Source organism: Synechococcus sp. LTW-G (genome assembly GCF_054459035.1).
Genome location: NZ_JBTKYW010000001.1, coordinates 217,428 through 272,222, shown reverse-complemented (window position 1 = coordinate 272,222; position 54,795 = coordinate 217,428). Strand labels below are relative to the sequence as shown.

Here is a 54,795-nt window from a genome sequence, read left to right as displayed (position 1 = left end):
TGGCGCTTGGCCCGGCCCAGTGGCAGTGAGGACGGCGCGACCCAGGACTGGTTGACCTATCCCCTTCCGCTGAAGGGTGAGCAGAGCTAGGCGGCTTGGCGCCGCTGTGGTTTCAGGCTCAGGAGCGTTGCAGCTAACACGAGCACTGCGGCCGTGGTGGTGTCGGGGTCCAAGGGTTCCTGGAAGAGCAGCCATCCCCACAGGGCAGCCAACGGCACCTGGCCGTAGCTCATGGCCGTCGCTCGCGCCGCTGGCATCCCGAGCAATCCCTTGGTGATGCCGATCTGGCCCAGCTGGGTGAAGACCCCAACGCCGATTAAGGCCAGGAGTTCCCATGTGCTTGGCCAAACCGGCTGCAGCAGCACCAGTGGCGCCGTCAGCACTAACCCCACCAGGGGGAAGTAAAAAACGATCACCAGGGGATGCTCGGTGCGGCCAAGGGCACGCACGCTGACGTAGGCACAAGCCGACAACAGCGCTCCCGCCAGGGCCAACAGCACGCCCCCGATGGGTAAGGGCGTGGCCTGAACCTGCAGTAATCGACTGCCGAGGGGCCCAAGCAGGCCCATGAGCTCCATCGGGTTGCTGAGGATCAGGACCGCGAGCCAGCCCAGCAGCGCGGCGATCCAAACCTTGGCCCCGAGTCTTTCCTTCAAGAGCAGCCAGGCCAGCAGTGCCGTGAAGGTGGGCTGCAGGTACTGAAGGACCGTGGCGGGTGCCAGGGGCAGTTGAGCCAGGGCTGCGAAGACGCAGAACAGAGCTCCCGTGCCGATGGCGCCTCGCAGGATCAGCAGCCCTTTGCGCTGTCCCCAGGGATCGAGACCGGCCTGCCGCAACATCGCGACACTCAGCACCAGGCTGATGGCGGAGCGAGCCATCACCACCTCGGCCACAGGGATTCGGCCTCCAAGCGCTTTGACGCAGACCCCCATCAGGCTGAAGCTCAGCGTGCTGGACAGCATCCACAGGCCAGCCCTGCCATCCTGGAGCGTCACTTGCGCCCGGAGCGTGTCAGTCCCTCGCCTCCATCCCCGCACGATCGAGGCCGTTAAAGAGCGCGCTGACATCGTCGATGTGGTGGGCGAGCACGTTGTGCTCAAAAAGAAGGGCAGGGAATTTGTCGGGGTTTGCCCCTTCCACGACGACAAATCACCGTCGATGACGGTGTCACCGGCCAAGCAGTTCTACTACTGCTTCTCCTGTGGCGCCGGCGGCAACTCCATCAAGTTTTTGATGGAGTTGCAGCGTCAGAGCTTCAGTGACGTCGTCCTGGAGTTGGCGCGCAAGTACCAGCTTCCCGTGGAGACCCTGGAGGGTCCTCAGCAGGAACGACTGCGGCAGCAGCTCTCCCGCCGGGATCAACTCCACAAGGCCCTCTCCCTGGCTGCTGGATGGTTCCGCTCACAATTGCGCGCTCCGGAGGGCGCCGCGGCCCTTGACTACCTCAAGACCAGCCGTGGTCTTGATGAGGCCACCCTTGAGGCCTTTGGTCTGGGCTATGCCCCGGAGCGATGGGATGGTCTGCTGAGCCATCTCCAACAGGTGGAGGGACTCAGTCCTGAGCTATTGGAGGCGGCCGGGCTGGTGGTGCCACGCCGCGGCGGGGATGGCTTCTACGACCGCTTCCGCCATCGGGTGATGGTTCCGATCGCGGATCGCCAGGGCCGAATCATTGGCTTTGGTGGCCGCAGCCTCGATGGCGGTGAGCCGAAGTACCTGAACTCTCCGGAGACGGAGGTGTTTGAGAAGGGCAAACACCTCTTTGGCCTCGATAAGGCTGTCAATGCGATCCGCAAGGCCGATCGCGCGGTCGTGGTGGAGGGCTATTTCGATGTCATCGCCCTCCATGCCGCGGGCATCACCAATGCGGTTGCGGCCCTCGGGACAGCCCTGAGCAATCAGCAGATCACCCAGCTCTGTCGCTGCTGCGACGGCAAACGGCTGATCCTGAACTTTGATGCCGATGGCGCTGGTGTCCGGGCCGCCCAGCGCGCCATTGGCGAGGTGGAGCAGTTGGCCCTGCAGGGGCAGCTGGAGTTGCGGGTTCTCCACCTGCCGAGCGGCAAGGACCCCGATGAATTCCTCAAGCAGCACGGCGCAGGGGACTACCGCTCCCTGCTGGATCAATCCCCCCTCTGGCTCGATTGGCAGATCGACCAGGTCCTGCACGGCTGCGACCTCAGCAAGGCCGACCAGTTCCAAAAGGCGGTCACGGATCTGGTGGCGCTGCTGGGCAAGCTGCCCGCCAGCGCCGTTCGCTCCCGCTACCTCCAGCAGGTGGCCGAGCGCCTCAGTGGTGGCCAGGCGCGGCTCGCTCTGCAGTTGGAGGACGACCTGCGCCAGCAGGTCAAAGGTCAGCGCTGGCATGGGCGCTCCCGCCGCTGGGAGCAGCCCGGTGAGGCGGGCCTGCGGGAGCGGGCCGAGGCCGAGGTCCTGCGCCTCTATCTCCACTGCCCGGCCTATCGCGGTCCGATCCGCGCTGAGTTGCGCCGCCGCGAGCTCGATGACTTCGCCATCGCCCATCACCGTCAGCTCTGGGCGGTGATCAGCTCCCTCGAGGAAGACAACCTCGGTGTTGGCCGGCTGGAGGCGATCAACCGTGGCAGTGAGGCCGGTTCCGATCTCGCGGACCTCGATCTGCCGCGGTTACTGAGCGATCAGCTGCTCTTGGCGGATGATCCCGACTCAGGACTGCCAACGGAATTGCTCGCCCGCCTGACTCCCCTGCTGGAGCCCAGCGACGTTCAGCGACTCGCCCTCAGCAACCCACCCTTGCAATTGCGTGGTGCCATGGCAGCCCTCGAGCGGCAGCGCAGCGTCAAACGCTGTCGTCACCTTCTGGATGCCTGGAGCAGTCAACGCCTGGAGACCCTCGAGCGCTGTATCGCCCGTCTGCTTGATGACAGCCAGCAGCCGGATCCTGTGCCCCAGGGCGCCAGCCAGGACATGGAGGCCCGCATTGAGGCCATGTTCGCTGAGCTCAACAGCGATGCCCTGCGTTTTCAGGATCTCTATTACAACGAGCGCAAACACATCGATCACCTCGATTCCCAGCGGCGCGCCAGTTTTGAGGACGTGATCGTCCAGGACGCCCAACCGGCCTAGGGCTGCCTGTTCTTTCCCTACAGCTCTGCCATTTCCGCTTCAGCGCTGCTATCACCAATCTGAACCGTTCCGGCTCCTCCCCTGACTGACGCCCGTTTGCTCGTGACACGTGCTGCTGGTGTGGCCGTTTTGAGCGGCAGCACCCTGCTTTTTGCTGCGCCTGCTTCGGCGCAAAACCTGTTGGTTCAGATCATTCAGAACCAGTGCGCCATGGCGATGAATGCGGACTTCAAGGCCGCTGGCAAGTCCCCGCCGCCGGGCATGGTTCAAGACACCTGCAACTGTGTGGCCCAACGCATCGAGCAGCGCGATTCCATTGAGGAGGCCAAAGCCTTCTGTGTGAAGCAGAGCACCGTCAAATACGGCACCGTTTGACGGCCTAGCGAGCCCAGACGGTGGGCAGGTCGCTGAGTCGCGTGGTGGCGGCCCTGGAGAGCTGTTCCCGTCGCATGAGCCAAGCCGGCTGCAGGCCGCAGGCGGCCCATTGCACCGTTCCGCGGCCATGGCGGCGATTGAGCCGATCGATGCTGGCCATGAGCGCCTCCCTCCGCTGTTGCTCGGCGCCACTGAGCGGTTGCAGCAGGTGGTGTTGCAACTGCGCCTCGGGCTGCAGCTCCTGCAGCAAAATTCCCGCCTTGGCGAAGCGCTTGTAGGGCCGGTAGAGGCTGGAGATCATCTGGCTGGCGGCCCGCAGCAGAACCCCGGTGTCGTTGCTGGCGAGGGGCAGGCTGACGCTGGCGGCCTGGCTGTAGAAGCCTGGGGCAAAGGGACTGGTTCGTGCGAAGACCGTGAGTCGTCCGGCCCGTTGCCGTTGCCGCCTCAACTTCTCGGCGCCGCGGCTGACATAACTGGCGATGGCCTGGCGCAGTTCCTCTTCGGTGGTGACGGGCCGGCTGAAGCTGCGGCTGACGCAGGTTTCCTGTTTGTCCGCTGGTTGCTGCTCCAGCGGCAGGCAGCTGATGCCCTGCAGTTCCAATTGCAGGCGCAGACCCACCACCCCGGCTTTGGCCCGCAGTTCTCCGCTGGGCATGTCCCTCAGTTGCTGCGCCGTGCTGACACCCCGTAGCCGGCACCAGCGGCTCAGGCGTCGGCCGACCCCCCAGATCTCCTCCACCGGGGTTTGCTCCAGCCAGGCGGTGGTCTCCTCGGGTGGACTGAGGTCAAAGACACCAGCGTGTTGCCGTTCTCCCTTGGCGATGTGGTTCGCCACTTTCGCCAGCACCTTGCTGTTGGCCAGGCCGATGGCAATGGGCAGCCCCAGGTTGTGGCGGATCCGGCTGCGCAGGGCACTGGCCCAGGGAAGAAGGTCACCGCTTTTGGGCCTCGGCAGACGAACGAAGGCCTCATCGATCGAGTACACCTCCAGCTCGGCGACGAAGGGCTCCAGGCTGCTCATCAGCCGTTGGCTCATGTCGCCGTAGAGGGCGTAGTTAGAACTGCGCACGACCACGCCGTGCTGTTCCAGTTGCTCCGCGATCTGGAAGTAGGGCTTGCCCATGCCAATGCCGAGTTGCCGCGCCTCGCTGCTGCGGGAGACCACGCAGCCGTCGTTGTTGGAGAGCACCACGACGGGGCGCCCCAGGAGCGCGGGATCGAAGGCCTGCTCACAGCTGGCATAGAAGTTGTTGGCATCGATCAGCCCGAGGGCGTCAGCCATGGGTGGCGAGGCTGTGAATGGCGTGGATGGCGACACCCCAGATCTGCACATCGCCGCAGTGGTGCAGCTCCAAGGGGGGGTAGGCGCTGTTGGCGGCTTCGAGCCGCAGCCGCCCTTGGTGGCGAGCCAGGCGCTTCAAGGTGAAGGCGCCGTCGAGCACGGCCACCACGACATGGCCCGGCCGGGCCTCGAGGCTGCGGTCCACCACCAGCAGGTCGCCGTGCTGGATCCCGGCCTCGACCATCGAATCACCGCTCACCCGCAGAAAAAAGGTGCTGCTGGGGTGCCGGATCAGGGTCTCGTTCAGGTCGATGCCGACATCGATGTAGTCGTCGGCGGGGCTGGGGAAGCCGGCGGCCACGGTGCTGCTGGCCAAGGGAAGCGGCCGCCGCGGGCGCTCGTCCCGCAGCCCGCCGATCAGAACAACAGGGACCGACACGCACGCACCCGACACACCCCTTCAGGATAGTTCAGGTGTACCACTAGGGTTGATGTTGCCGTCTCCGTCCCGGATGGTCAGGGTGGTGGTTGTGCCTGTCCCTGGATCGATGGAGCGCTGGATTCGCCGCCTGCGCCGGCCGGCTCACTCGCTCGTCGCCGCTCTGGCGGCTGCGGGACTGGGCGGGCTGACGGCTTCGCCTCTGCGGGCGTGCACCAGCTTTGTGCTGCGCGGATCCGATGGCGGTCGGGTCTATGCGCGCACGATGGAATTCGGCCAGCCGCTCAACAGCCAGGCCGTGCTGATTCAGCGGGGTACGCCACTGCGGGGCAATGGCCCCGATGGAGGGCAGGGCAATGGTCTGGCCTGGACCAGCCGCTACGCCGTGGTGGGCCTGAATGCCCTGGGACTCAAGGATGTCGTCCCCGATGGGATGAATGAAAAGGGCCTCGCCGGCGGACTGCTGTATTTCGCGGGCTACGCCAAGTTTCAAACGGTCCCGCCGGGGCAGACCCAGCGCTCCATCAACAGCGCGCAGCTGCTGACCTATGTGCTGACGAACTTCGCGAGCATCGCGGAGGTCAAGCGCGGCTTGCCCAAGATTTTGGTGAACGGCGCCAGCGTCCCGGCTTTCGGTGGACCGCTGCCGATTCACATGACCCTGCACGATCGCAGCGGCCAGAGCCTTTCGGTGGAATACATCGACGGGGTGCTCAACCTGATGGACAACCCCACGGGTGCCTATACCAACGATCCGCCCTTCCCGTATCACCTGGCGGCAGCAGGGAACTACGCCAATTTGAGCGCGATGCCACCGCCGGAGATGCGCATCAACGGCTTGGCCTTGCCCCCGGCCAGTACGGGCGCAGGTCTGCATGGCCTACCCGGAGATTTTCTGGCGACCTCCCGCTTCATCCGGGCCCTGACACTGAGTCGTTTCGCGCCCACCAACCTGAGCAGCCAGCAGCAGGTGGGGACGGCCTTCCGAATCCTGGGTCAGTTTGATTTGCCGCCGGGAAGCGTGCAGTTACCGCCCGGGGGCGCCTTTGGGGGCGCTGGTGCCACGAGCACCTATGAGATCACCGAGTGGAGTGTTGCCGCTGATCAGCAGAACCTCGTCTATTACATCCAGACCTACGACAATCCAGATCTGCGCAGCCTTCGCTTTGATCGCCTGCCCTTGGATGGGGGAACGATTCAGGTGATGGCTTTGGATCAGCGCCCTCAGATCACTGAGCTCCGTCCTTGAGTCCCAGGGGTTGGTCTCAGCTCTCCTCGTCCCCTTCCAGCAGAAACTGCTGGAAGGCCACATAGAGATCCTGTTCTTCGCTGTTGGCGGGGCGCCGGCGCTGCTGATTGGGCCGGAGTTCCTGGGGTTTGCCCTGGGTTTGCAAGCCACCAGGGCTGCGGTTGGTTTGGCCTTGTAGGGATTGCAGCTGCTCCCGTTGGGCGGCTTGCCGTTTGCGCTCTTGATCGGCTTCCGCCTGGCGCAGGCGATCCATCAGATGGGGGGGGACTGTCCCGTCTTGGCTGGCCTTCATCAATTCCCCGAATAGCGCCTGGGGATCGGTCTCGGTCTCAACGCGATGGCGTTTGGCGGAGGCCCGCTTCGTCTCGACGCTGGTCTCGGGTTTGGGAAGGGGCTTGGGGAGGGAGCGGCCGAGTTCTTGCAGGCGCTCCAGGCTGCGGGCATCGAAGCTCATCAGCTGCACTCAAGGGTGTCTTTGGTGACGCGACCGGTCACGGGGTTCGTGCCGCTGGCACTGGCGCAGAGGGTTTTCAGGACATCACCGCGGAAGGGCACGTTGGTGAAGTCCGCCCCATCGATCAGGACGTCCTTGAAGCGGGTGTTGAAGGCAAAGGCGTTCTCAAGGACCGCATTGCGCAGGTCCGTTCCCTCGAGGACGGCCGAGTCGAGGGTGGCGTCGCTGAGGTCCGCTCCGGCGAGGTTGGCGTCCTGGAGCTTGGCGCCGTAGAGGCTGGCGCCGCGCAGGTCGGCTCCGTGGAAGTCCGCTTCCCGCAGGTTCGTCAGATTGAAGGTTGCGCCATGCAGGTCGACTCCGGCGAAGTCGTGGCCGATCAACACCTGCTTGGCGTAGTCCATCGCCGCCTGTGCGGGTTGCGCCAGAAGGAGGATCAGCGCAAGCAGCGCTGAGGACAGCAGGGACCGGAAGAAGCGACGCATGGAGGAGAGCCGGTGCCCGGCAACCCTAAGCAGGCTCTCTGGGTGGGGACGGTTGGTTGTTCTCCTAACCTCACGACCCTCTCGTTTTTGGTTCACTGAGCGGAACGGGTCGAGCGATCGACCGCCAGTGCAGGCCCATGGGCAACCCGATCGACCGCGATACGTTTTTGGCCCGGGCCAGGGCGCGCTTCGGGGAGCGCTACGACTACAGCGGCATCCAATACAGAAGTTTTAAGTCGCCGATCAAGATCCGCTGCCGGGAGCATCCGGTCCGTCAGATTTCGATCACGCCCGAGCGTCACCTGGTGACCACGGGCGGCTGCAAGTACTGCCTGCGGCAACTGCGCGGTCAGCTGCCCTCAGCTGGGGAACCCTAAGGAGCAGTACACGCTGCAGGCGATCGGACGTTCCCCTTCACAACGGCAGGGCCACTGGGCTGAGCAGCGGGCCCTGCGGCTGCTGCAGGCCGCCGGCTGGACCTTGCTTGAGCAGCGCTGGTGTTGCCGTTGGGGTGAGCTCGATTTGCTGCTCCATAAACCTGGGCGCCTGCTGCTGGTGGAGGTCAAGGGCCGATCCCGCTCGGGTCCGGACGCCTGGGGGATGGCGGCCCTGAAGCGGCCCAAGCGGTTGCGGCTGGAGAGCAGCTTGATGCTCTGGTTGCAGCGGCATCCGCAGTATCAGGACTGCCACTGGGAATGGATCTGTGCCTTGGTCCCACTGCCCCCAAGCCGAAGGCCTGTGCGTTGGTTGCCTTGGCGCTGAGTGAAGCAATGTGGACGTAGGCCTGCGCCCGTCCTCTGATGTCCTTCGCGGCCCATCGCGCCCGCAAACGTTTTGGCCAGCACTGGCTGAAGGACCAGTCCGTGCTCGATCGGATTCTTCAGGCCGCTGAGTTGACCGCCGCTGACACGGTCCTCGAGGTGGGCCCGGGTCGAGGAGCCCTCACCGAGCGGCTCTTGGAGTCCTCCGCCCGCGCGGTCTGCGCCGTTGAGCTGGACCGTGATCTGGTGTCGGGCCTGCAGGAGCGCTTTGGTGCGAATCCGCGCTTCTCGTTGACCGAAGGGGATGTGTTGGCGGTGGAGCTGCCGGAGGCCACCGCCGTGGTCGCCAACATTCCGTACAACATCACAGGGCCCCTGTTGGAGCGCCTGGTCGGACGTCTTGATCGCCCAGCGCTGCAGCCCTATCGCCGTTTGGTGCTGTTGGTGCAGCAGGAGGTGGGCGAGCGGATTCGGGCCCGTCCCGGCAGTAGTGCCTATTCCGCCCTGAGTGTGCGGATGCAGCTCTTGGCGCGCTGCAGCACGGTCTGTCCTGTGCCCCCTCGCTGCTTCCAACCGCCGCCGAAGGTCATGAGTGAGGTGGTGGCCCTAGATCCCTTACCGCTTGAGCAGCGACTGGATCCAGCCCTGGCCAAAACGGTGGAGATGCTGCTGCGGCGCTGTTTCGCGGCCCGCCGCAAGATGCTGCGCAACACCCTCTCGGGCCTAGTGGAGGCTGAGCAGTTGCAGAGCCTGACCGAGGCCGCGGAGATCGGTCTGCAGCAGCGTCCCCAGGAGGTGGCACCAGAGCGTTGGGTGAGCCTGGCGGCGGGCTTGAATCGGCTCATCCCGGACTCGACGCAATCTCGCCATGGCTGAGCTGCAGGTCAGCGCCCCCGCCAAGATCAACCTGCATCTCGAGGTGCTGGGCCTTCGCCCCGACGGCTTTCACGAGCTGGCGATGGTGATGCAGACCCTGGATTTGGTCGACACGATCAGCCTCAGCCCGACGGCTGATGGAGCGGTGAGCCTGCGCTGTGATCGCTCGGACCTGCCGACCGATGGCAACAACCTGATCGTCAAGGCGGCTGAGTTGCTGAAGCAGCGGGTAGGGCTGCCCGAGCTCGGTGTGGCAATGCACCTGACCAAACGCATCCCCATTGGGGCAGGGCTGGCGGGGGGCTCGAGCAATGGTGCGGCGGCTCTGGTGGGTCTGAACACGCTTTGGGGCTGTGGGTTCAGCGCTAAGCAGCTCTTGGCGATGGCCGCTGAGCTCGGCTCAGACATGCCGTTCTGCCTGGATGGCGGCACCCAGCTGTGCTTTGGCCGGGGCGAGGTTCTGGAGTCCGCAGGCCTGCCGGAGCCCCCTGCACTGGGGGTGCTGCTGATCAAACATCCAGAGTCCAGCGTCTCCACCCCCTGGGCCTACAGGCAGTGCCGGGAGCAATTTGGAGCGGACTACCTCTCGACTGAGGCCGACTTTGAGCAGCGGCGCCAGGCCCTACGTGAGGCGGCGTTGTTGCAGGGATTGAGCGGCGGAGCGCCCCTGCCGGTGATCCGCAATGACCTCCAGAGGGTGGTGGAGCCGGAGGTGGCGAGCGTTCGGGAGGGATTGTCGATCCTGCGGCGGGCTGAGGCGGGCGCTGCGGTGGCCATGAGCGGCTCAGGGCCAAGCCTGTTCGCCTTGTTCGTCGACCGGGACGCCGCCGAAGCGGCGCAGCAGCAGCTGGCCGCTCCCCTGGAAGCCGCTGGCTTTGAGTCCTGGGTGTGCCGCTGCACGGGCTCTGGTGCCACGCTGGTCTGAACGCAGCACCATCCACCCCGCGTGAGTGAGACCCAAAGCGACAGCCAAGACCTCGCCAGCGCCAAGCAGAAACCTCGCAAGGGGCCGATCAGCTTCTTGAGCGGCTCCCTGACGAGCTTTGGCTTCGGCTGGCTTGCGCTGCAATTGGCCGGGAAGGTGGTGGGCTACTACGCCGACCATCCGCCCCAGTACGAGGCCCGCTTTGCCCAGAGCATTGCGGTCTTTATGAAGACCCTGGTGGTGGGGATGACCTTTCTGGCCACCTTCACCTTTGCCTTCATTGGATTGGGCCTGTTCCTGACATTTATCCGCAGCCTCTTACCGGGCTGGGAACAGGCGGAAGAAACCCCCTAGCCTTTGGCCACGGGCAGCCTGACGACGACATGACCGGCCACGACCTGCAGCTGCTGGTGCTGCTCCTCTCACCCGGAATGCTGTTGTCAGTGTTGTTGTTGCTGACCTTCGCCGCAGGCGGTTGAGATAGGTTGGCCCCACCCCGGTCCAGTGCCGGACCCGCTTTTCAACCGTGGCAGAGACCCTTCTCTTCAACGCCCTGCGTGAGGCCATCGACGAAGAGATGGCGCGTGATCCCCATGTCTGCGTGATGGGGGAAGACGTCGGTCAGTACGGCGGTTCCTACAAGGTCACGAAGGATCTCTACGACAAGTACGGCGAACTGCGGGTCCTGGACACCCCGATTGCTGAGAACGCCTTCACGGGCATGGCCGTTGGTGCGGCGATGACGGGCCTTCGCCCGATCGTTGAGGGCATGAACATGGGCTTCCTGCTGCTCGCCTTCAACCAGATCTCCAACAACATGGGGATGCTCCGCTACACCAGCGGTGGCAACTTCACGATTCCCACCGTGGTTCGCGGCCCTGGTGGTGTGGGCCGTCAGCTGGGCGCGGAGCACAGCCAGCGTCTCGAGGCCTATTTCCACGCGGTTCCCGGCATCAAGATCGTTGCCGTCAGCACCCCGACGAATGCCAAGGGCCTGATGAAGGCGGCGATTCGCGATAACAACCCCGTGCTCTTCTTCGAGCACGTGTTGCTCTACAACCTCTCTGAGGACATCCCCGAGGGCGACTACACCTGCGCCCTGGACCAGGCCGATCTGGTCAAGGAAGGAAGCGATGTCACGATCCTCACCTACTCCCGCATGCGTCACCACTGCCTGAAGGCCGTGGAACAGCTGGAGAAGGAGGGTGTGAGCGTGGAGCTGATCGACCTGATCAGCCTGAAGCCCTTCGACATGGAGACGATCTCCCGCTCCATCCGCAAGACCCACAAGGTCCTGGTGGTTGAGGAGTGCATGAAGACCGGCGGCATTGGCGCCGAGTTGATCGCCTTGATCACCGAGCACTGCTTTGACGACCTGGATGCCCGCCCGATCCGTCTCTCCTCCCAGGACATCCCCACGCCCTACAACGGCACCCTGGAAAACCTGACCATCATTCAGCCGCATCAGATCGTTGAAGCGGCCAAAGCCCTCAAGGCTGGCCAGGTCTGAAATGGCACGTCAACAGGGGTGGTTTGCCCTGATCTTGGCCCTGGCCTTTGCAGCCGGGGCTGTTCTTGCTTCGTTCCCACTTCAGTTGGGTCTCGACCTGCGCGGGGGCAGTCAACTGACCCTTCAAGTCCTGCCGGCTGGTGCGATTCAGCGCGTGCAGAGCGAGCAACTGGAGGCCGTTAAGGACGTCCTGGACCGGCGCATCAATGGCCTGGGGGTGAGTGAATCCACCCTTCAGACCATTGGCGACGATCAACTGCTGCTGCAGTTGCCTGGTGAACAGGACCCCAGCCGTGCCGCCAAGGTCTTGGGCACTACGGCCCTTCTGGAGTTCCGCGCGCAGAAGACAGGCACTGAACAGCAGATGAGCGGCCTGCTCAAGCTCAAGCGCCAGGCCCAAGCGGTTCTCAACCTGCGCCGCTCCAAGGATCAAGGTCAAACCCAAGCGGTCGACCTTGATGCCGATGGCTTGGCACAGCTCCTCAAGGACGCCGGCGTCAGTGCTCCTGCCGGCAGCACGGAGACCGAGCAGCTGGAGTTGTTGCTGGCTGCGGTCAACACCAAGATCGTCGACCTCTACGAGCCGGCCGCCCTCACCGGTAAGGATCTCACGGGTGCCGGGCGTCAGCAGAACCAGGCCGGCAGCGCTTGGGATGTCACCTTGAGTTTCAACACCGAGGGGGGCCGTAAGTTCGCCCAACTCACCCAGAGCATTGCCGGTAGCGGACGCCTCCTTGGCATCGTTCTCGACGGCCGCTCCATCAGCGAAGCGAGTGTGGGGCCGGAGTTCAAACCCGCCGGCATCAGCGGCGGTGCCGCAAGCATCACGGGCAACTTCAGCGCCGAAGAGGCCCGCGACCTGGAGGTTCAGCTCCGCGGTGGCTCGCTGCCCTTGCCGGTGGAGGTGATCGAGCAGCGCACCATTGGCGCCACTCTCGGTAGCGAGAACGTCCAACGCAGCCTTCAGGCTGCCCTGCTGGGCTTGGCCTTGGTCGCCGTCTTCATGGTCGTCGTCTACCGCTTGCCCGGCGTTGTGGCTGTGGTTGCTCTGGCGCTCTATGCCCTGTTCAACCTGGCCATGTATGCCCTGATCCCCGTCACCTTGACCCTGCCAGGGATCGCAGGCTTCATCCTCTCGATCGGGATCGCTGTCGACGCGAACGTTCTGATTTTTGAGCGGGTCAAAGAGGAGTTGCGACGCGGGAACACCTTGATCCGCTCGATTGATGCGGGTTTCTCGCTGGCCTTCTCATCCATCCTTGATGGCCACATCACCGGTTTGATTAGCTGCGTGGCGCTGTTTGCGCTTGGCACTGGCTTGGTGAAGGGCTTTGCCGTCACCTTGGGCATCGGCTTGGTGCTCAGCCTGTTCACGGCTTTGACCTGCACCCGCACCCTGCTGCGTCTCTTGATGGGGTATCCCGCCCTGCGCCGCTCCAGCTACTTCTTGCCCCAGTCCCAGCTGCCAGCCCAGGCCTCCTGATGTCCGATTCCTCGACCTCCGTGGCCGTCACAGCGCCCCGCTTTCGCATCAGCCGCATCCGCCGCCAGGGCTGGCTTGCTTCTGGTTTGGCCGTCCTGCTCAGCCTGGTGGGGATGGCCTTGTGTTGGAGCAACCCCCGCATCGCCGCTCCCTTGAAGCCCGGTTTGGATTTCACCGGTGGAACCCAGGTGGAGATTCAGCGCAGCTGCAGCGGAGCGGACTGTGCGGGACTCAAAGCCGCTGAGGTGCGTCAGCAGCTGCGCATGCTCACGCTGCCGGAGGTCGGTGGTCAAGCGGCTCCCCAGCTGGTCAATGCTGGAGTGCAGGTGCTCGACCGCGGTCGTTCGGTGGATCTGCGCCTGCCGGACCTTGAGCCCGAGCAGACCCGGACCCTGATCGAAGGTTTGGCCCCGGTGATTGGCACGGTGAACCCCCAACAGGTTGCGATCAACACCATTGGACCCACCCTTGGCTCCCAGCTGCTCAAAGGAAGCCTGATTTCCCTGTTGGTCAGCTTTGCTGCGATCGCGCTCTACATCAGCTTTCGCTACGACGGGGTGTTTGCAGGCTTGGCCCTGCTCTGCCTGGCCCACGACATCGTCATTACTTGCGGGGTCTTCGCCTGGTTGGGACTGATCAGCGGCATTGAGGTCAATTCCCTGTTTGCCGTGGCGTTGATCACCGTCGCGGGTTATTCGGTCAATGACACGGTGGTTGTCTTCGACCGCATTCGCGAGCAAAAAAGGGCTCTTCAGGGCATGAGCTTGCAGGAACAGGTTGATGTGGCGGTGGATGCCACCTTGACCCGCTCGCTCTACACGTCCTTCACCACCCTGCTGCCGTTGGTCTCGTTGCTGCTCTTTGGCGGCAGCAGCTTGTTCTGGTTCGCCGTGGCCCTGACCGTTGGCATTGGCGTTGGCAGCTGGTCCAGCATCGGTATTGCACCCACACTCTTGCCCGTTCTCTCGCGTCGATGACGCGATCCAGGCGGTTCTCTGTGCCATGGGCCCCGGTGGCGTTGGCACTCCTTGCCCTCTGGGATCTGCGCGGTGAGCTTCAGCTCCTAGCCGAGCACTTCACCTGGATCAGCTTGTTGATGATTCCCCGCTATCACTTGCTTGCGGTCACGGTCTTGATCTTGACCCCGAGCTTGATCCGCCAGCGGCGATAGCCCTAGGTCCACCGGTCCATGACCTGCTCCACCAGCACCCGTTGAGAGAAGACCTGGAGGACGACGACAAGCGGTAGGGCCAGCAGTACACCGGGTAGGCCCAGCAGTGCCCCCAGGCTGAGCTGCGCCATCAGCGCGACGGTGGGCAGCAGATTGACCGTTCGACTCAGGAGCAGGGGCGTGAGTAGGAACGCCTCGCCGTTCTGCAGCACCAGGCGAAGCACGATCACCTGAACGGCCAGGGTCGGCGAGATCAACAGCGACACAGCCACCGGTAGCAGGCTCGCCAGGGTGGGGCCGATGGTGGGCACAAAGGTCAGAAGGCCGCAGATCAATCCGCTCAACAGGGCCAAGGGAACCTTCAAGGCTGCCAGGCCGGCCCAGGTCAGGAGGAACACCACCGAGGCCGAGAGCGTCATTCCCGCCAGCCAGCCCCCGAGGGCTTGGCGGCTTTCTGTCAGGAGGTTCTGCACCAGCGGCCGGCTGTGGGCTGGCGTCAAGGCCAACACCAGGCGTTGGTGACTGCGCGGATCGAGGACCAACAGGATCGCCAGCAGCCCCATCAACAGCAGCAGCACGGTGCCGCTGGCCGCTCCCCCGGCGAACCCAATCAGTTGGGCTCCAATCGGTTGCAACTTGTCGAGTGTGATCAGATCGGCGAGTCGACCTTCCAGACCCTCCAGGACGCTGACACCGCCCAGCAATTCCGAAAGGCGTGCAATCAGCGCTGGCACCAGCTGGGTCAGCTGATTGAGCTGCTCGAGCAATTCAGGCAGGAGTAAGTCCGTGAGTTGCCAGCTCAGAAGAGCCAGGACCATCAGCACCAGCAGGAGTGCCAGTGGCCGGCTGAGTCTCAGGCCTCGGCGCAACCAGCTCACGGGCACGTCGAGGGCGACAGCGAGGACGACGGCGCCGAAGAGCACCATCAGAACCCAGCGCAGTTCCCAGGCCAAGAGCCCAAGAACCACAAGGGACAGCAGCAAGAGCAAACTGCGTGGTGTCATCAGCGCTCAGCCATCGGGAGTTCCCAGCCGTTCAGTACGTCCTGGATCAGTACTTCGCGAACCAGGACCTGGAGGCAGACCGCCAGTGGCAGCGCCAAGAGCAGTCCCAAGGGACCAAAGATCACCGTGAAGAAGAATTGGGCAATCAAGGTCAATCCAGGCAGCAATTTCACCTGGTGATGCATGACCGAAGGGGTGATCAGGTAGCTCTCGATGTGCTGAATCACCAAATAAAGCAGCAGCACCAGCAGCGCTTTGACGGGTGAATCGAGCAGCGCCACGGACATCGGAAAGACCGTGCTCAAGGTCGGTCCGATGTTGGGAATGATGTTCAGCAGGCCAGCCAATAGCGCGTTGGCGGCCACCAGCTTCACCCCCAGTAGTGACAGGCCGATGGCGGCCAAGACACCGACGCAGAGCGAGCTGATCAGCACGCCGGCCATCCAACTGCTGAGGGCCTCACCGCAGAGCGTGAGAACGTCCCGGAAGCGTCGCCGATAAAACGATGGGACCAGCAGGATCGCTATTTCCCGGTAGGCCTGGGGTTGGATCGCCACCATCAGGCTGACAGCGACCACAAACAGCAGCTCCACAAGCCCGCTGCCCAGGTTCCCTGCAATCCCAAGCAGCTTCAGGAACCCCTCGGTCGGGTCAAGGCTGCCGGACCCCTGGCTGAGCCAGCTCTTCTGCAACCACTGCAGCGCCTCGCGGCCATAGAGCATCTGACTGCTCTGATCCAGGGTGCGGCGTAGCAGCTGCATCGCCAACTGCAGGGCTGCTGGAAGCTGCCGCAGCAGTTCTTGGAACTGGGCAGCAAACGGTGGGACCACGACGGCGGTGGTCAGCACCACCACCACAAGCAAGCCCCCCAGGCTGATGAAGAGCGCCAGCGGACGGTTGCAGCGCAAGCGCTCTTGGGTCACACCCACCAGGGTGCAGATGGCCATGGCGAGCACCACGGCAGCAAAGACGAGGACGAGGACCTCCCGCAGGGACCACAGCAGCACCAGCGCCGCTGCTGTGGCAATCAATCCGAGCCACTGGCCGAATCGCAAAGGGGGAGGCCAACTCGTGTTGTTTTAGCGCCGATTGCGGCGATTGAATTCAGTTGGCGTCCTCTTCGCCAGCTTCGTCCTTTTTGTTCTGGGCAAAGCCGAGGTCATTGGCCTGGGCATAGCGCTCGGCAAAGCGCATGAACCGCTCGAAATCCTCGGTGGTTTTCCAGGTGTAGGTGGCCTCCAGGGCCGAAGGCTTGCCGTTGACGAACTTGGCGTTGACGTCGCGGGTCACCATCTGACCCTCTTCATCGAGCATGTACATGCCGCCGATGTCAGCCATGGTCTCGGGGGAGAGGGCCTGGGGCTGATCGAACACGAAGATCGCCTGACCGGTGCGACCATCCCGCGAACGGGTCATACGGATATCGGGCACGACCGGCTCATCCACACCGGGGAAAAACTGGATCGCGGCCATCGCCCGTTATCGCAAAGGCTGATCCTAGTGATGCTGCCCGGCGGATCTGGTTGCCGCTCCGCTTTCGATCAGTTGCTCGGCGGCCTCCTGCGGAGTTAGCCCCGCACAGTCGAGTCGCTCCCGTGGGCTCGGCTCTTCGGTTTGACCATGACGCTCGAGCTCGTGGTCGTAGCAGCGGTCGTAGTAGTCCAGCATCTGCGCACAGGCGCCATGCCAGTCCGCTTGCTCGATCGCCTCGAGGGCGGTTTTGGTGCGTTGGGGACCCAGGCGTCTGGCGATCCGTTGGGTGGCATCGGCAAGGGCCAGGGGGTCCTGGATTCCGTAGACCGCCACCAGCTGCTCCAGTCGCTCCTCTACGGGTCTTGTGATTTCCAGAAGTGGTGCTCCCTGCATCTGCTGCCAGAGCCCCGAGGGAATCCGGCAGCGGCCCACCTGCACGCTTTCGGCTTCAACCCAGATCTCTTGAGCCGGGCGGTGCTGCTGCAGCACTTCAGCGATTTTGTTTTCGAAGTGCTCCGTGGTCGGCTGGGCCGGCAAACCCAAGCCGCCAAAGCTGCTGCCGCGGTGATTCGCCAGTCCTTCGAGGTCCAGCACCGCTACGCCTTGTTCCGCCAGGGCCACCAGAAGGTCGGTCTTCCCCGTCCCTGTCCGTCCGCCGAGAAGGCGAATGGGCCAGGGCTGCTCCATCAGCGCGAGGACCCACTGGCGATAGCTCTTGTATCCGCCCTCCAGCAGTACAACCTCAAGATCGAGGGTTTCGGCTAGCCAGGCGATGCTCCCCGAGCGCATTCCGCCGCGCCAGCAGTGGATTTTCAGGGGTTGTCCTGGATGGCTTCTGCTGAGCGTCTGCAGCTTTTCCCCTAGGAAGGCCAGCTTTGGCCCCACCAGCGAGAGGCCGAGCTGTACCGCCGCAGTGCGCCCCTGCTGCTTGTAGCTCGTTCCGACCTCCGCACGCTCCTGGTCGCTGAACAGAGGCAAGTTCTGGGCCCCAGGGATATGGCCCTTTTCGAATTCAGCCGGGGCGCGGACATCCACCACCGGACCCGGGCCCTGCAGGAAAGCCTCAATCGATTGGCGCTCAGCCATGGCGATGATCCTGGGTGGGCTTCTTGCCGCTATGGGACTGCAATGCCTGACATAGTGGGCCAACGCTGTCGCACCAGCGTCAGGTCAGCCCGTCTCCATGCTCTCCGGACCACCCGTCACCACCACGGTCAGCGCTGACCAGTTGATCGAGCGCTTTCTGACGAGCGCTCCGCGCCAACGGCGCTCCCTTCTGCCGCAAGTGCTGCAGCGCAGCAGCGAGTGCCGTCCTTTGATCGCCGATCAAATTGACCGCTGGGATGCCACTGGAGATGACTGGGCCTGCGGGACCCTGATCCAGTTGTTGGTCTCCGAGGACGACGCGCTCTCCCAGGCTTTTTGGACCCGTTTCCCAGAGGGCTGGCTCGCCGTGACCAGTGGCCAGGGCCTGGATTACGCCCCCCTGCAGTTGGCCTTGATTCGTCAGGACTTCGAGGAAGCCGACCGTCTAACGAGCGAGCACCTGCGCCAGTTGGCCGGACCGGCAGCCGAAAAACGCGGCTACGTCTATTACTCCGAGGTCCCGCCGATGGCCTCCGTGGATCTTGAGACGCTTGATCGCCTTTGGGTGACCTTCTCGCAGGCTCGTTTTGGCTTCTCCGTTCAACTGCGTTTGCTGCGCAGCCTGGGCAACCGCTGGGAGCAGCTTTGGCCGCGGATTGGCTGGAAGCAAGCGGGGATCTGGACCCGTTACCCCAAGGCCTTCACCTGGACCCTCGAAGCCCCGGAGGGGCACATGCCCCTGGTGAATCAGTTGCGGGGGGTCCGTCTGATGGATGCCTTGCTCTCCCACCCAGGGGTGCAACAACGCGTGGCGTCCTGAAGCACGGCGCTTCACTCGGCGGTAGGGTCAATCCGTTCGCTGTTCCCCTCTCCGGGGCTCTATGGCGCTGCGTTGGGCTGACTACATCACCCCATCGACCCTGCATCTCGCTCCGCTGCTGGAGCTGTTGCTGGAGCCGATTCAATGCGCCGAACAACAGGCCACGCTGCAGTTGGGTCTCCAGGAGGTCCTGGTCAATGCCGTGCGCCACGGCAATGGCAACGACCCTCTTAAGTGCGTGCGGATTCGCCGCATCCTCTCCCCCAGGTGGTGTGTGTTTCAGATTCAAGATGAGGGACCTGGCCTGCCGGCCCAAGCCCGCGTCGCTGCGCTTCCGGATCGCCTGGATGCTGCGAGTGGCCGGGGCCTGTTCCTGATCCACCAGTGCTTCGACGATGTGCGCTGGAGCCGCAGGGGCAATCGCGTGCAAGTGGCGATGCGCAGGGCCTAGTGGCCGTGTGTTGGGCAGCCGGGGTCCTTCAGCTCACCCTTGAGCCAGCCGAGGGCATGCTCCACCAGGGCCGTCGCCTGTTGCCTTTGTGCGCTCACGCCAGCTGAGGCCGGGCCGTTGGCTGGATCCAGCAGCAGCACCAGTGCTGCTGTCAGTTGCTCGGCTGCCCGCCGTTGGGGCTGTGCCTTGAGCGCATGCCAGTCCTGGTTGCTGATGGCCAGCTTCTGATGCAGTGCCTGCGCCAACTGCTGGCTCTCCAGGGGCCACTCCCGCGGATTTTGCTTCGCCTGTTGAGCCTGCACTGGACGGATCCGTTGGGACCAGGCCATCCTGACGCCATGCAACAGCGACCGCGCTCCCCCTACCAGCCGATCCGCTGGCTGCATCAACTGGCCAACCTGCTGACCACCGTGTCGTCCGCTGAGCGCCTGGCACCCTCCGACGACAGCCTCCAGGCCCGTCGTTTGCGACAGCGGCTCTCAGCAGCCCAGCGACTGTTGGATCCGCTCCCAAGTCCGCTTCAGGCCACTCTCTGGAGTGAGCGGGTTGTTTGGCAATTCCTGCGTTGGGGCGGCGTGGGCGCCCTCATGGCCGTCCTGTTGAAGCGTTGAACGGTCCCGTTCAGGCGGCGACGCAAATCAGCGAACGTCCGGTGGGGCTAGGAGCCTGTTCTTGACTGCTGCCCTCAGGAGTCAGGCCATCTGGACGATTCGCCTTGAGTCGCTCTCCCCTGAGCCAGGCGGCATGCAGGGCACGGCGGCGCCGGTCCTCTGCCAGAACCAGGCGATCAGCGGCTGCCGTCGGGCTCTCGCCAGGTCGCACCGGAGTCCGCAGACAGATTCCGAAGCCTCGTGCTTCCACTTGAACTGCCCCCTCCATCAGCACGGTCTGGAAGGACCAGCCGTTGAGCCAGCGCACGTGAAAAGGGTTGCTCATCAACAGACCCTATGGAGCGAGCGAGTCGTGGCAAGCCCTGTGTCAGGGCTTGGTGGCAGTCCAGACCCGGGTCATCAGATGGGATTGGGCACGAATTCCGCTGAATCCTGCTGCGCTCAGGCGAGCGTCAATGTCATCGCCGATGTAGTCGCGGTAGTACGGCTCATGGAACATCCGGCGGAAGTTGTCCATGGCGACTTCAAATTGCGGTGAGTCAGCCAGCTGGACGGAATCCGCAAGCACCAGGACACCACCAGGTTCCAGAACTCTGAAGCAGTCTCTGATCACGGCCTGACGCGCTTCGCCTGGAAGTTCGTGCATTAAGAAGACGCAAGTCACCCCCTGCATGCTCCCTTCTGCAAAGGGCATCGACTCGGCGTTGCCCTGGACTAGCTGGGGTAGTTCCGATGGACGTTGCGAGAGCCAGCGATTGGCCTGGCGCAGGTAGGCCGATGACAGATCCAGGCCCACGAGCTGCGCCTGGGGCAGGGCCGCTCGCAGTTGATGCAGGGTCCGGCCAGTACCGGTGGCGACGTCCAGCACCCGAAGGGAGCTGCTGGGTCTGTCACCGAAGGCGCGAAGGCCTTGGACCAACGGTTTGATCACCCGCCGGCGCATGGGATCGGCCGTGCCGTTGAACAGGATCTCGACCTGCAGGTCGTAGAGGGTCGCCGAGTGATCGCTCAGATAGCCATCGGTCTGATGGTGGAAGTTCTGCAGGTAGTAGTCGGGGTAGTTCTCGGTCTCGACGTTGGTGGGAAGGTCACGGACGTTGCGCTCGGAGCGCCTGGTCCAGGTGCTGGGCATGTCCAGCCAGACCAGGGGGTAGCGCGTGGCCCAATCGCCCCAGGGGGCATCAAAGAGCAAGTTGGTGGGATACAGCCCCGCTTCTGCTTCTTTCCAATCCAGGTCCAGCAGGGCCTTGTGGGAGGCCTGCAGGTCCCGCAGCATCTGGGGCGGAATGGGCAGGGTTTTGGGCGCTCCATCGGGCGCCACAAATTCCATCAGGCGTGTGCTGATCTCCTTGTGGGCGACCCCGACCAGGCTCTTGCCCTGCTGTAGGGCCTCGTAGGCGAGCTTGGTGACGGCGTCAGCCATGGGCGGGATGCCACTGATCTCATTTGGCCCCTATTTCAGCCGATGGGATGCAGTCGCCGTGGACTTGTATCGGCTTGAACTCTGATCAAGATTGATGGAGATGCGCGCAAATTGGTAGCAACAGCTACAGAATGAATCTGTGAAACAGGAAGGAGGAAGTCAATGATCGATACCACCCCCTCTGCTCGTTTGAATGAGCCGCACTATGTCGCCTGGGTGCGAGAGCGCCAGCGTGCTGCCCGTCGGCTGAGCGGCTGGCTGTCTCAGCGCCGGGCCAAGCCCGACCTGGATCATGAGGAGCGGGTCGACGCTCAGACCTTGGTTTGGGCCCAGCGCCATGCCCATGAGCAACGGCTGCATGACAGCGCCATCGAGCAGCTGCGCCACAGTTGACTCGCCAGCAAAAAGCCCCGGCCGAAGCCGGGGCTGCCATGAACAAGACCCTGATCAGGCGCAGGCGTCGCGAAAAGCGGTGATGTCGAGCTGAGATCGCTCATCACTCCGAACTCAGTCCAGCAGGACGACTCGGATTTCGAGCTGCCTGGTACGGGAGGAACTTTCGGGGTGGGCTTGTCGGACCTACTTCGTACTCCCGTACCTCAACAGTCTGTTTGTGGTCGCTTTCTTTGCCTTTATTCAAGTCCGTTATGACTACAGGCTGGTTGTCCCGCCGGTTGTTGGTGTGGGGAAGCTTTTTACCACCTCCGGCTTCACGGCAATTGAGCACATGACGAAGCTGGAGTTTGATGGTCAGCGATCGTAAACCGCCACTTGTGTCCGGCTCAGCGCCTCTTGGTTCCTCAGCATAAAACAGTCGGCCTGCGGTCGACTGCATCTCAGTAGGTACCTTGAGTGGTTGCCAAGGGCCTCTGAGGTCTAGTTAATGCACAGTTGGACGGATATGAGCCTGAGTGGTTTGTCCTGAGCCGCTAAAAAAAGATCCAGACAAAGCAATCCCCCTAGCAATAAGCTGGTTTATCTGGTCAATTCTGAGGCAGTTGCCAGTCAAGCAGCCGCATCAGGCTTCCGTTTGAATAATATCGCTTGCTCAGCTGAGTTCATTCTAGCTCTGTCATCTTTTTGTTCTTAGTCTTTACAGTGTCAGGCGGCATTCCTGGCCACCCTAATGCTTCTTTCCGACTGGAGATCCACCCCCAGTAACGTTTGCGCTCACAGGACGCAGCACCCCTAGGCGGCCCATTCACACTCTATGCGGTCTGTATTGGTAGCCCCTCAGTAGGCCGCAATTGGCTCCGGTCATAAGCCAGAGACCGTTGCCATGACTTGCCACTACACAGCAAGAACAAGTCATTGCGCGCAAGCTGATAAAGATGCAAACACCGAAACTTATAGAACATTAAAAGTCTATTTGGGTCTTAAATAAGTATGTCTGAGCATATGTAAGCGGGTAGAAGAGTCTTGGTCATTGCTCCTGAGTGCATCTTGCCATACAAAAGGACGCTCTAAGTGGTGGTGAAGGTCAGGTCGTTGAAGTCACCGTCGTATCCGTCATCGCGACCTTTCACCAAGTCTTCCCAGCCGAAATAACCTTTCCCGTAGTTCAGCAGCTGAGCATTTTGGTTTGGGTTGGCACCGGCAATGGAGAATAATGCCGTTTCTCTACCGCTCTGGTCTTTAGTGAGCAGGATGGCGGCATAGTCTGAGCCAGCTTTAATCTCGGCAATGAAAGTTTCTGATTTGTCTCGTTGTTTCAGGTCGACGAGAGGAGCGATCAAATTGGCGAGGGCTGCAGCCCGATAGGCATCGCTGTTGCTCGCTGCAATCAGGCCAAGTTCGGTGTTGATTTCTCCGGTAAGAGTATCTACCTCAAAGAAACCAAAACGTGCTTCATTATCACTAATCCCCTCTAGGCTGGTGTTTAAAGTATAATCAACCTCTGAGCTCCAGATCCCGGAGTTAAATGTCTGCGTGCCTCCCGTAGTAGCTTCACGTAAGACTGACGATCCACTGATGCTGATGGTGCTTACTTCTGCATCTACATTCTGACCTTCACTGAGATCCTCAAGGCTAGTAATCACTGAGTCAGTGACTACCTCTGTAATGAGCACCTCAGATGTGAGAGCCTTATTAATGCTGTATTTACCCCAGGTATCTAATTCAATCGAAGAAGTCAGAATTGAATCTCTGAGCAGGAATGCTTCGCTTGCCATGTGGTCCACAAGAAGTGAAATATCGCTGGCTGGGTTCTCAGTAAAAGCACCATATGAGTCATATCCAAATGTGATTTCGTAATCCTTATCTCCAAGGAGCCTAATGTACTCGTCGATGTATGAGTCTGAGGAGAATGTTACTGATGAATCCGAAATAATATCTTTGACTGTTAAGGATGCAACTCCCTCGGTACCTGAAATGAGAACGATCTTCGTCGTGAAATCTTCTCCTCGAGGAGCTACTGGAGTTACGTATCTGAAAGTATTCTTGATCGCATCATCTGCTTTGGTGTTTAGCAGCAATGGTCTCGACACGTATTCCGTCTTTCCAGACGTCCAATCTTGAAATGACTCTAGTCTGTGATCATTAATAGCTAGGTGGAGGTCATAGCGAACCTCAATCGATTTGTCGGGAGAGATCGTTATCGTATCTCCGCTTTCAATCACTAGTGATTTTACTGACTCACTGAGGTCTGCGCCGATAAATGAAAAGGGTTTGGCGTCCTTGATTGTTTGTTGCCAGCTTGCTTTTGCCTTGCCGCTTTTGTCATCAATGTTGATGCTTATTGAGCCGGTTTTGTTCAAGTTGAGCGCGTTAAAGTAAAAATCAAGGTCAGCAATGGTTGCTGCCTCCAGATCCGGCAACGTGATCTTGGTTTGATTGATTTTTTGATCGTTGGATGTATGGCTCAAGAAGCCTTCGAGTTTCAGGGCTACTAATGCCTGTTCGCCAGTCTGTTGTGAGATTCCCGAGGTAATAGTGAAGGCTTTGGAAGTTTCACTTCTGCTGTTGATTTCCCCGCCTGTGATGATAGGGGCGATGCGCTCCAGAACTCTGCTCCAGCCTGTCGCAGCTTCGAAAGCAGGAGCATTCAACTTAAATGTGGAGATAAATGCCTCGAAATCTTTTGAAATTGAGGTCGGCAAGGTTATGGTAAGACCTGAGCTGGCGTTGAGCCTAAAGCCTTCGAGCGGGTTATACTTCTGGTTATTGTTGACGACTGTTTTGCCTAATGCACCGAGAATTGCATTAGATGAGGCGATCAATTCCTCAGATGCCCCGACTGAAGATCTCGAAATTAAGGCTAAATTTCCCAGGTCTTGTAAATACTCGATTGCGTAGTTCGTCCCTTTCTGTCGTATTGAATTTAATAGCGAAGCGATAAAGTCGTCGCTGCTGTTGGTCAACGCTTCGACGTAGTCCTTGATGGCTGCGTTTAGAGTTGCAACTGTGCTTGTGTCTGACAACGAAAGGGTATTAATTTGTAGTCTCTTAGGTGTTATTGTGTCTGGATTGCGTTCGTTGTAAGATTCTATGAAGGCGTTGCCAAGGCTCTTTGCGGTGGCTTCAATGCTCTCTTGTGAATCGATCGGTGAAGTGGCCGTAAAGTCTGAAAGGGTTAAAAGGTAATCGTAGCCATTGCCCGGTATGGTTTCCTGTGAGGCAAGCACGTAGCGTGTGCTGGCTGAGAGCTCAGTGACAAGCTCAACGTTGGCCATCAGACATTCGTCGTAGGCAACAAGGCCGAGTCGTTCATCTTTTGAAGATGCATCGAGCGCGTTCTTAAGCGACTTTGCAAAGTCTTTTACTTGCAGAGTTGCACCCTGTATGTCGTTGTCGTATGTATCGTCATCATGATTGCTGCCCTCCATTATGGATCCGCCATGGTTGGCCAGAAAAAGAGCATGGGGATTTTGACCGAAATAACTTGCGCTTCTGCTTTGCTCAAGTAAGTAGTCAACAGACAGTGGTGACCCGGTCTGCATCTCGCCAAGTCTCAGAAACTCAGTGGTGATCCCTAAGTTGATATCGATCGGAAAAGTACCATCTTCAATAGCCTCAATTTCCTCCCTGAAGTAAAATGATAAATCTGGGTCGTATTGCTGAAGGGTGCTTCCTGTCTTGTTGACAAGATACTGAAGGACGTCTGAGTATTTTTCTTTGGAATAAGCTTTGCTAGCCTCAAGAAGAGCTCTCGCATTTGCCTCGTTGAGATTGGAGGCCTCAATCAGGCTAATTCCTGTGTCGGTCCAAATATCTTGCCCAAAGCCGCCGGAATCATAGTTGTTAACTCCATCCCAGTCAGTGGGAAACGCCGCAATACTGTATGGGCCGTAAATTTCCTGGCTAACCCTTTCTGCCTCTCCATGGGCCTGATCGAATAGTATCAAGCAAGAGAGAGTGTCAGGATTGAGCCTGAGTGCCAACTCTGTCTCAATCAGATTAATCGTCAGACCCTGGGCAAGGTTGACATTCGTGTAATAACTGGCAATATTAAACTTACCTGAGCCTGTCATCTGATTGATGCAACTTAAGCGTACGCTAATTAGGAGATGCTTATGTTATTTCGGGCGCGGTCATTATTCAGATCGTCACACCATTTGGTCAGCCGACCCCGTCGTGGATGCTCCTCATGGGCTCGTTTGATCAGCTCGTCACTGTGGGTCGGTTTGATCTGGCCCGGATGTGTCTTGAATTGGGCCATCAGGTCCTTGATGAAGAACAAACCGATACGCCCTGTCCCGTCCCAATAAAAAAGTCCCCGTTTTGGGGACCTTCTTGGGGACAAGTTTTGGGGATTGTCCAGTTCCAGAGAGCCACTGGGCTTTTGATCAGGCGTCGTAGTACATGGTGAATTCGTGGGGGTGGGGCCGCTGGCGCAGCTGCTGCACCTCCTCGTACTTCAGGGCGATCCAGTTGTCGATGAAGTCTTCGGTGAAGACGCCACCGGCCAACAGGTACTCGTGATCAGCCTTGAGGGCTTCCAGTGAGCCGTTGAGGGACGCGGGAACGGTCGAGATCTTCGCCAGCTCCTCGGCGGGCAGTTCGAACAGGTCGACGTCGGTGCCATTGCCCGGGTCGATCTGGTTCTTAATGCCGTCGATGCCGGCCATGAGCATGGCGGCAAAGCCCAGATAGGGGTTTGCCAGAGCGTCGCCTGAGCGGAATTCCAGGCGCTTGGCCTTCGGATTCATGCCGGTCAGCGGGATGCGGACGGCGGCGGACCGGTTGCCCTGGGAGTACACCAGGTTTACCGGCGCTTCAAAGCCGGGCACCAGGCGCTTGTAGCTGTTGGTGGTCGGGTTGGTGAAGGCCAGGAAGCTGGGGGCATGCTTCAGCAGGCCACCGATGTACCAACGGGCCGTTTGGGACAGGTTGGCGTAGGTGCCGTCGCCCCACATCAGGGTGTCGCCGTTCTTCCAGATGCTCTGGTGAACGTGCATGCCGCTGCCGTTGTCGGCAAAGATCGGCTTGGGCATGAACGTCGCGGTCTTGCCGTACTTCTTGGCAACGTTGCGAACGACGTATTTGTAGATCATCACGTTGTCCGCCGCGGTGATCAGCTCGGCGAACTTCATGCCCAGCTCATGCTGGGAGGTGGCGACCTCATGGTGGTGCTTCTCGATGGGCACACCGAGGGAGCCCATGGTGAGGAGCATCTCGGTCCTCATGTCCTGAAGGGTGTCGTTCGGGGCGACGGGGAAGTAGCCCTCCTTCAGTTGAATCTTGTTGGCGAGGTTCCCGCCTTCTTCAACGCGATCGGTATTCCAGGGGTTCTCGATGGAGTCGACGCTGTAGAAGCTCGAGCCATTGGCGCTCTTGTAGCGGACGTCGTCGAAAACGAAGAACTCGGGCTCGGGTCCGAAGTAGGCCGTGTCGGCCAGGCCGGTGGAGCTCAGGTAGTCCAGGGCCTTCTGGGCCAGGGCCCGGGGGCAGCGGGAGTAGGGCTTGCCACTACGGGGCTCCTGAATGGAGCAAATCAGGCTGAGGGTTTTGTGCCCGTAGAAGGGGTCGATCCAGGCGGTGTTCGGGTCGGGCACCATGGCCATGTCCGACTCGTTGATGGCCTTCCAGCCGCGGATGGAGGAGCCGTCAAAGGCAACGCCCTCGGTGAAGGCTTCCTCTTCAACCAGATCAGGGGTGACGGTGAGGTGCTGCCACTTGCCGTGGAGGTCAATGAACTTGAGGTCAATCAATTCAATGCCTTCGTCCTTGATCTGACGGAGGACGTCCTGGGCGGTCTTGGCCATGACGCGTTGAGAATGGCTTGGTGGGTGCCGGCCTGTACCGGACGGCTCAGACCGTAGTGATCGGCGTTGACCGCGCTTTGTATCGCCCGTAACCAAATAGAGGACTGATGGGCCTGTTTTGGACTCCTCAGCTGGTTTGAGTAACCGTTTCTGTCAACTTCTTCAAAACCTCGATCCAGCAAGGGATCTGGACGTTCGCCGGTGCTACGGTCCAACCCAGGTGCGTCGATCTCACACCCCCAATGCGTGATGCCATCACCGGTCTGATCGGCCGTTACGACCAGCTCGGCCGTTATCTCGACGGCTCGGCCATTGACCGAATCGCCACCTATTTCTCTGAATCGTCGTTGCGTCTCGCTGCGGTTGAGCTGATCAACTGCGAAGCCGCTGAAATCGTCCGCGAGGCCAGCCAGCGCCTCTGGCAGTCGGATCCCGAGCTGTTGCTACCCGGCGGCAACGCCTACACCACTCGCCGCTGGGCTGCCTGCCTGCGGGACATGGATTACTTCCTTCGATACGCCAGCTACGCCTTGGTGGCTGACGACAGCACAATCCTGAACGAGCGGGTCCTGAACGGCCTGGATGACACCTATAAGAGCCTCGGTGTCCCCACTGGTCCCACCGTTCGCAGCATCGCCCTGATGGCCGATGTGATTAGCGAGAAATTGCTCGATTCCGGTGCCGCTAATGCGGAGCTCATAAACAGTGTTGTGCGTGCTCCTTTTGAGCACCTTTGCCGCGGCTTGGCTGATACCAACGTGCGCGCCCGCTGATTCGCTCGCACCTGCGACTGCGTAGTCTCAACCCATCCAGCCCCCTCCCAGGCCTTGGCTTCCATCTCATCAACCGTGTCCGATCGACATCGGCTGTCGCTAGCTCCGATTGATACTCCGGAGCGCTTGCTGCTGGGACCTGGCCCCTCCAATGCCCACCCGACGGTTCTTGAGGCCCTCAGCCGCTCGCCGATCGGCCATTTGGACCCCCTGTATGTCGCCCTGATGGGCGAAGTGCAGGAGCTCCTCCGCTACGTCTGGCAAACCGATAACCGCCTGACCCTGCCGATGAGCGGCACTGGATCGGCGGCCATGGAAGCCACGATCGCCAACATCGTTGAGCCTGGCGACACCGTCCTCGTGGCGGTTAAGGGCTACTTCGGTTTGCGTCTTCAGGACATGGCGGGCCGTTACCGCGCCAATGTCCAGACCATCGAGAAGCCCTGGGGCGAAGCCTTCAGTCTTGATGAGATCGAAGCGGGCTTGAAGCAGCACAAGCCCAAGGTCCTGGCGATGGTCCATGCCGAGACCTCAACGGGTGTCTGCCAGCCCATGGAGGGTATCGGTAACCTCTGCCGTCAGCACGACTGTCTCCTGCTGCTCGACACGGTGACCTCTTTAGGTGCAGTGCCCCTGTATCTCGATGAATGGAAGGTTGATCTGGCCTACAGCTGCAGCCAAAAGGGCCTGAGCTGCCCTCCCGGCCTCGGTCCCTTCTCGATGGGTCCCCGCGCTGAGCAGAAGCTGGCTGCCCGCAGCGGCAAGGTGCCCAACTGGTACCTCGACGTCAGCTTGCTGAATCAGTACTGGGGCAGTGACCGGGTGTATCACCACACCGCACCGGTCAACATGAACTTCGGCATGCGCGAGGCCCTGCGCCTGATCGCAGAAGAAGGTCTAGCGAATGTCTGGGCGCGCCACCGCCGCAATGCTGAGCGCCTTTGGTCCGGTCTTGAGCGGCTTGGGCTCGAGCCCCACGTTCCCCTGGAGCTGCGTCTCCCCACCTTGACCACCGTTCGCATTCCAGAAGGTGTCGATGGCAAGGCCTTCACCAATCACCTGCTGAACAAGCACGGCATTGAAGTGGGCGGAGGCCTGGGTGCCCTTGCAGGCAAGGTCTGGCGCATCGGGCTGATGGGCTACAACAGCCGCGAAGAGAACGTGGATCTCCTGCTCAACCTGCTTGAGCAAGAGCTTCCGGCCTTCCGTTCTTCTGCGCCTGCCGCTGCTGCCGCCGCCGCTTGAACCAGGCCTCGAGCCTGCTCTTGCATTCCAGCTCCAGAACTCCGCCCATCACCGTCATGTGGTGATGGGCGCTCGGATCCGTCGCCAGGTTCAGGCAGCCGCCGAGAGCACCGCGCTTGGGGTCATGGGCCCCAAAGATCACCTGTCCCATGCGCGCTTGCACCAGGGCGCCTGCACACATGGGGCAGGGCTCCAGCGTCACGATCAGGCTGCAGTCGTTAAAGCGCCAGTCGCCCCTCAGGCGTGCGGCTTGCTCCAAGGCCATTAACTCCGCATGCCCCAGCGGCCGTTGCTCCCGTTGCCTGTGGTTCACTCCCCAGCCCAGGGCCCGTCCATGGCCATCCAGCACGACGGCCGCCACAGGGATTTCACCCTTCTCTCCAACGGCTGCTGCCCGGCGCAGCAGCCGCCTCATCCAGAGTTCATGGCGCTGAGCTTCGTTCAACCCCGAGGTCGATTCGCAGGCTTCTTCAACCATGCCAGCACGGCGGGTCCGATGACACGGGACAATGGGCGCTGAACGCTCAGGGCCATTGGCTCAAGCCCAACCGAGCCACCCGCAGCGCAGCGTTGCCTGCTTCCCGGATCCCCTGCGGGAGGATCCCGCGTTGGAAGCCTTCTTGAGCTCGGCCAGCGCGCGTCTCTGCCAGTGGTGGTCCAGTGCCGCTGAGCGCTCGCCCTTGCCCCTGCTGAGCGTTCTTCCCGAGCCTGCTCTACTGCAACAGGGCCTGTCTGCTGAGGCGTTGCTTGAGGATCTGCAACTGGTGATGGATGGGGCCTACAACCCCGTCCACCCCGGTGCGATGGCCCATTTGGATCCGCCACCGCTCACCGCATCGGTGGCGGCTGATCTCGTCTGCGCTGGCCTCAACAACAATTTGTTGGCCGAGGAGCTCTCGCCAAGCCTCTCGCGGCTCGAGCGCAGCTTGACCCACTGGATGGCTGAACAACTGGGCCTCGGAGAGACGGCCGGTGGTGTCGCAGCAAGTGGCGGCAGCCTCAGCAATCTGATGGCCTTGGTCGTGGCACGCCATCAGCTCGCCCATGGCGAGACCTCCGACTTGACGGTGTTCTGCAGCGCAGATGCCCACGTCTCCATCGGCAAGGCCCTGATGGTGATGGGCTTACCGAAGCAGAGTCTCCAGACCATCCAGACGGACGGCGCCGGCTGTCTCTGCCCCATGGCCCTTGCCGCTGCGTTGCAGTCGGCCGAGCAAGAGGGACGTCCTGTTCTAGCCGTTGTGGCCACCGCCGGAACCACGGTGCGGGGTGCTGTCGATCCCCTGGCGGCCATTTCTGATCTGTGCCACCGCCACGGGGTCTGGCTGCACGTGGACGGCGCGATTGGCGCGGTGTTTGGCCTCAGCCAACGGCACAAACACCTGGTCCCCGATCTGGACCGGGCCGACTCCCTCACGGTGAATCCCCAGAAGCTCCTGGGCATCACCAAGACCTCCTCCCTGCTGCTGCTCAAGCGTCCTGAACTGCTGGCCTCCTGCTTTGGCACTGGCCTGCCCTACATGGAGCCCAGTTGGATGGATGCCCATGGCGGTGAATGCGGCCTTCAGGGAACGCGCCCGGCCGAGATCCTCAAGCTCTGGCTGGGACTGCGCCAATTGGGTTTGGATGGAATCGATGCGCTGCTCCAGGGGGCCCTCCAACGGCGCGCTGCGCTGGAGCAGCACCTCTGCGGGCTCCCCTTGCAGATGCGCAGCGGCCCATTGCATCTATTGGCCTTCACCCCGAGTGAGATGGGGGCCAGCGAATCGGAGCGATGGTCGAGCCAGACCCGGCAGCAGTTGCTCGAACAGCAGTTGATGCTCTCCCGTCCCTTCTATGCGGGGAGGCATCACCTCAAGGCCGTACTCGGCAATCCCCACACCCGATCCACTGACCTGGCTGCCGTGGCCTCGGTCGTTCAGCGGTCGTTGACTTGCGTTTGAGATGAATCAACCGAACCCCCAAGGCCGCTGGGTCGCCATCGTGACCGGTGCCATCTCGATTCTGATCGCGGTGGCCTATCTGGCCTTCATCACCGTCCTGGATGCCCGTGGACCGATGCAGCCACCGCCGCCGGAGGCCTTCAGCGACGCTCGGGCCGTGGCGGCAGTTGCCCCTGCTTCCCCTGACGCTGCAGCGGTTCCACCACACGCTTCATCGCTGCCGACAGAAATGCATTGAGGGCGGATTCACGGCGGTTCAGGTCGTACTGACGCTGCACGACGTCCTGGATTCCGCCATCCCCCCAATCCTGATCCTGCTGGAAGTAGGTGATGAAACTGCGTCCGGCGATTCGAGTCAGCCAGCCTGCACCCACCGCCTGCACGGCACGGCTCAGCAGCAGCGCCGGAAGGTTCAGGCTGAGCGCGGCCCCGACCAGACTGATGCCGCCCTTGATCAAGCCCAAGCTGGCCAGGGTTCGTCCAACGGAAACAGCCAGTTCCTGGGCGGAGGTTTTGGAGAGGCTGACCCCATAGACGCGGCCGATTTCCATCACCATCTGGGCATTGACGGCGGCGGCCCCGAGCAAATCGATGCCTGGAAGCGGAGTGGCCGCGAGCACCCCGGCGCTGATCCAGCTGTAGCGATCGACGATCGACTCCGCATCCTGTTGCCGCTGCTCCCCCAGCAGACGGCGCCCCGCGTCGCTGAGCCTGCTGCTCTGCATCAGGATGTTGTCGGCAATCAGCTCCTCCCCGTCGCTGTGCAGGACCTGCGCGATCCTCCGCAGGAGCCGATCGATTTCCGGTGCTGGTTGCAGCGGTTGACCACCCGGCATCGGAACCGATTGGGGTGATGCACTGGCCGTCAGCACGTCCTCCAGTGCAATGCGGCCCTGGGTTCTGCGTCGAAGCAGCTCGAGGAGACGTTTCTCTTCTTCTTCACCCCGCAGATCGCACTTGTTGAGGACCAGCAGCAGCCGTTTGCCCAAGCTGGCGAGCGCCGAAAACACCTCGAGCTCAGCAGCCCGCAGATCCCCATCGACAACAAGCAGTAGGAGATCGGCATTCGAGGCCTGATCGCGGGCAATCTGCTCGCGCTTCTGCCCCTCGATGCCCGCTTCCAAAATCCCCGGCGTGTCAACCAGTCGGATGCCTCGCTGCAGGTTGTGCAGGCGGAGGCGATAGCTCGTGGTTGTCGTCGTTGAACCCATGGCTGCTCCGACCTCGCCCACGACGTCGCGCAGCAGCGCCCGGATTAGGGATGTTTTCCCGGCGGAGCCGGTGCCAAACACCACGATCACTAAATCGCCGCGTTCCAGCTCTGCTGCAACCCTCTCTCGTTCTTGCCTGAGGGCCTCACGTTGGACCTCGTCCCGGATGCCCTGCAGGAGCGTCTCGATCCCTGCAAGGTTCTTTTGAGCTGCCTCCTTGCGGTTGACGGGAGCCTCAATCGGCGCACTGGTGCGCGAACCGGGCTCTTGAAAGACCTTCCAGCCTGAGCGCCGGATGCTGTTGAACCAGGGCCAAGCAAAGCGAGCGATCAGCAGTGCTGCCCCGCCGAAGAGCAGCAGGCTGAAGGGGCCAACAAGCCAGCTCGGAAGCAGGTAGCTCAGCTGCCAGAGCAGATTGTTGACGGCCTGGAGCACGGCGGTGACGACCACCAAGACCCCGAGGGCCAGACCAAGCCAAAGCCAGATTCGACCAGGAGGTTTCACGCCAGCATCCCTTGTTGGAGGTCAAGGGCTCCTTGACCACGCGCTCCGATGATCCCCTTGATTAGTGCCTGCGCCAAGCGGGAAAGAGCGAGAGCGCTAGGCAAAGAACCGCGAGGTTGATGGCGACATCCGCGAGGTTGAAGATCGGGAAGGAGATCGGCACAAACTCCAGGAAGTCCACCACCCGCCCCAAGCGCCAGCGGTCAATTCCATTGCCAACGGCTCCCCCCAGCAAGAACCCCAGGCCCATGGCCTGCCAGCGATCCAGTGGACCGCTCGTCTGGATCCAGAACACAAGCCCCACGGCGACCGCGAGGCTGACCACTCCCAACAGGTTGGCGTTTCCCTCCAGCATGCTGAAGGCCGCACCGCTGTTGAAGACCAGCTGCAGTTGGAGCAGTCCTGGAAGCAGCGGACGAACGCCCACTCCGGCCAGATGGTCCACGGCCCAGGCCTTGCTGATCTGGTCCATCAGCACAACGGCGATGGCGATCCAGTAGCTCCGCTTCATCAACGGTCCAGCAACAACAGGCGTCGGGTCAGCCAGGCGAGAACGGCCACCGCACAACAGAGGAGCAGTTGGGGGAGCAGTGGCCCAAGGCTGTAGGTCAGCACCAACTGGGGCAGCTGTCCGCCCCAGCGCTGGAACAGCCCGCCGAGCAGGAGGTTGGCCAGGCCGCAACCCTGAAGGATCAACAGCCCCAGGACCGCTGCAGCCACAAGATTCAGCAGGTCATCCATGTCCTGCTGTTGGGCGAGGCGGCCGGTCAGCCAGGCAGCTGGTAGGAACCCAGCCAGATAGCCAAAAGCGGGATCGCTGATGTAGCTCAACCCGCCGCCACCCTGAAAAACCGGGAGCTGGAAGAGCCCCAGGCTGATGTAGGCCATGCCGGCCAACATGGCCGGACGATGTCCGCAGACCAAGGCCGTAAAGAGCAGGGCTGGCACCTGCAAGGTCATGGGCAGGGGCACGAACGAGACGCCCTGGCTGCCTGGCCAAGGGATCGCGGCCTGAATCAACCCTCCACAGAGGATCAGCAGCAATCCAGCGAGGGCACCACTCCAGTTGGCAAGGGCGCGCACAGTTGGCCTCTCAGTGGGACCATCCTGCAGGAGAGTGGTGGTCTTGCAACGACCGATGTCCCAGGAATCCATCAGCGTTGGCACTCAGGTGCGTCTGCTGGCTCAACCCAGCTATCTCAAGACAGCCGACGCGATGTCGATGCTGCGTCCACCTGATTTGATCGACGCCGACGAGGTTGGCCAGGTGGTGGCCCTCAAAGCCTTGGATCAAGTTGCCGTCCGTTTCCGTCGCGGCACCTTTTTGCTGGAGCTCAAGCAACTGGAACCGGTTTAAGACCGGTTCAGTGGATGCCCCGTCCAGACCGCCGTTGCTGCCTCAATCGCGTCCTGCGGTCCGCAGAGGCTCAAGGACGCTCCCTGCAGCAGCGCCTGCGCTGCTTGGTGGAGATCGCTCGGCGTCAGCGCTTCAGCTTCGAGAAGACAGCGATCGGCAAAGTCGAAGGGCAGGCCATGGCCGAGGACCAGGGCGTGGCGATCGGCCACTTGGCTGCAGGTTTGGCGCCCTAAGGCCTCCTGACCTTTGAACTTCGCCTTGGCCAGCTGGAGTTGTGTATCACTGATGGGCTCCTCGAGCAGGCGCAGCCATTCATTGAGCAGCTCGCGGGTGGCGTCCTCAGCACGATCGCTCGAGCTGGAGAGATGGAACACGAAGGGGGCATCCCCGAGGCGCGCGGGGTAGTGCACCCCCACGTCGTAGGCCAGGCCGTGTTCCTCCCGTAGGGCCACAAAGAGGCGGCTGGACATGCCGATGCCCAGGTGGCAATGCAGCAGCCGTAGGGCCAGGGCCTGCTCACTGCCAAGGGGAGCAGTGGTGGTCCCCAGCATCAAGACCAACTGCTCGGTCTCATCGACGTTGCTCGCCAGTGAGACCTGCTTGAGCCCGGAGGCGCCGGCCAGGCGCTTTGGTGCCTCGGTCCTCCAGCTCTGGCCCTCGAGCTGATGCAGCAACAGTTGCTCGGGCTCCGCTGGGATCTGGCCCGCCAGGACCATCACGGCACCCTCTTGCCCGAGCTGGTGGGTCATCTGCTCGAGTTGCGGGCGAGCCAATGCGCAGAGTTCGGCCTCAACACCCAGGGGGTCGTGGCCGTAGGGCCCTGAGCCGTAGAGCTGCTGACGCAGTTGATCGTGGGCGACCTGGAAAGGGTCCTCTTTCTGCCGCTGCAGGGTTTGCAGATTGAGTTGACGCTCGAGGGTCACCTGGTCCTCGACCAGCCACGGGCTGGTGACCATCTGCAGGACCAGCGGCAGCAAGAGAGCCGCGTCATCACTGGCGCACTTCAGGCTGATCAAGGTGCCGTCTTCGGCGGCCTCACAGCGCAGTCCTGCGCCCCGGCCTTCAACGAGATCAGCCAGGGCGTCGCCACTGAACGGCCCGCAGCCCCGGCTCAGCACCCCCGCGAGCAGTTGGGAAGCTCCCCGCTGGCCAGAGGGGTCGGCGCTGCTTCCGCCGCGGATCCAGAGCTTGGCCGAGAGGATGGCTGGACCTGGACGCTCGATGAGCCAGAGCGGACAGCCTCCGCTGAGCTCACGTTGTTGCACGCCGGCGCTGATCATGCTGGAACCGCCTCCAACACAAAGGCCCGCTCCGGCTGCAGTTGGGGGACGACGTCCTGCACCAGGCGCTGTCCGTCCCATTCCTCGAGCCAGTCGAGCGGGGCTTGGAGGTTGTGCTTGCGATCCCACAGCGCGCTGTTGCCAACCATCGCGGCGACGGCGCTTGGCGCCTCCAGGCTGAAGCGGTAGCCGTTGCCGACCAATCGCCGGGCGCGCTCCACCTCGGCTTCGCTTGGGATCTCCTGCTCCAGTGCCTTCAGGACCCCATTGATTTCCGCTCGAACACGGCTGAGGTGTTCGGGCTCACAGACCGCCTCAAGCAAGACAAGGCAGCCGGACTCCAAGACGTTGAGATCGAGATCGACGCTTTCCACCAGCCGAAGCTGCTCCCGCAGTCGCTCCACCAGGCGACTGCGCCGTCCCTCCGCCAACAGGGTGGTCAGCAGGTCCCCGCCAACCACGGACATTTGGTCTGCAGCTCCGGGCAGCGGCCAGGCCATTAAGAGTCTGGCGGCCTCCAGCCGGGGCAGTTCTAGTCGCTCTTCACCGGGCATGAACTGCAGTGGAGCAGGCCTTGCGTCGGCTTCGGAGGGGAGCAACTGCGCCAAGGCTGAGCGCTGCAGTTGCTCTTCCAGTTGCAACGCCGCCAGCGGCCCTGCCACCGAAAGGCAACAACGATCGGCGCGGTAATGACGGGCATGGAAGCGCGCCATGGCCTCCGGGGTGTGGCCAAGGAGTGCGTCCCGATCGCCCAGGATCGCTTTGCCATAGGCGTGATCCAGGCAGCTTTGCTTGAGCAGCTGCTGAAAAGCCACTTCTTCCGGTTGGTCCTCGCTCTGGGCGAGTTCCTCGAGCACCACCTGACGCTCCATGTCGAAATCGCTCCGGTCCAAGCGCGGTTGAAGCACCAGATCAGTGAGCAGCTCCAGTGCTTCAGCGCAGGCTTCGGGCGGAATCAGGACGTGATAGTGCACGTCGTCGAAGCCGGTGGCTGCATTGCTGTTGCCCCCAAGCGCTTCGATGCGCTGGTCAAATTCACCGGCTTGAAGGCTGTGACTTCCTTTGAAGACCATGTGCTCGAGGAAGTGGGCGATCCCCGCCTCCCCGGGGGCCTCCACTCCACTGCCGGAGCGGCACCAAAAGTCAAGGCAGACCACAGGTGCATTCGGCAGATCGAGTTGCACCAGGGACGTTCCGTTGGCGAGCTGACCACGCTGCGGTTCAGGCAGCGGAGCGGTGTTCAGACCTGACAACGGATTGAGAACCTGTGGTTCGCCCCATTCTGCTGGCAGGATCGCCAGGACGGTCGCCGCTTCAGCCCCGATGAGTTCTGCTGCCCTCGGCATTCATCCGCTCGTTGACGCCCTCGCTGAGCGCATCCGTCAGCAGTGGTCCTCCTTGCCGGAGCTGCAGCCACTGGCGGTGGATCCCCAATTGGAGGCCATTAGCGGCAGCCTCGATGGGGAGGACCTCTTCATCCGCAATGAATTGCGCTCCAGCCGCGGTCTGCGCAAGTTGCACCTGGAAACCGCACGGCTTGGAGCCGGCCTGCAGATCCTCCACTGCGTCTTTTTCCCCGACCCCCGCTATGACCTGCCCGTCTTTGGGGCGGACATCGTTGCCGGCCGTGGCGTGGTCTCGGCTGCAATCGTTGATCTCTCGCCCGTGGATGGCGCCCTGCCGCAGGCGGTCCTTCAGCGTCTGGAGGCCCTGCCGAAGCGCGCGTTCAGCCAGGAGCGTGAGCTGCCTGAGTGGGGGACGATCTTTTCTCCTTATGTCCGGTTTGTCCGTCCTGCGGATGCAGCGGAAGAGCAACGCTTTATCGAGCTCGTCAGTGATTTTCTGCGGGTGTTGGGTGAGGCCAGTGCAGAGGCCGTTCCTCAGCCCATCGATCACCCAGATACGGTGAGGCGACATAGCGGCCAGCTCTCGTATTGCCAGCAACAGAAGCGCAACGACAAGACCCGCCGCGTGCTCGAGAAAGCCTTCAATCCCGAGTGGGCCGATCGCTACATCGAGGAGTTGCTCTTCGACGATCCACTGCCCCTGCAGTGATGCTGCAGTGGCTGAAGCGATATCCCTGGCGAAGTGGCGGTGGAGCAGTGGCTCTGCTGCTGCTTGCCGTGGTGATTGGTCGTGCCCTGGACCGGCCCGCCCCGGTGCCTCCGGCCCCGGTTGTTCAACCCAGAATTGAATCCGTTTCGGCCCTGGGTCGACTGGAACCCGCCGGCGACGTCCGCAAGCTGGCCGCTCCCATGGGGTCGATGGGCGGCAGCCCCCGCATCAGCAGCCTTTCGGTCCAAGAAGGTGACCGGGTCAAGCGCGGTCAGATCCTGGCCACCTTTGATAACCGCCCCGGACTCTTGGCTGATCTCGCGGCGATCAATGCCCGTATTGGCACCCTGGATCGCTCGATCGCGATGCAGCGTCGTGAGGTGAGTCGCTATCGCGAAGCCTCCAGGGAAGGTGCCGCCAGCATGGTGCTCCTGGAGGAGAAGCAAGACGAGCTGGTGACCTTCGAAGGACAACGGCGTCAAGCCCTCGCTGAGAAGCGAGGCATTGAAGTTGACCTTAGGGACAGCCAACTCCGCTCACCCATTGATGGGACGGTATTGCGGGTCTATGCCCGTCCTGGGGAGCGTCCTGGTTCGGACGGCATCCTGTCGGTTGGCGCCAGTGACCGCATGGAGGCGATCGCCGAGGTCTACGAAAGCGACATCGGTCGGATTCGCCTGGGCCAGAGTGCTTCCTTGATCAGTGAAAACGGAGGCTTCAGCGGCAAGCTGAAGGCTGAAGTGCTGCGGATTTCACCGCAGATCCGGCAGCGAGATGTACTCTCCACCGATCCCACGGGCGATGCGGACGCTCGCATCGTCGAAGTGCGACTCGCCCTGGATCCCGCCGATGCCAAGCGTGTGCAGCAGCTCTCGGGCCTGAAGGTCATCGCGCGCTTTGAGCCGTGAGTCTTCAGCGTTGGTTTGAGGGGATCTGGCAACGCCGGCGCATTCCCCTGGCCCTGCTGCTCTTAACCCGGCAGCCAGTGCGTCTGGCTGTAGCGCTTGCGGGCATCAGTTTTGCCGGGATCCTGATGTTCATGCAGCTGGGCTTCCGTGACGGGCTGTTTGATGCCAGCGTCACGATCCACCGGCTGTTTGACGCCGATCTGGTGCTGATCAGTCCCCGATCCACCAGTTCGGTGAGCATGGCGGGCTTCCCCAAGCGCCGTTTGGTCCAGACCATGGCGGCCCTAGAGGTGGAGGGGATTACGCCGGTTCACTGGAATTTGTTGCTCTGGCGCAACCCCGAAACGCGGGGCACACGCTCCATCTTGACCCTGGGCTTTGAGCCCAATGATCCCCTCTTCACCGATCCTTCGCTGGCCCCAAAGGCGCGGGCGCTGACTCAAAAGGGGCGGGTTCTTTTTGATGAGCAGTCCCGACCGGAATTTGGACCGGTGGCCGAGTGGTTCCGTGAGGGGCGCACGGTGGAGAGTGAAATTGCCGGCAAGCGCGTCCGCGTGGCTGGTTTGGTGGGCTTGGGAACCTCCTTTGGAGCGGATGGAAATCTGCTGACCAGCTCGGAGACCTTCATCGATCTGCTTCCCAACACCCCGCCCGGGAGCATCGAGGTCGGCTTGGTTCGCCTGAAACCCGGAAGCGATCCCATCGCCGTCGCCCAACGTCTGCAGGCTCAACTGCCCAGCGACGTCAAGGTGCTCACCAAGCAGGGCTTTATTGATTTCGAGCAGAACTACTGGCGCACCAGCACCTCCATCGGCTTCATCTTCACGCTCGGGGCCGCTATGGGATTCGTCGTTGGCTGCGTGATCGTCTACCAGGTGCTCTATTCCGACGTGAGTGACCACCTGCCGGAGTACGCGACCTTGATGGCGATGGGCTACAAGCTGCCCAGCCTGCTGGGGGTCGTTGCCCGCGAAGGACTGCTGCTGGCCGCCTTTGGCTATCTCCCGGCCTATGCCGCAGGCCAGGGCCTCTATCTCATGGTGCGCTCTGCCACCCAACTGCCGGTGTTCATGGACTCCGCCCGCGCCATCACCGTGTTCAGCATGATTCTGGTGATGTGCATGGCTTCAGCAGGGCTGGCCATGCGTCGCCTGGCCGACGCCGATCCCGCAGAGATTTTCTGACCCGATGGCCACCTCCGCTGCAGTTGATCTTCGGGAGCTCTCCCATTTCTATGGATCGGGGACCATGCGGCGCCAGGTCCTCCAGGGCGTCAACCTGACCGTTGCGGCCGGCGAGGTCGTACTGCTGACGGGACCCTCCGGCTGCGGCAAGACCACCCTGCTGACCCTTGTCGGCGCCCTGCGCTCCGTTCAAGAAGGATCCGTAGAGGTGTTGGGCCAACAGCTGGCCGGTGCCGGTCGCCGCGATCGTCAGCGGCTGCGCCGCTCGATCGGCATGATCTTTCAGGGACACAATCTGCTGCGCTGCCTGACGGCGGAGCAAAACGTCCAGATGGGATCGGACCTGCTGCCTGGCCTGAGCTACCGCGCCCGGCGTGATCAATCCAGGGAGTGGCTTCGTGCCGTGGGCCTCGGGGACGAACTGCATAAGTTGCCCCATGACCTCTCCGGCGGTCAGAAGCAGCGCGTGGCGATTGCCCGTGCCCTCGCCGCCCACCCGCGCTTGCTGCTCGCCGATGAACCCACCGCAGCGTTGGATTCGCAAACGGGTCGTGAGGTGGTGGAACTTTTAAGGCGTTTGGCCCGCGATCAGGGCTGTGCGGTCCTGATGGTCACCCATGATCCGCGGATCTTGGATATCGCTGATCGCCTGGTGCGCATGGAGGATGGCCGTCTGCTGGAGGCAGGAAAGCCCGCGTTAACCGTTCAGCACTGAGGGCGATTCAGTACTGTGGGGACTAACCCGAACTTCACGCCGTTTCGATGGCCAAACGCCGCAACCTCAAGAAGGAAAAGCAAGAGCGCAACCGCGCGTACGCCCGCAAGTTCAAAAAGCGGAAGATGCGTAACGACGGTCGCGGCGAAGGCGCAGGTAATGGCGTGACCGGCACCGCCAACAACGGCGGCGCGGCTGACTGATCAGCTCTCGCAATTTGACTGTTCTGGGATCCTGAGGGATCCCTTTTTTTTGCTCGAATCGTCGACCTGGCCATGTTCCTCAGCGTCGTCATCCCCACCTACAACCGTCTTCCGATTCTCGAGAAGTGCCTGCGTGCCCTCGAGAGCCAGCGACTGGCTGCACCGATCAGCAACTACGAGGTGGTGGTGGTGGATGACGGGTCCACCGACGACACAGTGGCTTGGTTGGGCCGCCATCAGGCCGATCTCCCCCACGTCCGCCTGGTCCAACAGGACCACGGTGGACCGGCTGAGGGGCGCAACCGCGGGGTAGATCACGCCCGCGGTGACGTGATTGTTTTTATTGACAGCGACCTGGTGGTGACGGAGGACTTTCTCCTGAGTCACGCCAGCCAGCTGAACCAGAGCTGGCAGGAGCGGGGCGATCGCCTCTGCTTCACCTATGGAGCGGTGATCAACACCGCCAATTTTGAAGATCCGACCAGCGAGCCCCACAAGCTCCGCGATCTTTCCTGGGCCTATTTCGCCACCGGGAATGTCGCGATTGACCGTGAGGTTCTTGAGCGCAGTGGTCTGTTTGACACACGCTTCCGGCTCTATGGCTGGGAAGACCTGGAGTTGGGCGAGCGGCTGCGGCAGATGGGCGTCGTCCTGGTCCGTTGTCCAGCTGCGGTTGGCTATCACTGGCACCCGCCCCTGAGCTTGGAGCAGGTCCCCCGCCTGATCGCCGTCGAGGGGGAGCGGGCCAAGATGGGTCTGGTCTTCTACAAAAAACACCCCACCCGGCGGGTGCGGTTCATCATTCAATTCACCATCCTCCATCGGGTGCTCTGGGAGCTACTGACCCTGGGTGGTCTCTTGAATGAGCGCAGCCTTCGGCCGCTGCTGGCTTGGCTGATTCGTCAGGGCCAAGCGGCATGGGCCATGGAGCTACTCCGGCTTCCTCTCAATCGCATCGGTGTCAGGGCGCTTTATGCCGAGGCTCGGGCCGCCGGTCTGCGCTGAGCAGAAGGCCCGTTTGGTAGTGTTTACAGGCACTTTCAATCCGCACACCTGCGCGTTTCGGGTGATCAACCGGTGATTCAGGTTCGTCCTGTTCGGTGGATCCCTGGCAGGTGGAGGCAAACCCGAAACCTCAACACAACATGGCTGTCGTCACTCTCGCCGAAATGATGGAGGCGGGTGCTCACTTTGGGCACCAAACTCGCCGTTGGAACCCCAAGATGTCGCGCTACATCTACTGCGCGCGCAACGGCGTCCACATCATTGACCTCGTGCAAACCGCAGTTTGCATGAACAACGCCTACAAGTGGGTCCGCAGTGCCGCACGCAGCGGCAAGCGCTTCCTGTTTGTGGGAACCAAAAAGCAGGCCTCTGAGGTGATTGCCCTCGAAGCCAGCCGCTGTGGTGCTGCCTACGTGAACCAGCGCTGGCTGGGCGGCATGCTCACCAACTGGACCACGATGCGTGCCCGCATCGACCGCCTGAAGGACCTCGAGCGGATGGAGTCCTCCGGCGCCATCGCCATGCGTCCTAAGAAGGAAGCCGCAGTCCTGCGCCGCGAGCTGGACCGCCTGCAGAAGTACCTGGGTGGTCTCAAGAACATGCGTCGCCTCCCCGACGTGGTGGTCCTGGTGGACCAGCGCCGCGAGACGAACGCCGTGCTCGAAGCCCGCAAGCTGGACATTCCCCTGGTGTCCATGCTCGACACCAACTGCGACCCCGACCTCTGCGACGTGCCCATCCCCTGCAACGACGACGCAGTGCGCTCCGTTCAACTGGTGCTCGGCCGTCTGGCGGATGCCATCAACGAAGGTCGCCACGGCTCCAACGAGCAAGCTGCCTACGACGACGTTCAGGCCTGATTCGTTCCTGACCCCAGTGGTTGATGCCAGGAGCTTCCCCCAGGGGAGGCTCTTCGGTGTTGGGCCCCTGTTTTGATTTTTCCCCTCTTCATCACCGCAACGCACCATGGCTGAGATCTCCGCCAAGCTCGTCAAAGAACTGCGCGACATGACCGGCGCAGGGATGATGGACTGCAAGAAGGCCCTCAACGAAACGAAGGGCGACAAGGACAAGGCCGTCGAGTGGCTGCGTCAGAAGGGCATTGCCTCCGCCGAGAAGAAGGCTGGCCGTGCCGCCGCTGAGGGCGCGATCGGTAGCTACATCCACACCGGTGCCCGCGTCGGCGTTCTGGTTGAAGTGAACTGCGAAACTGATTTCGTCGCCCGTGGCGAGATCTTCCAGGAGCTCGTGCGCAACGTGGCCATGCAGGTCGCTGCATGCCCCAACGTTGACTACGTCAAGGTCGAGGACATCCCCGCTGAAGTCGCAGAGCGCGAGAAGCAGATCGAGATGGGCCGCGATGACCTCGCCGGCAAGAAGGAGGAGATGAAGGAGAAGATCGTGGCTGGCCGTATCGGCAAGCGCCTCAAGGAGATGTCCCTCCTCGATCAGGCCTACATCAAGGACAGCGCCCTGACCGTCGACGAACTGGTTAAGCAGGTCTCCGGCAAGGTCGGCGAGAACATCCAGGTGCGCCGCTTCGTTCGCTTCAACCTGGGCGAGGGCATCGAAGTCGAGAAGATGGACTTCGCGGCTGAAGTTGCTGCCATGCAGGCTGCTTGATCGGGATTCGTCCCTTCAGCGCTCTGGTCCCGTGAGTCGTCCTCTGGATCCCAACACACGATCCCTGGACGAGGCCAAGGCACAACTCCTCTCGCTGCTTCAGCAGCAAGAGGAGTTCACTCCGGCCCTCTATCGCGACCTCGCCCTGTACCTGCAGGTTCTGCGGGATGGCCTGTTGCACAGCGTGCAGCAGGCCTGTTTTCATTTGGCGACCCAGGTGGTTCCTGAGCGCTACAACCAGCTGACACCAGAGCGCCGTCAGACGTTTCAGCGGCGTCTCCAAAGTTTGGTGAAACGGTCCTGTTCCCTGCTCACCGTCGAGCAGGTGATGGGTCTGGCCGCCCAGCAGGCCCGCAAGCAACAGCGCCGGCAGCTGCAGGAGCAGCAAAAAATTCTGCAAAGCATGCTGGAGGGCCAAGAGGAAGCCACCCCGAGCTCTCCGCCCGTTGAACGGCCTGCTGAGGCTCCATTGCCCCAGTCGATCAATCTCAGCCTGGATCTCCCCCTGGGGGCCGATCTGTTTGACCGAGGTGTGCCGGGATTGCCACCCTTGACTTCGCGTCCTCCTGTAACCGAGGAAGACGAGGTTCCGTCTGCCGAGCCAGCTCCGCCTGAGGCGGATTTAGCCCTGCTTCAGTCCCTGTTCTCGATGGCCTCTGAGACCCTGTCAGCACGGTCCTCCGAGTCCGAGACCCCTGAGGTTGAGGAGTCTGGGGACGAGGTGGGCGATTCCGAAGGCCTTCCGTTCGAGAGCTTCGACTCGGACGTCGTCAGTTCGCATCTGCCTCGCGATCCCCTGCTTCAGGTGCGCTGGTGGGCCCATTTCGATCGTGCTCTGCGCCGACGTCTGCGCAACCTCTCCCATGCCATCAATGTGGAGATGATGCGTGTCGGTCTGGCGCAGGGCTTGCTCCCTTTGAATCTCCTGGATGCGGTCTTGGATGGACAGGTCGAGGCCCTGCCTGCACCAGCCAATGTCCTGCGGATGGCTCTGCCTCTCACCCTGAATCCAGCGGCGCCCTCCCTCGCCCCGACCGAGGTCTTGACCCTGCTGTTGCGTGGTCCGGATCTGGAGTTTGAACAACCCCGTTTGCGCACCTGCCGTCAGCGCTTGGAACAGAGGCGCCGCACATTGCGCACAATGGCCAAGCGGTATCGCACCTGGCAGCGCCGGGTCAGTGCCCTCGAGGCAGAGCAGCAGTGGTTTCAGGACAGCGCCCCCACCCAGAATCCAGCAACGGATCGCAGCTAGCGCTCCAGGCTTGGTTGCGTCCTCTGCAACAGGCGCTCCAGCTCGAGGCTGAGCGTGGTTTTGAGGACCTGCTTGGCCGCAAGGAGCGCTTCAGCAGCTTTCTGCAGCGTGCCCTGGCGGCGCCACCGGAGGAGCTCGATCGCCAGCGCTTCTCTGGCTTGGGGGAGCTGGCCAGTGACTTTGCTCGGTATGGCGAACTGAGCCAGTCCCGCCGCCAGAGCCTGGTGCGCCGAAGCCGACAGTATCTGTTTGAACTGCAGAAGGCCCTTCAGCCGGTTCAGCCGGTCTCTCCCCCTCGACTGCGCCTGCTCTCCAGTGAGTCCCCAGGCGCTCCACGTTCCCAGACGATCCAACCGGATACCCCCTTAAGCGAGGTCCGCGGTGTGGGCCCAAAAAGTGCCACGCGCCTCGCTGCCTTGGATCTTTGGCTTGCCCGAGACCTGGTTCGCTACTACCCCCGCGACTACCTCGACTACGCCAACTTGGTGCGCATCGCCGGCCTCGAGCCCGGCAAGACGGCCACGATCGTCGCCACGGTTCGCCGCAGTCACAGCTTCACCAGCCCGCGTAACCCGAATCTCTCGATCCTCGAGCTGCATTTGGCCGATATCACCGGCCGGATTCGCGTCTCGAAGTTCTTTGCGGGGAAGCGCTTCAGCTCACCGGCTTGGCTTAAGGCCCAACAGCGCAACTATCCCGTTGGGGCCTCTGTTGCCATTAGCGGGTTGGTGAAGGAGACCCCCTACGGACCGGCGTTCCAGGACCCCTTGATGGAGGTCCTGGAGAGTCCCAATGCCTCGGTTCGCAGTGACCAGATTGGCCGCCTGTTGCCTGTCTACGGCCTGACCGAAGGGCTGACCGCCGAACGCCTGCGCAATCTGATCCGTCCCGTGGTGGCGGCTGCAGGCCAATGGGGTGATCCGTTGCCGGCTTCGCTGCAGGCGCGGGAGGGCTTGGTCCCGCTGCCGGAGGCCCTGGTCCAGATCCATGGTCCGACGAGCCAGGCGTCTCTGAGCGAGGCTCGCCACCGTCTGGTCTTTGACGAGTTCCTTCTGCTGCAGCTTGGTTTGCTGCAGCGACGCCGCCAGCTCACCAGTCGTCCCGCCCCTGCCCTGGCGGTTGAGGGTGACGCATTGCTCCAGGCGTTTTTGCAGCTGCTCCCTTTTCCCCTCACCGGAGCCCAGCAGCGCGTCTTGGCGGAGATCCGGGCTGACCTGCGGCGAGACCAGCCGATGGCCCGTCTGGTGCAGGGGGATGTCGGTAGCGGCAAGACCGTGGTCGCGATCGCTGCTCTGCTGACCGCGATTGATTCCGGCTGCCAGGGGGCCCTGATGGCACCGACGGAGGTGTTGGCTGAACAGCACTACCGCAAGCTTTGCGAGTGGCTGCCCCAACTCCATGTCACCTGCGCCCTACTGACCGGGTCGACACCCCTGCGCCGGCGGCGAGAGTTGTTGGCGGACCTGGCCAATGGAACCCTGAAGATGCTGGTGGGGACCCATGCCCTTCTGGAGGATCCCGTTCAGTTCCAGCGCTTGGGTCTGGTGGTCGTCGATGAGCAGCATCGCTTTGGCGTCCACCAGCGCAACCGCCTGCTGGACAAGGGCCTGCAGCCTCACCTGTTGACCATGACGGCGACGCCGATCCCAAGGACCTTGGCCCTCTCCATTCACGGTGATCTGGAGGTCAGCCAAATCGACGAGTTGCCGCCTGGCCGCACCCCCATTCGCACGAGCCTTTTGGCAAGCGCCGATCGCGACGAGGCCTATAGCTTGATTCGAGAGCAGGTGGCCCTCGGCCAGCGGGCCTATGTCGTCCTGCCCCTGGTGGAGGAGTCCGAGAAGTTGGACCTGCGCTCTGCCGTCGATGTGCATCAGCAGCTCAGCGAGCAGGTCTTCCCGAACCTCCAGGTCGGACTGCTGCATGGACGCATGCCCAGTGCTGAGAAGCAGGCGGCAATCACAGCCTTTGCGAGCGGCGAGACGCAGGTGCTGGTCAGTACGACCGTGGTCGAGGTGGGCGTGGATGTGCCCGAGGCCAGCGTGATGGTGATTGACCACGCCGATCGCTTCGGTCTAGCCCAGTTGCACCAGTTGCGCGGACGCGTTGGCCGAGGGGCTGCGGCGTCCTACTGCCTGCTGGTAAACGACAGCCGCAATGTGCTCGCCCGGCAGCGCCTAGAGGTGCTGGTGCGCTCCAACGACGGCTTTGAGATCGCGGAAATGGACCTGCGCCTGCGGGGTCCCGGTCAGGTCCTGGGCACCCGCCAGAGTGGCCTGCCAGATCTGGCGCTCGCAAGCCTCACCGACGACGGGGAGGTGCTGGAGCAGGCCCGCCGCGTGGCCCAGGAGATCGTGGCGGAGGATCCTGATCTGGATCAACACCCGGGCCTTGCCAAAGTGCTGAGCGACCAGCGTCATCGGGTCGCCCAAGCTGCCCGCCTGAACTGATGCACCTGCGGCCCTGGAGTGACATCGTCATCCGCGACTGCGCCGAGTCGCTTGCCGCCTTGCCTGCGGCTCTCTTTCGGATCGAACCCCACCCCTATGTCGCCGTTGGTGCCCCCTATGGCGAGGGTGCCTGTCCCTTTCGCCTCCGCACCGGAGTCATTCAGCGCCTCCTCCAGGCCCAGACGGTTTTAAGCACGGCTGAACCCGGCTACCGCCTGGCGATCTTTGACGCTTGGCGTCCGATTGCTGTCCAGCGCTTCATGGTGGACTACGCCATCGCCCAGCAGTGCAGCACTCGAGGCCTAAACCCCAGCTCGGCCAGCCCAGCCGTGGCGTCTGTCATTGACGAGGTGAGTCGCTTTTGGGCTCCGCCCAGCCTGGATCCTGCGACACCACCTCCCCACAGCACCGGAGCGGCGGTTGATCTCACCCTGCTGGATGGGGCGGGCGAACTCGTCGACATGGGTTCTGACATCGACGCGATCGGTGCTGTATCAGAGCCGCACCACTACCGCACCGTTGCCGATACGACGCCTGACGGTGTGGAGCGCCAACAGGCCCTCGAATGGGATCGACGACGCCGACTCCTCGCTGATGCGATGGAATCGCAGGGCTTCGCCCAACACCCCAACGAGTGGTGGCACTTCAGCTACGGCGACCAGCTCTGGGCCTGGCAGCGGAGCCAGAGCGAGGCGATCTATGGCCGTGCGTCAGACGGCTGAGCGGACCAGCTCTTCAACGGACTGGCGGCCGAGCTTGGCGACATAGTCACCGAAGCTGCGCCGGCCGCCTGCGGCCTTCCAGCCCTTCAGCAGCGGTTCAATCGTGCTTTCGAGTTTCTCCAGCGGCATCCGCTCGAGGTAGGGCTCAGCCAGACGATTCAAGTTCGGTGTTCCACCAAGCCAGAGTTGGTACTGATTGACGCCATCACCCACCAGGCCCAGTTCAGCCATGTAGGGACGGGCGCATCCATTTGGACAGCCGGTCATGCGCACCAGGATTGATTTCTCAATCTCGAGGCGCCGAAGTTGTGCATCCAGCCGCGCCAGCACATCGGGAAGAATCCGCTCGGCCTCGGTCACCGCTAGCCCGCAGAGGGGGAGCGCAGGACAGGCAATGGCGTGACGCGCCAGTTGGTCCGGTGTTTCGGGCGTCTCAACGCCAAGGGCGGCGAGGGCTTCTTTGACTGCAGCCCGCTGGGCCGTGCCGATGTTGCAGAGCAGCAGATCCTGGTTCGGGGTGAGACGAATCTCCAATTGATAGGTCTCCACCAGCTGGCGAAGGCCCCGCTTGAGATCGCCCGAGAGACGGCCACACAACAGCGGGATGCCGACGAACCACTTGCCGGCGCTGATGCGATGCCAACCCAGATAGTCCTCAAGCTTGGCTTTGGGCTCAAGTCGTAGACCCTTGATCGGGTGCGAGAAGTACTTCGCCTTCAGTTCGTCTTTGAACCAGCGAATGCCTTGATCGTGGATCAGGTACTTGAGACGTGCGTGACGACGGTTGTTGCGGTCACCGTGGTCCCGTTGCAGGGCCAGGATCGCCTGCACCAGATCAAAAATGTGTTCAGCTGCCACATAGCCGAGGGGATCAGCTGTGCGGGCAAACGTCTCCTCCTTGTTGTGGGTGCGGCCCATGCCACCACCCACATAAACGTTGCAGCCACGGAGTTCGCCGTTGGCATCAGCAAAGGCCACCAGGCCGATGTCCTGGGTCAGCAGATCGACGGAGTTGTCCCCAGGTACCGTCACGGCCACCTTGAACTTCCGGGGTAGGTAGGTGCCGCCGTACAGAGGCTCTTTGGCGTCCCCGCTAAAGACACCCCCTTCCTGTTGCCGCTCGCGGGCCTTCTTCACGGGGCGGCTGGGTTTGATCCGGTAACTCAGATCGCCATCGACCCAGAGGTCCAGGTAGCTGCCCTCAGCGGCCTGCGGGCTGAGGACGTCAGCGATGTCGTTGGCCAACTGGCGGGCCGCTGGATAACCGCCTTTTTCGAAGGGGGCCGCCGGTGCCATGACGTTGCGGTTGATGTCGCCGCAGGCCGCCAAGGTCGAACCCATCGAGCGAATGATGGTGCCGATCACCTCCTTGAGATGTCCTTTACGGATGCCGTGCATCTGGAAGGCCTGACGGGTGGTAGCCCGCAGCGTTCCATTGCCGAGGCGATCGGCCAGCTCATCCATCGCCAGATACAGGCCGGCCGGGATCCGTCCAGCGGGGCTGCGCAGGCGCAGCATCATCTGCCAGTCCTTCTCTTGACCCTTCTGCCTGTTTTCGCGGTTGTCCTGTTGATAGCTGCCGTGGAATTTCAGCAGCTGAACGGCCCCGTCACTGAAGTGACTCAGGTCGTTCTGCAGCTCTGCAGCGAGAGGGTCCTTCAGGTAGTCGCTGTCGGCCTTGAGTTGCTCAAACTTGGTGCGCTCTGCGCCTGTGGCGATCGAAGGGGAAAACGTCCGTTCCTCGGGGCTCTTCTGCTCCACTTGCCCCACGGACTGCCCTTCGGCCACGCTCACGCACCACAAACAGTGATCTTTGAACGTAGCGAAGCGTCGACCAGGCTTGACTTCGGAGCCGTTTCAATAAGCTGATCGGCTGCTGAGGCTGCCTGCTCCGTGTCCACCTTTCTGCTTGAGATCGGGACTGAGGAGTTGCCCGCGGATTTTGCGCGCCTGGCGCTGCCGCAGCTGGAGCAGGCGGTGAAGCGTGATCTGAGTGCAGCGCGACTGAGCTACGGCCAGGTTGAGACCACCAGCACTCCCCGTCGCCTGGTGGTCCAGGTGAGTGATCTGCCTGAATCAGCCCCCGATCTGCGCGATGAGCGCAAGGGGCCACCCGCAGCACAGGCGTTCAAAGACGGTGTCCCGACCCAGGCCGCCATAGGTTTTGCCAAGCGCTGCGGTGTTGATCCCGCTGCCCTTGAGGTGCGTGACACCCCCAAGGGTCCGTTTGTCTTTGCGGAAGTACTGGAAGCCGGGCGCCCCGCCCGTGAGCTCCTGGCGGAGGCCATTCCCCAGTGGATTGCAGCCCTCCAGGGCCGTCGTTTTATGCGTTGGGGCGTGGGAGAAAGCCGCTTTTCCAGGCCCGTGCGTTGGCTGGTGGCGCTGCTGGGATCCGAGCTGATCCCCGTCACCCTCTCCGGTAGCGACCCCGTCGTGCAGTCCGGCCAGACCAGCCGTGGCCACCGTCTCTACAGCGACGCCGTGGCGATCCCGTCGGCCGATGCCTATGCCGCTGCCCTGGCCGACGCCGGGGTGGTGGTCAATCGCTCTGATCGGGCTTCATTCATTCGCACCAGCGTTGAACGCAGTGCCGCCGTCTTGGATGCGGTTCCCGATTTACCCAGTGACCTCTTTGAGGAACTGACTGATCTCGTTGAGACCCCCCTGTTGATCGAGGGAAGCGTTGCGGACCATTACCTGGCTCTGCCCGCGGAGGTCTTGAGCACCGTGATGCGTGCCCATCAGCGTTACGTGCCTCTGTATCGCAAGGACGCGGATTCCGACCCCCTGGCCTTGGACGCCCGCAAGAGTTTGCTGGCGCGGTTCCTCTGCATTGGCAATGGCCTTGCCGAGGCCAGCGACACCGTCCGCCGGGGTAACGAACGGGTCCTGAAGGCCCGGTTGGCTGACGCTGAGTTCTTTGTCCAGGCCGACCGCGCCGTCGCCAGCGCTGAGCGGCGCGAGCAGCTCAAGCGGGTGACCTTTGCTGAGGGCCTGGGTTCACTCCTCGATCGCGTTGAGCGGCTCGAGTGGCTCACTGCCCTACTGGCCGAGCAGCTCAAGCTGCCGAACCAGGTGGCCGGCCACTCCACCCGCGCGGCTCACCTGTGCAAGCACGATCTCGTCAGCCAGATGGTTGGTGAGTTCCCTGAGCTGCAGGGCGTCATGGGCGGCAAGTATCTGCTCGCCGAGGGTGAACCCCGCGAGGTGGCCCTGGCTGTGCTGGAGCACTACCAACCCAAGGGGGCTGGTGATGCCCTGCCAAGTTCGGTGGCAGGTGCTGTGGTGGCGCTCGCGGAGCGGTTTGAACTGCTTCTGAGCATTTACGCCAAGGGTGAGCGTCCCACCGGTTCCTCGGACCCCTATGCCCTGCGCCGGGCTGGCAACGGCATCCTCCAGATCCTTTGGGATCAAGGTTGGAGCCTCAACATCAAGACCCTCCTGGAACGTGCGACGCAGCATTGGGCCAAGCTGCTGCCCCATTTCAAGGTCGATGCAGCGGCATTAGCTCAGGAACTCTCCGAGCTCATGGGGCAACGCCTGCAGAGCCTGCTGGAAGAGGCCGCCATTGATTCCGATCTGGTTCAAGCCGTCGCTGGTGAAACGGTTTCTCTCGAGAGGCTCCTGGCCGACCCGGGTGATGCGCGTCAACGGGCCTCTCTCCTCCAGAGCCTGCGCTCTGGCGGCGAGCTCACCGCTGTCCAGGCCGTGGTCACCCGTGCTGCGAAGTTGGCCACCAAAGGAGATCTGCCTCAGACGGTTCTTTCGGCCAGCGCTGTTGTCGATGCAAGCCTCTTTGAGAAGTCCAGCGAAGCCGGGATGCTTTCGGTTTTGAACAGCCTGGAGCCTGTCGCCACCGGCAGTGATCCCGATCGCTACGCCCAACTGGCCCAGGGACTGATCGCTGGTGCTTCGGCCCTTGCGAATTTCTTTGATGGAGAGGACAGCGTGATGGTGATGGCCGAGGACGCATCGATCCGCGCCAACCGCCTCAATCTGTTGGGTGTTCTCAACAACCAGGCATCGGTTCTGGCTGACTTCAGCCGGATCAGTGGCTAACGCTCTGTAACAAGAGGTCTTAGCCTGTTTGCAACAAAGAGGCTGATCCGCTGACGACTTCCATCCGCTCAGCAGAGCTCGACAGGCCACTGAGTCGCGGCGATTTCTCCCTCGCTTCTTTTCGCCAGTCCAGCAACGCCAGAGCGCTCTGGCAGGTCCTCGTGACCGTTCTTCCCATTGCCGCTCTCTGGGCCGTCATTCCCGTTTGCGCGGCTGATCCTGGTTTGCGCTGGCTTTTGGTGCCGGTGCTTCTGGCACTGGTGTTGTTCTCTGCCCGCAGCTTCTCGCTGATGCATGACTGCGGCCACGACACGCTCTGGTCAACGCGATGGTGCAACCGACTGACGGGCTTTGGCTTGGGTTGCTTGAACGCCATTCCGCAGTTCCCCTGGTCCCGGGGTCATGCCTTTCACCACAAGCACAACGGCAATTGGGATGTCTATCGGGGGCCGTCGTCCCTTTTGACGGTGGAGCAGTTTCTCCAGTTGTCCCCTTCTGCCCAGTGGCGCTATCGCCTGATCCGCCACCCCCTGATGCTCTTTCCCGGTGGCTTCTTTTACCTGGTGATCCGTCCCAGGCTTCAGCTACTACTCGGCTCAGCTGAATTCGCGGGCGCAGCACTGAAGCAGGCCATTCGCTTCCCTAGGACGGGACCCTCCGGTTGGAAGCGCTTTGTTCTGGACTTTAAGTCCAGCCACTGGTACACCACAGGTGAATGGATGGACCTGGTCGCCAACAACGTCGTGGTTCTGACCAGTTGGGTTCTCATGGCTTCCTGGTTGGGCCTTGGGCTTTTTCTGAGCTGCTATTCCTTCGTGATGGCCTGCTCAGCGGCCATGTTTATCTGTGTCTTCTTTGTTCAGCACAATTTCCAGGGTTCTTACACCAGTGGAACCTCCGGTTGGAGTTATTTCAAGGGTGCCATTGAAGGCAGCAGCAACCTTGTGCTGCCAGCCATCTTGAACTGGTTCACGGCTGATATTGCTTTTCATTCTGTCCATCACCTTTGTGAACGCATTCCCAATTACAGACTCCGGGACTGCCACCGCTTCCATTCGCATTTACTGCAGAACTGCACCTATCTGACCCTGAAGGACATTCCCCATTGCTTTGACCTCATTCTTTGGGATTCCAAGGCGCTGGAGTTGGTTAGCATTGATCAAGCACTGAGCACCGCCTCGGCTTAAGCACAAAAAAGGCAGTGGAGTAATCCACTGCCTTTTTTGACCAACCAGGTCCTTATTTGCCGCTCAACGCCGGCTCACGATCGGCTTTGGCTTTGGCCTTCTGGTTCCCGACGCGGATACCACCTTTGATGGTGCTCACGGCCAGCATGGCGTTGACCTCTCCGTCCTCGCGGACGGCGCTGGGAACGGGCTTGTAACCCTGCGGTGCCAGAGCGTTACCGCGGAGAACGGAGCCGAGGGTCAGCAGGGTCAGCTTGAGTTGCTGCCAGGGGTTCATCGCTACCACGCGCTTGTAGAGGTAGCTGTCGAACGTCAGGCGCTGAACGTCCTTGTCGTCGCACATCTCGACGAAGGCTTCACGGGCCGCGTCGTTGCGGTAGAAGACGTTCTGGAGAATTTCGAGCACCTTGTAGGTGGCGCCGTACTGGCGATCCCACTTCTTGAGGTACTTCTTGAGGTCGGCTTCAGTCGGAACCCGCTTGCCGCCTTGGCTGGCCTCAACGATCTGCTCGGCGCACATCCGACCACTCTTGGCGGCGAAGTAGATGCCCTCACCGGAGCTCTTGGTCACATAGCCGGCGGCATCACCAACAAGCGCCATCCGGCCGACGACGCGGCGGGGACGGGGGTGCTCAGGAATCGGGTGGGCCTCAACCTTGATGACTTCGCCATTCACCAGACGCTTCTTGGCGCGTTCGCGAATGCCCTCCTGCAGGCTCTTAATCAGCGCCTGGTTTTCCTGCATGGTCCCGGTGCCGACCGCGACGTGGTCGTACTTCGGGAACACCCAGGCGTAGAAGTCGGGGGACACATCCGTGCCCACGTACATCTCGGCCAAGCTCTCGTAGTACTTCATCTCCTCAGCAGGCAGCTTGATGCGCTCCTGGAAGGCGATGGCCACGTTGTAGTCACCAGCATCCATGGCCTTGGCCACGCGGCTGTTGGCACCGTCGGCGCCAATGATCAGGTCCACCTCGAGACTCTTGGTCTCACCAGTGGCCTCACCCTCGCTGTAGTCGGAGTAGGTGAGGGTGTAGGGCCCCTGGCGATTGGCCCCGGTGTCGATCTTGGTCACCAGACCGTTGACCAAGTTGGCGCCGAGTTCAGCGGCGCGGTCGCGCATGAAGGCATCCATGACCTCCCGGCGGCACATACCGATGTATTCGTTCTCGTTTTCGAGATTGATGTCCACCTCACGGTTGGAGGGGGAGATCATCTTCATGTTGCGGACCTTACGGTCGATGATCGACTCGGGCAGGTCGAACTCCTCGACCATGCACAGAGGGATGGCCCCACCACAGGGCTTGGCGTTATCCAGCTTCCGCTCGAAGATCCAGGTCTCAATTCCCGCCTTAGCCAGAATTTCAGCAGCACAGGAACCACTCGGGCCGCCGCCCACCACCGCGACTCGCAACATCTTGAAACCCGCTCCGCCAGAAGGATGTTGACGCGAAGCTAACACCGCTTGATAGGCAACCGCTGGCAACTCCAGCGCGAGCTCGTAACATCACATAACCCCAGTTCCAACGGGAGTTCTCGCTTGCCTAGCCCCGGTCGTCAGACCAGCCAGTACCGGGCGGGCGCAAGCAAGGTCGGCGCTGAACCCTCCGGCATGGATGACATTCCTCTCGCCAGGCGCACCCTCTCCCCCAGCCTGCAGCGCAAACGTCGGACTCCCGTTGCCGTAGCCAGCGCCTCTGCAGCACTCGTTCTCGTTGCAGCTGTGGCCTATGCGTTGCGGGCTCCACTGCTGAGACGGTTGGCTCCCGTTCCCGTTGCCGGGCTGAGTGCCCGTCTGAGTTCCGACGGCCGCCTGCTCGGTCACTTCCCCTATCCCGAGGCGGACGACTCCCAACTGATCAGTATTGGCCCAGGCGTGGCACTCAATGCCCAGGCGGCCGAGGCTCTGCGTCAGATGCGCCGCGCTGCTGATGCC

57 protein-coding genes (2 of these 57 running past the window's edge) are annotated in these 54,795 nt (G+C 62.0%); 35 read left to right on the top strand and 22 right to left on the bottom strand.

Translation table 11 applies throughout. The features are described from left to right. On the top strand, window positions 1–90 hold the 3' end of the coding sequence (locus ACXIQ9_RS01495) for a hypothetical protein (protein ID WP_296415852.1). It extends 390 nt beyond the left edge of the window; the window shows 90 of its 480 coding nt (coding positions 391–480); its start codon lies beyond the left edge, outside the window; the stop codon is at window positions 88–90. Here ACXIQ9_RS01495 and ACXIQ9_RS01490 read toward each other — a convergent pair. Continuing rightward, window positions 87–962 (bottom strand): DMT family transporter, encoded by an 876-nt coding sequence (locus ACXIQ9_RS01490; protein ID WP_459015154.1) that lies wholly within the window; start codon window positions 960–962, stop codon window positions 87–89. The two genes, ACXIQ9_RS01495 and ACXIQ9_RS01490, sit on opposite strands and share 4 nt — an antisense overlap. Before the next feature lie 46 nt (window positions 963–1,008). On the opposite strand from ACXIQ9_RS01490, the gene dnaG reads away from it, so the two are divergent. Next, window positions 1,009–3,105 carry a DNA primase gene (gene dnaG, locus ACXIQ9_RS01485; RefSeq protein WP_459015152.1) on the top strand — a complete coding sequence of 699 codons (2,097 nt, stop codon included), beginning with the start codon at window positions 1,009–1,011 and terminating at the stop codon, window positions 3,103–3,105. Window positions 3,106–3,207: 102 nt separating this feature from the next. Beyond that, on the top strand, window positions 3,208–3,480 hold the full coding sequence (locus tag ACXIQ9_RS01480) for a hypothetical protein (RefSeq protein WP_459015150.1): 273 nt from the start codon (window positions 3,208–3,210) through the stop codon (window positions 3,478–3,480). A 4-nt stretch (window positions 3,481–3,484) separates the two neighbouring features. On the opposite strand, the gene ACXIQ9_RS01475 is transcribed toward ACXIQ9_RS01480, so the two are convergent. After that, entirely contained in the window at window positions 3,485–4,762 is a 1,278-nt protein-coding gene (locus tag ACXIQ9_RS01475) for a Y-family DNA polymerase (protein WP_296417670.1), read from the bottom strand. Next, window positions 4,755–5,201, bottom strand: coding sequence for a LexA family protein (locus tag ACXIQ9_RS01470; RefSeq protein ID WP_296415849.1), 447 nt, complete (start codon window positions 5,199–5,201; stop codon window positions 4,755–4,757). Before ACXIQ9_RS01470 ends, ACXIQ9_RS01475 begins: the two co-directional genes overlap by 8 nt. 73 nt (window positions 5,202–5,274) lie before the next feature. On the opposite strand from ACXIQ9_RS01470, the gene ACXIQ9_RS01465 reads away from it, so the two are divergent. Beyond that, window positions 5,275–6,450, top strand: coding sequence for a choloylglycine hydrolase family protein (locus ACXIQ9_RS01465; RefSeq protein WP_459015147.1), 1,176 nt, complete (start codon window positions 5,275–5,277; stop codon window positions 6,448–6,450). Between the two features lie 16 nt (window positions 6,451–6,466). On the opposite strand, the gene ACXIQ9_RS01460 is transcribed toward ACXIQ9_RS01465, so the two are convergent. Next, window positions 6,467–6,904: a hypothetical protein gene (locus ACXIQ9_RS01460; protein WP_459015145.1), complete on the bottom strand. Its 438-nt coding sequence runs from the start codon at window positions 6,902–6,904 to the stop codon at window positions 6,467–6,469. Next, complete coding sequence (locus ACXIQ9_RS01455; protein WP_247478246.1) at window positions 6,904–7,386, bottom strand: pentapeptide repeat-containing protein; 483 nt, start codon at window positions 7,384–7,386, stop codon at window positions 6,904–6,906. Before ACXIQ9_RS01455 ends, ACXIQ9_RS01460 begins: the two co-directional genes overlap by 1 nt. A gap of 137 nt (window positions 7,387–7,523) precedes the next feature. Here ACXIQ9_RS01455 and ACXIQ9_RS01450 point away from each other — a divergent pair, with 137 nt between their 5' ends. The 9 genes from ACXIQ9_RS01450 to ACXIQ9_RS01410 all read left to right on the top strand — a co-directional run bounded on the left by ACXIQ9_RS01450 (window position 7,524) and on the right by ACXIQ9_RS01410 (window position 14,112). Continuing rightward, on the top strand, window positions 7,524–7,763 hold the full coding sequence (locus tag ACXIQ9_RS01450) for a hypothetical protein (RefSeq protein ID WP_459015143.1): 240 nt from the start codon (window positions 7,524–7,526) through the stop codon (window positions 7,761–7,763). Next, complete coding sequence (locus tag ACXIQ9_RS01445) at window positions 7,750–8,148, top strand: YraN family protein (RefSeq protein WP_459015778.1); 399 nt, start codon at window positions 7,750–7,752, stop codon at window positions 8,146–8,148. The genes ACXIQ9_RS01450 and ACXIQ9_RS01445 overlap by 14 nt, the downstream gene beginning before the upstream one ends. A 38-nt stretch (window positions 8,149–8,186) precedes the next feature. Beyond that, entirely contained in the window at window positions 8,187–9,023 is an 837-nt protein-coding gene (gene rsmA / locus ACXIQ9_RS01440) for a 16S rRNA (adenine(1518)-N(6)/adenine(1519)-N(6))-dimethyltransferase RsmA (protein ID WP_010316841.1), read from the top strand. Then, complete coding sequence (gene ispE / locus ACXIQ9_RS01435) at window positions 9,016–9,948, top strand: 4-(cytidine 5'-diphospho)-2-C-methyl-D-erythritol kinase (protein ID WP_459015141.1); 933 nt, start codon at window positions 9,016–9,018, stop codon at window positions 9,946–9,948. The genes rsmA and ispE overlap by 8 nt, the downstream gene beginning before the upstream one ends. Window positions 9,949–9,969: 21 nt before the next feature. Continuing rightward, on the top strand, window positions 9,970–10,302 hold the full coding sequence (locus ACXIQ9_RS01430) for a DUF3082 domain-containing protein (RefSeq protein WP_247478250.1): 333 nt from the start codon (window positions 9,970–9,972) through the stop codon (window positions 10,300–10,302). Window positions 10,303–10,474: 172 nt separating this feature from the next. Continuing rightward, complete coding sequence (locus tag ACXIQ9_RS01425; RefSeq protein WP_010316850.1) at window positions 10,475–11,458, top strand: pyruvate dehydrogenase complex E1 component subunit beta; 984 nt, start codon at window positions 10,475–10,477, stop codon at window positions 11,456–11,458. Between the two features lies 1 nt (window position 11,459). Next, window positions 11,460–12,941, top strand: coding sequence for a protein translocase subunit SecD (gene secD, locus ACXIQ9_RS01420; RefSeq protein ID WP_459015139.1), 1,482 nt, complete (start codon window positions 11,460–11,462; stop codon window positions 12,939–12,941). After that, entirely contained in the window at window positions 12,941–13,918 is a 978-nt protein-coding gene (secF, locus tag ACXIQ9_RS01415) for a protein translocase subunit SecF (protein ID WP_459015137.1), read from the top strand. Before secD ends, secF begins: the two co-directional genes overlap by 1 nt. Then, window positions 13,915–14,112 carry a hypothetical protein gene (locus tag ACXIQ9_RS01410; RefSeq protein WP_459015135.1) on the top strand — a complete coding sequence of 66 codons (198 nt, stop codon included), beginning with the start codon at window positions 13,915–13,917 and terminating at the stop codon, window positions 14,110–14,112. Before secF ends, ACXIQ9_RS01410 begins: the two co-directional genes overlap by 4 nt. A gap of 2 nt (window positions 14,113–14,114) precedes the next feature. On the opposite strand, the gene ACXIQ9_RS01405 is transcribed toward ACXIQ9_RS01410, so the two are convergent. Genes ACXIQ9_RS01405 through mnmH form a run of 4 tightly spaced genes read right to left on the bottom strand, consistent with a single transcriptional unit; the run spans window position 14,115 to window position 17,675 of the window. Further along, complete coding sequence (locus ACXIQ9_RS01405; protein ID WP_010316859.1) at window positions 14,115–15,116, bottom strand: AI-2E family transporter; 1,002 nt, start codon at window positions 15,114–15,116, stop codon at window positions 14,115–14,117. Then, window positions 15,116–16,171 (bottom strand): AI-2E family transporter, encoded by a 1,056-nt coding sequence (locus tag ACXIQ9_RS01400; RefSeq protein ID WP_459015132.1) that lies wholly within the window; start codon window positions 16,169–16,171, stop codon window positions 15,116–15,118. Before ACXIQ9_RS01400 ends, ACXIQ9_RS01405 begins: the two co-directional genes overlap by 1 nt. A gap of 49 nt (window positions 16,172–16,220) precedes the next feature. Further along, complete coding sequence (psb28, locus tag ACXIQ9_RS01395) at window positions 16,221–16,589, bottom strand: photosystem II reaction center protein Psb28 (protein WP_247478268.1); 369 nt, start codon at window positions 16,587–16,589, stop codon at window positions 16,221–16,223. 24 nt (window positions 16,590–16,613) lie between these two features. Continuing rightward, a complete protein-coding gene (gene mnmH / locus ACXIQ9_RS01390; RefSeq protein ID WP_459015130.1) occupies window positions 16,614–17,675 on the bottom strand; it encodes a tRNA 2-selenouridine(34) synthase MnmH in 1,062 nt (353 codons plus the stop codon). A 97-nt stretch (window positions 17,676–17,772) separates the two neighbouring features. Here mnmH and ACXIQ9_RS01385 point away from each other — a divergent pair, with 97 nt between their 5' ends. Together ACXIQ9_RS01385 and ACXIQ9_RS01380 are read left to right on the top strand one after the other, a co-directional pair. Continuing rightward, on the top strand, window positions 17,773–18,495 hold the full coding sequence (locus tag ACXIQ9_RS01385) for a GUN4 domain-containing protein (RefSeq protein ID WP_459015128.1): 723 nt from the start codon (window positions 17,773–17,775) through the stop codon (window positions 18,493–18,495). Between the two features lie 61 nt (window positions 18,496–18,556). Continuing rightward, window positions 18,557–18,946 carry an ATP-binding protein gene (locus ACXIQ9_RS01380; protein ID WP_459015126.1) on the top strand — a complete coding sequence of 130 codons (390 nt, stop codon included), beginning with the start codon at window positions 18,557–18,559 and terminating at the stop codon, window positions 18,944–18,946. Here ACXIQ9_RS01380 and ACXIQ9_RS01375 read toward each other — a convergent pair. After that, on the bottom strand, window positions 18,943–19,275 hold the full coding sequence (locus tag ACXIQ9_RS01375) for a DUF6439 family protein (RefSeq protein WP_296415835.1): 333 nt from the start codon (window positions 19,273–19,275) through the stop codon (window positions 18,943–18,945). The two genes, ACXIQ9_RS01380 and ACXIQ9_RS01375, sit on opposite strands and share 4 nt — an antisense overlap. A gap of 9 nt (window positions 19,276–19,284) precedes the next feature. Between ACXIQ9_RS01375 and ACXIQ9_RS01370 the strand changes: the two genes are divergently transcribed. Further along, window positions 19,285–19,557, top strand: a complete 273-nt coding sequence (locus tag ACXIQ9_RS01370) for a hypothetical protein (protein WP_459015123.1) — start codon at window positions 19,285–19,287, stop codon at window positions 19,555–19,557. A gap of 10 nt (window positions 19,558–19,567) precedes the next feature. Here the strand turns inward: ACXIQ9_RS01370 and ACXIQ9_RS01365 are convergent, their stop codons facing one another. Beyond that, window positions 19,568–19,882, bottom strand: a complete 315-nt coding sequence (locus ACXIQ9_RS01365; RefSeq protein ID WP_459015121.1) for a copper-binding protein — start codon at window positions 19,880–19,882, stop codon at window positions 19,568–19,570. A gap of 42 nt (window positions 19,883–19,924) precedes the next feature. Then, a complete protein-coding gene (locus ACXIQ9_RS01360) occupies window positions 19,925–20,980 on the bottom strand; it encodes a class I SAM-dependent methyltransferase (RefSeq protein ID WP_459015119.1) in 1,056 nt (351 codons plus the stop codon). A 216-nt stretch (window positions 20,981–21,196) separates the two neighbouring features. Here ACXIQ9_RS01360 and ACXIQ9_RS01355 point away from each other — a divergent pair, with 216 nt between their 5' ends. Next, window positions 21,197–21,373, top strand: coding sequence for a hypothetical protein (locus ACXIQ9_RS01355; protein WP_232197292.1), 177 nt, complete (start codon window positions 21,197–21,199; stop codon window positions 21,371–21,373). Window positions 21,374–22,443: 1,070 nt separating this feature from the next. Here ACXIQ9_RS01355 and ACXIQ9_RS01350 read toward each other — a convergent pair. Further along, on the bottom strand, window positions 22,444–25,449 hold the full coding sequence (locus ACXIQ9_RS01350) for a clostripain-related cysteine peptidase (protein WP_459015117.1): 3,006 nt from the start codon (window positions 25,447–25,449) through the stop codon (window positions 22,444–22,446). Between the two features lie 315 nt (window positions 25,450–25,764). Then, window positions 25,765–27,183, bottom strand: a complete 1,419-nt coding sequence (gene glnA, locus ACXIQ9_RS01345) for a type I glutamate--ammonia ligase (protein WP_459015115.1) — start codon at window positions 27,181–27,183, stop codon at window positions 25,765–25,767. A 242-nt stretch (window positions 27,184–27,425) separates the two neighbouring features. On the opposite strand from glnA, the gene ACXIQ9_RS01340 reads away from it, so the two are divergent. After that, window positions 27,426–27,956 carry an allophycocyanin subunit beta gene (locus ACXIQ9_RS01340; protein ID WP_010316875.1) on the top strand — a complete coding sequence of 177 codons (531 nt, stop codon included), beginning with the start codon at window positions 27,426–27,428 and terminating at the stop codon, window positions 27,954–27,956. A gap of 75 nt (window positions 27,957–28,031) precedes the next feature. Then, on the top strand, window positions 28,032–29,201 hold the full coding sequence (locus ACXIQ9_RS01335; protein WP_459015112.1) for a pyridoxal-phosphate-dependent aminotransferase family protein: 1,170 nt from the start codon (window positions 28,032–28,034) through the stop codon (window positions 29,199–29,201). Here the strand turns inward: ACXIQ9_RS01335 and ACXIQ9_RS01330 are convergent. After that, the gene (locus ACXIQ9_RS01330; protein WP_459015110.1) at window positions 29,131–29,679 is read right to left on the bottom strand and encodes a nucleoside deaminase; all 549 of its coding nucleotides are present in this window, start codon (window positions 29,677–29,679) and stop codon (window positions 29,131–29,133) included. The genes ACXIQ9_RS01335 and ACXIQ9_RS01330 overlap by 71 nt on opposite strands. A gap of 55 nt (window positions 29,680–29,734) precedes the next feature. Here ACXIQ9_RS01330 and ACXIQ9_RS01325 point away from each other — a divergent pair, with 55 nt between their 5' ends. After that, entirely contained in the window at window positions 29,735–31,144 is a 1,410-nt protein-coding gene (locus ACXIQ9_RS01325; RefSeq protein ID WP_459015108.1) for a pyridoxal phosphate-dependent decarboxylase family protein, read from the top strand. 140 nt (window positions 31,145–31,284) lie between these two features. Here the strand turns inward: ACXIQ9_RS01325 and ACXIQ9_RS01320 are convergent, their stop codons facing one another. The 3 genes from ACXIQ9_RS01320 to ACXIQ9_RS01310 all read right to left on the bottom strand — a co-directional run bounded on the left by ACXIQ9_RS01320 (window position 31,285) and on the right by ACXIQ9_RS01310 (window position 33,942). After that, window positions 31,285–32,859 (bottom strand): YcjF family protein, encoded by a 1,575-nt coding sequence (locus tag ACXIQ9_RS01320; RefSeq protein WP_459015106.1) that lies wholly within the window; start codon window positions 32,857–32,859, stop codon window positions 31,285–31,287. Between the two features lie 61 nt (window positions 32,860–32,920). Continuing rightward, window positions 32,921–33,370 (bottom strand): signal peptidase II, encoded by a 450-nt coding sequence (gene lspA / locus ACXIQ9_RS01315; RefSeq protein ID WP_010316882.1) that lies wholly within the window; start codon window positions 33,368–33,370, stop codon window positions 32,921–32,923. After that, on the bottom strand, window positions 33,370–33,942 hold the full coding sequence (locus tag ACXIQ9_RS01310) for a biotin transporter BioY (RefSeq protein WP_459015104.1): 573 nt from the start codon (window positions 33,940–33,942) through the stop codon (window positions 33,370–33,372). The genes lspA and ACXIQ9_RS01310 overlap by 1 nt, the downstream gene beginning before the upstream one ends. Window positions 33,943–33,997: 55 nt before the next feature. Here ACXIQ9_RS01310 and ACXIQ9_RS01305 point away from each other — a divergent pair, with 55 nt between their 5' ends. Continuing rightward, window positions 33,998–34,216, top strand: coding sequence for a DUF3148 domain-containing protein (locus ACXIQ9_RS01305; protein ID WP_010316884.1), 219 nt, complete (start codon window positions 33,998–34,000; stop codon window positions 34,214–34,216). On the opposite strand, the gene ACXIQ9_RS01300 is transcribed toward ACXIQ9_RS01305, so the two are convergent. After that, window positions 34,213–35,496: a M16 family metallopeptidase gene (locus tag ACXIQ9_RS01300; protein ID WP_459015101.1), complete on the bottom strand. Its 1,284-nt coding sequence runs from the start codon at window positions 35,494–35,496 to the stop codon at window positions 34,213–34,215. The two genes, ACXIQ9_RS01305 and ACXIQ9_RS01300, sit on opposite strands and share 4 nt — an antisense overlap. Next, a complete protein-coding gene (locus ACXIQ9_RS01295) occupies window positions 35,493–36,842 on the bottom strand; it encodes a M16 family metallopeptidase (protein ID WP_459015099.1) in 1,350 nt (449 codons plus the stop codon). Before ACXIQ9_RS01295 ends, ACXIQ9_RS01300 begins: the two co-directional genes overlap by 4 nt. Here ACXIQ9_RS01295 and ACXIQ9_RS01290 point away from each other — a divergent pair. The 11 genes from ACXIQ9_RS01290 to ACXIQ9_RS01240 all read left to right on the top strand — a co-directional run bounded on the left by ACXIQ9_RS01290 (window position 36,820) and on the right by ACXIQ9_RS01240 (window position 47,613). Beyond that, window positions 36,820–37,551, top strand: a complete 732-nt coding sequence (locus tag ACXIQ9_RS01290) for a phycocyanobilin:ferredoxin oxidoreductase (RefSeq protein WP_247478306.1) — start codon at window positions 36,820–36,822, stop codon at window positions 37,549–37,551. The two genes, ACXIQ9_RS01295 and ACXIQ9_RS01290, sit on opposite strands and share 23 nt — an antisense overlap. Beyond that, entirely contained in the window at window positions 37,551–38,459 is a 909-nt protein-coding gene (locus ACXIQ9_RS01285; protein ID WP_459015097.1) for an HlyD family efflux transporter periplasmic adaptor subunit, read from the top strand. Before ACXIQ9_RS01290 ends, ACXIQ9_RS01285 begins: the two co-directional genes overlap by 1 nt. Then, the gene (gene devC / locus ACXIQ9_RS01280) at window positions 38,456–39,643 is read left to right on the top strand and encodes an ABC transporter permease DevC (RefSeq protein WP_459015095.1); all 1,188 of its coding nucleotides are present in this window, start codon (window positions 38,456–38,458) and stop codon (window positions 39,641–39,643) included. Before ACXIQ9_RS01285 ends, devC begins: the two co-directional genes overlap by 4 nt. Window positions 39,644–39,647: 4 nt before the next feature. Further along, the gene (locus ACXIQ9_RS01275) at window positions 39,648–40,358 is read left to right on the top strand and encodes a DevA family ABC transporter ATP-binding protein (RefSeq protein WP_459015093.1); all 711 of its coding nucleotides are present in this window, start codon (window positions 39,648–39,650) and stop codon (window positions 40,356–40,358) included. A 47-nt stretch (window positions 40,359–40,405) separates the two neighbouring features. After that, entirely contained in the window at window positions 40,406–40,561 is a 156-nt protein-coding gene (locus tag ACXIQ9_RS01270) for a hypothetical protein (protein ID WP_006850288.1), read from the top strand. A gap of 72 nt (window positions 40,562–40,633) precedes the next feature. Then, window positions 40,634–41,566 (top strand): glycosyltransferase family 2 protein, encoded by a 933-nt coding sequence (locus ACXIQ9_RS01265; RefSeq protein WP_247478312.1) that lies wholly within the window; start codon window positions 40,634–40,636, stop codon window positions 41,564–41,566. Window positions 41,567–41,706: 140 nt separating this feature from the next. Next, window positions 41,707–42,426 (top strand): 30S ribosomal protein S2, encoded by a 720-nt coding sequence (gene rpsB, locus ACXIQ9_RS01260; RefSeq protein WP_010316910.1) that lies wholly within the window; start codon window positions 41,707–41,709, stop codon window positions 42,424–42,426. Between the two features lie 106 nt (window positions 42,427–42,532). Then, window positions 42,533–43,189 carry a translation elongation factor Ts gene (tsf, locus tag ACXIQ9_RS01255; protein ID WP_010316911.1) on the top strand — a complete coding sequence of 219 codons (657 nt, stop codon included), beginning with the start codon at window positions 42,533–42,535 and terminating at the stop codon, window positions 43,187–43,189. A 31-nt stretch (window positions 43,190–43,220) separates the two neighbouring features. Then, entirely contained in the window at window positions 43,221–44,441 is a 1,221-nt protein-coding gene (locus ACXIQ9_RS01250) for a hypothetical protein (protein ID WP_459015088.1), read from the top strand. 14 nt (window positions 44,442–44,455) lie between these two features. Beyond that, on the top strand, window positions 44,456–46,891 hold the full coding sequence (gene recG / locus ACXIQ9_RS01245) for an ATP-dependent DNA helicase RecG (RefSeq protein WP_459015086.1): 2,436 nt from the start codon (window positions 44,456–44,458) through the stop codon (window positions 46,889–46,891). Further along, window positions 46,891–47,613 carry a M15 family metallopeptidase gene (locus tag ACXIQ9_RS01240; protein ID WP_459015084.1) on the top strand — a complete coding sequence of 241 codons (723 nt, stop codon included), beginning with the start codon at window positions 46,891–46,893 and terminating at the stop codon, window positions 47,611–47,613. The genes recG and ACXIQ9_RS01240 overlap by 1 nt, the downstream gene beginning before the upstream one ends. Here ACXIQ9_RS01240 and sir read toward each other — a convergent pair. After that, on the bottom strand, window positions 47,602–49,407 hold the full coding sequence (sir, locus tag ACXIQ9_RS01235; protein WP_459015082.1) for a sulfite reductase, ferredoxin dependent: 1,806 nt from the start codon (window positions 49,405–49,407) through the stop codon (window positions 47,602–47,604). The genes ACXIQ9_RS01240 and sir overlap by 12 nt on opposite strands. Window positions 49,408–49,506: 99 nt before the next feature. On the opposite strand from sir, the gene glyS reads away from it, so the two are divergent. Both glyS and ACXIQ9_RS01225 read left to right on the top strand, forming a co-directional pair. Then, window positions 49,507–51,672, top strand: a complete 2,166-nt coding sequence (glyS, locus tag ACXIQ9_RS01230; protein WP_459015080.1) for a glycine--tRNA ligase subunit beta — start codon at window positions 49,507–49,509, stop codon at window positions 51,670–51,672. A 161-nt stretch (window positions 51,673–51,833) separates the two neighbouring features. After that, a complete protein-coding gene (locus tag ACXIQ9_RS01225; RefSeq protein WP_424163386.1) occupies window positions 51,834–52,859 on the top strand; it encodes a fatty acid desaturase in 1,026 nt (341 codons plus the stop codon). 52 nt (window positions 52,860–52,911) lie between these two features. On the opposite strand, the gene chlP is transcribed toward ACXIQ9_RS01225, so the two are convergent. Beyond that, window positions 52,912–54,276 carry a geranylgeranyl reductase gene (chlP, locus tag ACXIQ9_RS01220; RefSeq protein ID WP_247478322.1) on the bottom strand — a complete coding sequence of 455 codons (1,365 nt, stop codon included), beginning with the start codon at window positions 54,274–54,276 and terminating at the stop codon, window positions 52,912–52,914. Between the two features lie 195 nt (window positions 54,277–54,471). Here chlP and ACXIQ9_RS01215 point away from each other — a divergent pair, with 195 nt between their 5' ends. Continuing rightward, on the top strand, window positions 54,472–54,795 hold the 5' portion of the coding sequence (locus ACXIQ9_RS01215) for a M15 family metallopeptidase (RefSeq protein WP_459015077.1). The gene runs 381 nt beyond the window's last position; 324 of the gene's 705 nt are visible here — the first part of the coding sequence; it begins with the start codon at window positions 54,472–54,474; its stop codon lies beyond the right edge, outside the window.

Bases quoted from the DNA above. Each gene is read 5' to 3' on its own strand.
- ACXIQ9_RS01270 (WP_006850288.1), top strand. From the start codon at position 40,406: ATGGCCAAACGCCGCAACCTCAAGAAGGAAAAGCAAGAGCGCAACCGC.
- ACXIQ9_RS01350 (WP_459015117.1), bottom strand. From the start codon at position 25,449: ATGACAGGCTCAGGTAAGTTTAATATTGCCAGTTATTACACGAATGTC.
- ACXIQ9_RS01410 (WP_459015135.1), top strand. From the start codon at position 13,915: ATGACGCGATCCAGGCGGTTCTCTGTGCCATGGGCCCCGGTGGCGTTG.
- ACXIQ9_RS01275 (WP_459015093.1), top strand. From the start codon at position 39,648: ATGGCCACCTCCGCTGCAGTTGATCTTCGGGAGCTCTCCCATTTCTAT.
- glnA (WP_459015115.1), bottom strand. From the start codon at position 27,183: ATGGCCAAGACCGCCCAGGACGTCCTCCGTCAGATCAAGGACGAAGGC.
- psb28 (WP_247478268.1), bottom strand. From the start codon at position 16,589: ATGGCCGCGATCCAGTTTTTCCCCGGTGTGGATGAGCCGGTCGTGCCC.
- ACXIQ9_RS01285 (WP_459015097.1), top strand. From the start codon at position 37,551: ATGCTGCAGTGGCTGAAGCGATATCCCTGGCGAAGTGGCGGTGGAGCA.
- ACXIQ9_RS01295 (WP_459015099.1), bottom strand. From the start codon at position 36,842: ATGCCGAGGGCAGCAGAACTCATCGGGGCTGAAGCGGCGACCGTCCTG.
- ACXIQ9_RS01475 (WP_296417670.1), bottom strand. From the start codon at position 4,762: ATGGCTGACGCCCTCGGGCTGATCGATGCCAACAACTTCTATGCCAGC.
- ACXIQ9_RS01300 (WP_459015101.1), bottom strand. From the start codon at position 35,496: ATGATCAGCGCCGGCGTGCAACAACGTGAGCTCAGCGGAGGCTGTCCG.
- ispE (WP_459015141.1), top strand. From the start codon at position 9,016: ATGGCTGAGCTGCAGGTCAGCGCCCCCGCCAAGATCAACCTGCATCTC.
- ACXIQ9_RS01380 (WP_459015126.1), top strand. From the start codon at position 18,557: ATGGCGCTGCGTTGGGCTGACTACATCACCCCATCGACCCTGCATCTC.
- ACXIQ9_RS01305 (WP_010316884.1), top strand. From the start codon at position 33,998: ATGTCCCAGGAATCCATCAGCGTTGGCACTCAGGTGCGTCTGCTGGCT.
- lspA (WP_010316882.1), bottom strand. From the start codon at position 33,370: ATGAAGCGGAGCTACTGGATCGCCATCGCCGTTGTGCTGATGGACCAG.
- rpsB (WP_010316910.1), top strand. From the start codon at position 41,707: ATGGCTGTCGTCACTCTCGCCGAAATGATGGAGGCGGGTGCTCACTTT.
- ACXIQ9_RS01375 (WP_296415835.1), bottom strand. From the start codon at position 19,275: ATGGCCTGGTCCCAACGGATCCGTCCAGTGCAGGCTCAACAGGCGAAG.
- ACXIQ9_RS01490 (WP_459015154.1), bottom strand. From the start codon at position 962: ATGCTGTCCAGCACGCTGAGCTTCAGCCTGATGGGGGTCTGCGTCAAA.
- ACXIQ9_RS01460 (WP_459015145.1), bottom strand. From the start codon at position 6,904: ATGAGCTTCGATGCCCGCAGCCTGGAGCGCCTGCAAGAACTCGGCCGC.
- ACXIQ9_RS01450 (WP_459015143.1), top strand. From the start codon at position 7,524: ATGGGCAACCCGATCGACCGCGATACGTTTTTGGCCCGGGCCAGGGCG.
- ACXIQ9_RS01290 (WP_247478306.1), top strand. From the start codon at position 36,820: ATGAGTTCTGCTGCCCTCGGCATTCATCCGCTCGTTGACGCCCTCGCT.
- secD (WP_459015139.1), top strand. From the start codon at position 11,460: ATGGCACGTCAACAGGGGTGGTTTGCCCTGATCTTGGCCCTGGCCTTT.
- secF (WP_459015137.1), top strand. From the start codon at position 12,941: ATGTCCGATTCCTCGACCTCCGTGGCCGTCACAGCGCCCCGCTTTCGC.
- chlP (WP_247478322.1), bottom strand. From the start codon at position 54,276: ATGTTGCGAGTCGCGGTGGTGGGCGGCGGCCCGAGTGGTTCCTGTGCT.
- mnmH (WP_459015130.1), bottom strand. From the start codon at position 17,675: ATGGCTGAGCGCCAATCGATTGAGGCTTTCCTGCAGGGCCCGGGTCCG.
- ACXIQ9_RS01370 (WP_459015123.1), top strand. From the start codon at position 19,285: ATGCAACAGCGACCGCGCTCCCCCTACCAGCCGATCCGCTGGCTGCAT.
- rsmA (WP_010316841.1), top strand. From the start codon at position 8,187: ATGTCCTTCGCGGCCCATCGCGCCCGCAAACGTTTTGGCCAGCACTGG.
- ACXIQ9_RS01385 (WP_459015128.1), top strand. From the start codon at position 17,773: ATGCTCTCCGGACCACCCGTCACCACCACGGTCAGCGCTGACCAGTTG.
- ACXIQ9_RS01240 (WP_459015084.1), top strand. From the start codon at position 46,891: ATGCACCTGCGGCCCTGGAGTGACATCGTCATCCGCGACTGCGCCGAG.
- ACXIQ9_RS01405 (WP_010316859.1), bottom strand. From the start codon at position 15,116: ATGACACCACGCAGTTTGCTCTTGCTGCTGTCCCTTGTGGTTCTTGGG.
- ACXIQ9_RS01360 (WP_459015119.1), bottom strand. From the start codon at position 20,980: ATGGCTGACGCCGTCACCAAGCTCGCCTACGAGGCCCTACAGCAGGGC.
- ACXIQ9_RS01465 (WP_459015147.1), top strand. From the start codon at position 5,275: ATGGTCAGGGTGGTGGTTGTGCCTGTCCCTGGATCGATGGAGCGCTGG.
- tsf (WP_010316911.1), top strand. From the start codon at position 42,533: ATGGCTGAGATCTCCGCCAAGCTCGTCAAAGAACTGCGCGACATGACC.
- ACXIQ9_RS01330 (WP_459015110.1), bottom strand. From the start codon at position 29,679: ATGGTTGAAGAAGCCTGCGAATCGACCTCGGGGTTGAACGAAGCTCAG.
- ACXIQ9_RS01365 (WP_459015121.1), bottom strand. From the start codon at position 19,882: ATGAGCAACCCTTTTCACGTGCGCTGGCTCAACGGCTGGTCCTTCCAG.
- ACXIQ9_RS01340 (WP_010316875.1), top strand. From the start codon at position 27,426: ATGCGTGATGCCATCACCGGTCTGATCGGCCGTTACGACCAGCTCGGC.
- ACXIQ9_RS01455 (WP_247478246.1), bottom strand. From the start codon at position 7,386: ATGCGTCGCTTCTTCCGGTCCCTGCTGTCCTCAGCGCTGCTTGCGCTG.
- ACXIQ9_RS01265 (WP_247478312.1), top strand. From the start codon at position 40,634: ATGTTCCTCAGCGTCGTCATCCCCACCTACAACCGTCTTCCGATTCTC.